Origin of the sequence: Serratia bockelmannii (assembly GCF_051803255.1) — a bacterium.
GTDB classification, from domain to species: Bacteria; Pseudomonadota; Gammaproteobacteria; order Enterobacterales; family Enterobacteriaceae; genus Serratia; species Serratia bockelmannii.
Genome location: NZ_CP196512.1, coordinates 3520324 through 3577767, shown reverse-complemented (window position 1 = coordinate 3577767; position 57444 = coordinate 3520324). Strand labels below are relative to the sequence as shown.

Below are 57444 nucleotides of genomic sequence, written 5' to 3'. Positions count from 1 at the left end.
CCGGGCTGCGGTGTGGCGCTGTGCGGTAAAAACAGCTATCCGTTGCTGCTGGCCTATCTGGCGCTGTTGCAGTGCGGCGCACGCCTGTTGCCGCTCAATCCCGCCTTGCCGACGCCGCTGCTGGCGCAGCTGTTGCCGGAATTGGATATGACCTTTGTCTTCGGCCCGGACTCGTTGCCGGCGCTGCCGGAAGACGTGATTCGATTGACCCCGCCGTCGACCGAGCCGCGTTGGCCAGACCTGCCGACGTGGGATGCGCAGCGTCTGGCGACGCTGACGTTGACCTCCGGTTCCAGCGGCATGCCGAAAGCGGCCGCACACAGCTATGCCAACCATCTGGCCAGCGCCGCCGGGGTGTTGGGGCTGATGGCGTTTCAGCGCGAGGATTGCTGGCTGCTGTCATTGCCGCTGTTTCACGTCTCCGGCCAGGGTATCGTCTGGCGCTGGCTGGCGGCGGGCGCCCGGTTGGCGGTGCGCGAGATGCACCCGCTGAACGAGGCGTTGGCGGGATGCACGCATGCCTCGTTGGTGCCGACCCAGCTGTGGCGGCTGCTAGCGCAACCGCTGGCGGACATGACGCTGAAGGCGGTGCTGCTCGGCGGCGCGATGATCCCGGTGGAACTGACCGAGCGGGCGGAGGCGGCGGGGATCCGTTGCTGGTGCGGCTACGGGCTGACCGAACTGGCCTCCACGGTGTGCGCCAAGCGCGCCGATGCGCGGCCGGGTGTCGGCCTGCCGCTCGGCGGCCGCGAGGTAAAACTGGTGGATGAAGAGGTCTGGATCCGCGCCGACAGCCTGGCGCTTGGCTACTGGCGTCATGGCCATCTGCAGCCGTTGGCCGATGAACAGGGCTGGTTCCCGACCCGCGATCGCGGCGCGATGATCGAGGGGGAACTGCGAATTCTCGGCCGGCTGGACAACCTGTTTTTCAGTGGCGGCGAAGGGGTGCAGCCGGAAGATATCGAACGCGTGCTGGCGGCGCATCCGCAGATATCGCAGGCGTTTGTGGTGCCGGTGGCGGACGCCGAGTTCGGCCAGCGGCCGGTGGCGGTAATCGATGGCGATCCGTCGCTGTCGCTGCCGACGCTGCTCGCCTGGTCGCAGGATAAGCTGGCCAATTTCCAACGCCCGACGGCATTGCTTCCGCTGCCTGACGAGCTGAAAAACGGCGGCATCAAGATTTCGCGCCGCCGGTTGCAGGTATGGGTGGCGGAGCGCCTGCGTCCGGCATAAAAAAAGCCGCCCGAAAGGGCGGCTGAGTGAATGATGCAGGGGGATTATTTCAGCCCCAACGCCTTGGCGACGCCGGCGCCGTAGTCGGGGTGCACCTTGGTGAACAGCTCGACCTGACGGCGCTGGATGTGTTCCGGCACCTGCGACAGTTCGCCGGCGATGCGGGTGAACATGCGCTGGTGCTCTTCGGCGCTCAGCAGGTTGAACAGCGCGCGCGGCTGGCTGTAGTAATCGTCGTCTTCACGATGATTCCAGTGGTCGGCCGCGCCCTCAATGCTCAGCGGCGGCTCGCTGAAGTCCGGCTGCTCCTGGAACAGGCCGAAGCTGTTCGGTTCGTAGGTGGCGCCGTTGCCGCTGTTGCCGTCCACGCGCATCGCGCCGTCGCGATGGTAGTTGTGGAACGGGCATTTGGCGCCGTTCACCGGGATCTGGTGGTGGTTGACGCCCAGGCGGTAGCGGTGCGCATCGCCATAGGAGAACAGGCGGCCCTGCAGCATTTTATCCGGCGAGAAACTGATGCCCGGCACCACGTTGGCGGGGTTCATCGCCACCTGCTCAACCTCTGAGAAGTAGTTGTCGGGGTTGCGGTTCAGCTCGAAATAGCCGACGTCGATCAGCGGGTAGTCGCCGTGCGGCCACACCTTGGTCAGGTCGAACGGGTTGTATGGCGTCTGCGAGGCCTCATGCTCCGGCATGATCTGAATTTGCAGCTTCCAGCGCGGGAAGTCGCCGCGTTTGATCGCATCGAACAGATCGCGCTGTGAGCTTTCGCGATCCTTGGCGATGATCGCTTCCGCTTCTTCATCCATCAGGTTTTCAATGCCTTGCTCGCAGCGGAAGTGGAATTTCACCCAGAAACGTTCGTTGGCGGCATTGATAAAGCTGAAGGTGTGGCTGCCGAAACCGTGCATGTGACGGTAGGATTTCGGAATGCCGCGATCGCTGAAGTCAATGGTCAGCTGGTGCAGCGATTCCGGCAGGTGGGAGAAGAAGTCCCACTTGTAGACGGGGTTGCGCAGGTTGGTATGCGGATCGCGTTTCACCACGTGGTTGAGATCGGGGAACTTCAGCGGATCGCGCAGATAGAACACCGGCGTATCGTTGCCCACCAAATCCCAGTTGCCTTCTTCGGTATAGAACTTCATGGCGAAGCCGCGAATGTCGCGCTCGGCGTCGGCGGCGCCGCGCTCACCGGCGACGGTGGAGAAGCGGATAAACATGTCGGTCTGTTTGCCGACCTCGGAGAAGATCTTGGCGCGCGTATAGCGGGTGATGTCGTGGGTAACGGTAAAGGTGCCGTAGGCGCCGGATCCTTTGGCGTGCATGCGGCGCTCGGGGATAACCTCACGGTCGAAGTGGGCCAGTTTTTCCAGGAACCACACGTCCTGCAACAGCATCGGGCCGCGTTTGCCTGCGGTGATCACGTTATTGTTATCGACAACCGGGGCGCCGGCTGCGGTGGTCAGTCCTTTCTTGCTCATCACTTGCTCCTTATCGTAGTGCAGTTAAGTAAAGACTCGGGCGGTTTAAGCGTTCATCAGCATAGTCCTTTGGCGGGGCTTCTTCCCCTGACCTTGGTCAAAGCCACTACTAGTTGTAGCCCTATTGGCGAGCGGCGGCAAATAGGTCTCGGTTATCGTTGGCATCGCCTTGACGAATATAGAATCTTGTTTGCAAATATTTACATTTATTTGATTATTGAAGAATTTTTTCGCTTTTATCCCTTAAATACTCATTGCGCTTTGGTATAGACTCGTGACGTTATTATTATGCGTTGATTCGATCATTCGGTACGGATGACAAACCAGAGGGAAAGATGATGAAAAAGACTTGGGTCGCGTGCGCGGCAGGATTGCTGTTTGTGACCGGTGCGGCGAACGCCATCAGCGTGTCGGGCGAAGCCGGGCAGCACTACACCAACCTGGGCGTCGGCATGAGCACCGGCTCTTCAGGCCTGGGCCTGACCGGCAACTGGGCGCGCAGCGACCACGACGGCAACGTCGGCAGCGTGGGGTTGAACTTCGGTGTGCCGCTGGGGCCGTTGACGGCGACCGTGGGCGCCAAAGCGCTGTACCTCAGCCCGAAAGACGGGAAGAGCGGCGGGGCGGTGGCGCTGGGCGGCGGCCTGGAGTGGGAGATCAACCGCTACTTCAGCCTGCACGGCGAAGGTTACTTTGCGCCTGACTCTTTCACCAGCGGCGTGAAGGCCTATAACGAAGCCAGCGGCGGCCTGCGCTGGAAGTTCCGTCCGCTGAGCGTGGACGTGGGCTACCGTTACATGCAGATGGAAGGCAAAGACGGGCGTCGCGACAACACCCTGGCCGATGGCCCTTATGTCGGTGTCGGCCTGAGCTTCTAAGGCTGCGAAAAAAGGGGCCATTGCGGCCCCTTTCTCTCTATCATTTCTTGTCTTTCGGCGCTTACCCGACCGCCGGCAGCATGCCGCTGGCGATGCCCAGTTGAATGGCGATCACCGTTACCCCGCAGACAAACACCAACGCCAGCGCAGGGGTGCCGCCCCAGACGCGATATTGTGCCTGATGCTTTTGGCGAGTTTTCCACACCAGCAGCGAAGGCAACAGCAGCGCCAGCACCGACAGGGCGATGGCGGCGAATCCCAACGCCAGCACGAAGCCGCGCGGGTAGAACAGCGCAAAGGCCAGCGGCGGCAGGAAGGTGATGGCGCCGGTTTGCAGGCGGCCACGCACGTTGTCTTGCCGTTTGAACAGGTCGGCCAGGAAATCGAACAGCCCGAGCGCCACGCCGAGGAACGAGGTCGCCAGCGCCAGATCGGCGAACAGGTGCACCGCCAGTTCAACGTGCGGCGAAGCCACCGCATCGCGCACCGCCTGCAACAGGCCATTCAGCCCGGCCTGCTGAGCCAGGATGCCGACGAAGGTGTCGGAGCTGATGCTGCCCAACGTCGCCAGCTGCCAGAAGATATAGGCGATCAGTGGGATCGCGCTGCCGATGATAAACACCCAACGCAGTTTGCGAATGTTGCCGCCCATATAGTTGACGATGCTCGGCACGCTGCCGTGGAAGCCGAAAGAGGTGAAGATCACTGGAATGGCCGACAGCGCCAGGCCTTGCTCCAGCGGCAACGTCATCAGATTGGTCTGGTGGATATTCGGCAACATCAGGCCGAGCATCACCACCAGGAACACCACTTTCGCGCTGAACAGGATGCGGTTGAACAAGTCGACCGAGTGGGTGCCGATGCACACCACGCCGCCGGCCACCAGGGTGAACAGCAGGACGCCGAGCGACACCGGGAAGTCCTGCGACGTCCATTGGCTGATGCTGGTGGCGAGCAGTTCGCCGGCGCCGCTGATATAGGCGGCGGTGAGGGCGTACATCAGGAACATCATGCTAAAGCTGGTCAGCCACTGGCCGCCGCCGCCGAGATAACGTTTGGCGAGCGTGCCCAGACCGGTATCCGCCTGCTCATGCTGGTAAACCTCCACCAGTAACAGCGCGGTGTAACACATCAACAGCCACAGCCCGACCAGTAAGGCCAGCGTGACGCCGAAACCGACGCCGGCCGCCGCCAGCGGCATCGCCAGCATCCCGGCGCCAATGGTGGTGCCCGCCACGATAAAAACACTGCCAAGAGTGCGATTCTTCACGTTTTTTCTCTACCAGCCGAAAGATTTTGAAAATTATAGGTAACGATTTATGAGGATGGCAGGATAGTGGAAGCCCTAATTTGTGTCAAACCGACGTTACGCATGATGTACATTAATGTTTACATCTCGCAAGCCTGCATCGCACATGAGAAACGGACCCATGGCTGAAATTATCCGCAGGCGGCTAGTGAAAAGTTATTTACGGGCTTCTATAGTGGAATGACCAAAAAATGTGGGAGAGATCAATGTTAAGGGTGGAGATGCTCAGCACCGGCGATGAGGTGCTGCACGGGCAAATTATTGATACCAACGCCGCCTGGCTGGCGGACTACCTGTTCCAGCAGGGGCTGCCGATGAGCGGACGTGAAACGGTCGGAGACAGCCTCTCTGCGTTGATCGAGATCCTGCAGGAACGAAGCCATATCGCCGATGTGCTGATCGTCAACGGCGGCCTGGGGCCGACCAGCGACGATCTCAGCGCGCTGGCCGCGGCGAAAGCCTGTGGCGTAGAGCTGGTCGAACGGGCCGACTGGCTGGCGCGCATGGAAGCCTATTTCACCGAGCGTGGGCGGCCGATGGCTCCTTCCAATCGCAAGCAGGCGCAGATCCCGGCCAACGCGGAAATGCTGGATAACCCGGTGGGCACCGCCTGCGGTTTCGCATTGCAGCTGAACAAATGTCAGATGTTCTTCACTCCCGGTGTACCGTCGGAATTCAAAGTGATGGTCGAACAGCAGATCGTGCCGCGCCTGCGCCAGCGCTTCACCTTACCGGCGCCGCCGCTGTGCCTGCGCCTGACGACGTTCGGCACTTCCGAGAGCGATCTGGCCGCCGAGCTGGATGGCATGCCGCTGCCGCCGGAAGTGGTGCTGGGTTACCGCTCATCCAGCCCGATTATCGAACTGAAGCTGACCGGGCCGGAAAGCCGGCGTGCGGAAATGGAGCAGGCATGGCGGCGCGTGCGCGAAGTGGCGGGGGACAACTGCATTTTTGAAGGCACCGTCGGGTTGCCGGCGTTGTTGACGCAGCGGCTGAGTCAGCAAGGGCTGAAGCTGGCGTTGAGCGAGCAATTCAGCGGCGGGTTGATCAATCTGCAGCTGCAAAGCGAGGGTGCACCGCTGGCGGGGGGCGAGCTGCTGCCGGCGCACTGTATCGAAACGCTGGAAACGACGCTGGCCCGCGCCCGCTCGCTGGCGGAGTTGACCGGTGCGCCGTTGGCGTTGGCGGTCAGCGCCATGCGCGATGAGCAGGTGAGCATTGCGCTGCACACGCCGCGTGGCGGCATTGGCCAGACCGTGCGTTATCGCGCGTCGCGCCACGGCCTGCGGCTGCGTCAGGAGTCGGTGGCGATGCTGGCGCTGGATATGCTGCGCCGCTGGCTGAATGGGGGCCAGGCGTGCGGTAAAAACGCCTGGCTGGAGGTGGTGGAAATTATCGAGTGACGGTCATGGCGCCGAGTTGCCGGCGTCACGGCTTTGCTGCAGCCGTTCGGACGCCAGCCGTGACAGGCGAATCGCCGCGGCACCCCGCACGTGCAGTTCCAGACCGTAGTCCCTGAGCGCCTGCGCGGCGCTGCCGGCTTGCGCCAGATGCGTCGCCAGGCTGGCGGCGTCCGCCAGCGCGGTGTTGGCGCCAAGCCCGCCCGCTGGGCTCATGGCGTGCACGGCGTCGCCGAGAAAGGCGATGCGTTCGCTGTGCCATTCCGGCATTGCCGCCGTAACCTGCACCGTCCGCACGCTGAGCGACAGGGGATCCGCCAGCGCTAACGCCGTTTGCAAAGCGGGCGCCCATCCCTGCGAGATATGCCGTACATGCGCCTGCAGCGTTGCGCTTCCCTTCGCCCGTGTCGGCCCGCCGAGCCGTTCAGCCGATCCGATACAGGCCCAATAGAGATAATCGTCGACCGGCGTGAGGCGGCAATCGGGCGCGTAGTCGGCCGCCAGCTGCGCCATGGGCGCCTGAAAGCGCATCGGTTCAATCACCAGCGATACGCCGTCGGCGAAGATCACCGATACGCCGTTCAGCAGCTCAGGGGCCAATTGGGCCCGGGTTGCCGCATCGAGCGGTGTTTTGCCGTAGAGGGTGACCGCGCCGCTGTCTTCGGGCCCCGCCTCGGGCAGGCAGCGCCGCCGCACCAGCGAGTTGACGCCGTCGGCGGCGATCAGCACATCGACTCGCACTTGCTCGCCGTTGGCGAACTGTAGCTCCACGCCCTGCGGCGTTTGTGCAAATTCACGCAAGGTATGGCCGAAACGCACCCGGTCTTGCAGGCCGGCAAGCAGGATCTCGCGCAGCGTTTGGCGATGAATGCCGAGATCGCCGCTCGGTTCTTGCGTTTGGCGCTGGCTGGACGGCAACCAGTGCTCGGGGCGCCGGCCGGTGAGCGGGGCAAGCTGCGGATCCCATAGATTGCTCTCGCCGCTGTTTTGCGCGCTGCCGGCGCAGAGCAACCGGTAGTGCGCCGGCGGCAGGCAGGCGGCCAGCGCCTGCTGGCCAGACGGATCGATGCGCAGCCGGTAGCCCTGATCGCGCGCTTGCGGCGTGGTGTCGCGTTCAAACACCGTGGCGTGGATGCCGAAGCGGCTCAGCCCCTGAGCCAGACACAGACCGCCGGGCCCGGCGCCGATAATGCCAATGCTGGGTGTTGTCATCATGTTCCCTCGTGAGTCAGTGGCCACAAACGGGAGCGGCCGGAAGCATTTCATTATGTCGGCGCAGGAAAAGGTTGATATAACGGTATCTGGACTAAAAATAGTGATAAGTGGCCAATGTGAACGATAACCCTCACTTCACTGACGCTGACTGCAGCGAATGGCGGGCGGGCCCCTGGCTGATCGCCCTTGGCGGCCGCGACGCGGCAGGCCGGGAGTATCGGTTGGGCACGCGCGAATACGACTGGCATCAGCATGTGCGCGGGCAGTTGCTGTGCGTCGAAAGCGGCTTGTTGCATGTACGCACGGCGCAGGGCGATTGGGTGCTTCCGCCTCAGCGGGCGGGTTGGATCCCACCGGCGACGGAGCACCGGGTGCAGGTCTGCGGCGCACTGAGCGGCTGGAGTTTGCTGCTGGCGCCGGAGGCCTGCCACGATCTGTCGAATGTACCCTGCGTCATCGGCATTAGCGCCGTGCTGCAGGCGCTGGCTCAGCGAGCAGAAGGCTGGGACAAGCGCAGCGCGCTCACCCTGGAGCAGGATCGCATGGCGCAGGTGATGCGGGACGAGATACGTTTGGCGCCGACGGAACCACTGCATTTGCCGATGTCGTCCCATCCGCGCCTGGCCGGCGTTCTGCAGGCCTTGCTGGCGCAGCCGGGGAGCGAGCGTTCGCTGGAGGCGTGGGCTGAATGGGGGGCGATGTCGCCGCGTACCCTGCGGCGGCTGATGATCGGCGAGACGGGGTTGAGTTTTGCACAGTGGCGCCAGCAGGCCCGGTTGTCGTATGCGTTAGCGAAGCTGGCCGAAGGCGAGACGGTGCTGCAGATAGCGGAAACGCTGGGGTATGCCTCGCCGAGTAATTTTATCGCCATGTTTCGCAAAGCCTTTGGCGATTCTCCGGCACGTTATTTTTCCGCATCGGCGGGAAAGGGGCGCTAAGCGAAATACTTTGAGGATAGTTATATATCCCTAATTAATCATAAGGTTATAGGGGATATTCGCGGCGAGAGAATGCTGTTACTCTCTTGACGGGTGCTTGAGACTGTTCGTCTTGGGCATTGTGTGACAAGGCGGATAGATGAAAGCCCCAAACTGACTCTCAATCAGAATGGGGCTGCCCTAACGCCTAGACACCGTTATGGTAGCCCCTTCACAGCAAGGAGGCAAGCATGCGCTTAAGGCATGTGTTTCACTCGCTAACCGTTGTATGTATTACGGTTTTGTTATTTATCTGGATGATAAGAGACTCGCTGTGCGAGCTGAAAATCTACCAGGAAAATATCACTATCCTGATCAGGTTGGCGTGTGAGGTGAAGCGGTAATCATAGGGCGGGGGCAACCCCGCCTTCTGGTCTCCAGGCGCGGTTTCCGGCACCCGACTTTACATTTCCAGCTCGATATCCGTCAGCGGCATGCAGCAGCAGGGCAGGATCTCGCCGGCGTTGATAAACGCCAGCGGCTGCTGGCGGTAGGTCACTTCACCTTTCACCAGCTTCAGGCGGCAGGCACCGCAATAGCCGGATCGGCACTGATACTCCACCTGCACGTCGTGCAGTTCCAGCACGTCGAGCAGACAGTTTTCACTGTTGGGGCAGGAGAGCTGCGTGCCGGCGGCGCGCAGCGTTACGATTGGCGTCGCCATCGCTTACAGTTCGAAGTCGCTCAGGTCGTCGGCGTTGATCTCCGAGTCGATCTGGCCAACCAGGTAGGAGCTCACTTCCACTTCCTGCGGCGCTACCTGCACGTTGTCGGACACCAACCAGGCATTGATCCATGGGATCGGGTTGGAGCGGGTTTCGAACGGCAGACCAAGGCCGACCGCCTGCATGCGGATATTGGTGATGTATTCCACATACTGGCACAGGATGTCTTTGTTCAGGCCAATCATCGAGCCGTCGCGGAACAGGTATTCCGCCCACTCTTTCTCCTGCTGGGCGGCCAGCACGAACAGATCGTAGCACTGCTGTTGACATTCCTCGGCGATCTCCGCCATTTCCGGATCGTCGGCGCCGGAACGCATCAGGTTCAGCATGTGCTGGGTGCCGGTCAGGTGCAGCGCTTCGTCGCGGGCGATCAGCTTGATGATCTTGGCGTTGCCTTCCATCAGTTCGCGCTCGGCGAACGCGAAGGAGCAGGCAAAGCTGACGTAGAAGCGGATCGCTTCCAGCGCGTTCACGCTCATCAGGCACAGGTACAGCTGCTTCTTCAGCGCGCGCAGATTGACGGTGACGGTTTTACCGTTCACCTGGTGGGTGCCTTCACCCAGCAGGTGATAGTAGCTGGTCATCTCGATCAGATCGTCGTAGTAGCCGGAAATGTCTTTCGCGCGCTTCTTGATCTCTTCGTTGGTGACGATATCGTCGAACACCAGCGCCGGATCGTTGACGATGTTGCGGATGATGTGAGTGTAGGAACGGGAGTGGATGGTCTCGGAGAACGACCAGGTTTCCACCCAGGTTTCCAACTCAGGGATCGAGATCAGCGGCAGCAGGGCGACGTTCGGGCTGCGGCCCTGGATGGAGTCCAGCAGCGTCTGATATTTCAGGTTGCTGATGAAGATGTGCTTCTCGTGCTCCGGCAGCGCCTGGTAATCGATACGGTCGCGGGAAACGTCAACTTCTTCCGGGCGCCAGAAGAAGGAGAGCTGTTTTTCGATCAGCTTTTCGAAGATTTCATGCTTTTGCTGGTCGAAACGCGCAACGTTTACCGACTGGCCGAAGAACATCGGCTCTTGCAGCTGGTCGTTTTTGGTCTGAGAAAAAGTGGTGTAAGCCATAAGCCTGAATCCATCGTAACGTGGCTAAATGAAGGGGCCGGAAAATTCCGGCCCGCTAGGTCAAACTTTAGATCTTGCAGGCGCCGCTTTCGCAGTCGTCATCGCCGGCCTTGGCAGGCTGCAAATCTTCCTGGGCGTCTTCCGCACCGTCGCGGGTGTTTTGGTAGTACAGCGTTTTCACGCCGAACTTGTAGGTGGTGAGCAGGTCTTTCAACAGCTGCTTCATCGGCACCTTGCCGCCCGGGAAGCGGGTCGGATCGTAGTTGGTGTTGGCCGAGATCGATTGGTCGATGAATTTCTGCATCAGCCCAACCAGCTGCAGATAGCCGTCGTTGCTCGGCATTTCCCACAGCAGCTCGTAGTTGTCTTTCAGACGCTCATACTCCGGCACCACCTGGCGCAGGATGCCGTCTTTCGACGCCTTGATGCTGATGTGGCCGCGCGGCGGCTCGATGCCGTTGGTGGCGTTGGAAATCTGCGAAGAGGTTTCCGATGGCATCAGGGCGGACAGCGTCGAGTTGCGCAGGCCGGTTTCCTGGATCTCTTTACGCAGGGTTTCCCAGTCGTAGTGCAGCGGCTCGCTGCAGATCGCATCCAGGTCTTTCTTGTAGGTGTCGATCGGCAGGATGCCCTGCGAATAAGTGGTTTCGTTGAACCACGGGCAAGCGCCTTGTTCCTGAGCCAGACGGTTGGAGGCTTTCAGCAGGTAGTACTGAATGGCTTCGAACGTTTTGTGGGTCAGGTTGTTGGCGCTGCTGTCGGAATAGCGTACGCCGTTCTTCGCCAGGTAATAAGCGAAGTTGATGACGCCGATGCCCAGGGTGCGGCGACCCATCGCGCCACGGTGCGCAGCCTTGATCGGGTAATCCTGATAATCCAGCAGGGCGTCCAGCGAACGTACCGCCAGGGTCGCCAGCTCTTCCAGATCGTCCAGGCTGTCGATCGCGCCCAGGTTGAAGGCGGACAGGGTACACAGCGCGATCTCGCCGTTTTCGTCGTTGACGTCTTCCAGCGGCTTGGTCGGCAGGGCGATTTCCAGGCACAGGTTGGACTGACGCACCGGCGCGATCTGCGGATCGAACGGGCTGTGGGTGTTGCAGTGGTCGACGTTCTGGATGTAGATACGGCCGGTAGAGGCACGTTCTTGCATCATCAGCGAGAACAGCTCAACCGCTTTCACGCGTTTCTGGCGAATGCTGTCATCTTTCTCGTACTGGGTGTACAGGCGCTCGAATTCGTCCTGATCGGCGAAGAACGCGTCGTACAGCCCCGGCACGTCGGACGGGCTGAACAGGGTGATGTCTTCGCCCTTGATCAGACGCTGGTACATCAGGCGGTTCAACTGCACGCCGTAGTCCATGTGACGCACGCGGTTGCCTTCAACGCCACGGTTGTTTTTCAACACCAGCAGGCTTTCTACTTCCAGGTGCCACATCGGGTAGAACAGCGTTGCCGCGCCACCGCGCACGCCGCCCTGTGAGCAGGATTTGACGGCGGTCTGGAAGTGTTTGTAGAACGGAATGCAGCCAGTATGGAAGGCTTCACCGCCACGGATCGGGCTGCCCAGCGCGCGGATGCGGCCGGCGTTGATGCCGATGCCGGCGCGCTGCGAAACGTATTTCACAATGGCGCTGGAGGTGGCGTTGATGGAGTCCAGGCTGTCGCCGCACTCGATCAGCACGCAGGAGCTGAACTGGCGGGTTGGGGTGCGCACGCCGGACATGATCGGCGTAGGCAGCGAAATCTTGAAGGTGGAAATCGCATCGTAGAAACGTTTGACGTAGTCCAGACGGGTTTCACGCGGGTAGTTGGAGAACAGGCACGCAGACACCAGCAAATACAGGAACTGGGCGCTTTCGTAGATTTCGCCGCTGACGCGGTTCTGCACCAGGTATTTGCCTTCCAGCTGCTTGACGGCGGCATAAGAGAAGTTCATGTCGCGCCAATGATCGATAAAGGAATCCATCTGCTCGAACTCTTCAGCGCTGTAGTCTTCCAGCAGATGCTTATCGTATTTGCCCATCTCGACCATGCGAGTGACGTGGGCGTGCAGCTTCGGTGGCTCAAACTGGCCGTAAGCCTTTTTACGCAGGTGGAAGATCGCCAGGCGAGCGGCCAGGTACTGATAGTCCGGCGCATCGCGGGAGATCAGGTCAGCTGCGGCCTTGATGATGGTTTCGTGAATGTCGGCGGTTTTGATGCCGTCATAAAACTGAATGTGTGAACGCAACTCTACTTGAGAAACCGAGACGTTGTGTAATCCCTCAGCGGCCCAATCGATGACCCGGTGGATTTTGTCGAGATTGATGCGCTCTTTACGGCCATCGCGTTTAGTTACAAGCAGACTTTGGTTCATGTGGTGTTTTACCTGTCCGTATGGTGCCCCTAAGCAGAAGTGTAGTCGCTCTGCTCAGTATGTAAACACTATATATAGGGGTTGTATGTCGGTGAGGTAACAAGATAGTGAGAAAAAACGGCGTTTGCAAGTGAACAAAACCGGCCTAATTTGTGGATAACTTGGGGGTGAAATGCCACTTGCCGTTCGCAGTGCGCGCCGTGACTGGCGCGACAAGCTTGTCAATAAGCACGATCAGATTTTACTGAAAAACTGAAAAAACCGATCGTTTGGCGCTTTATTAAACGTTAGAAAAAAACGGCATATTGATCTGATTTAATATTCTAAAAAACTGTCTACAACCGCTATTTTGATCGAAGTCGCGGAAATTAGGTATTTTTCCTAATACCGCGTTGGCGCCGCCCCCCGGTAATGCAGGGCCGGCGCGGTTTACCGTGCTTAACCTTCGTGCTGGGTGTGCACCATGTAGTTCACGTCAACGTTGCGCCCAAGCTTGAAATGATCGGTGATCGGGTTGTAATGCAGGCCGATCATGTGCTTTTCGCGCAGCGGCGTGCCGTCGACCCAGCCGATCAGTTCGGACGGGCGAATAAACTTCTTATGATCGTGGGTGCCCTGCGGCACCATCTTCAGTACGTACTCGGCGCCGATCACCGCCATCAGCCAGGCTTTGGTATTGCGGTTAATCGTTGAAAAGAACACGTGACCGCCCGGTTTCACCAGATGGGCGCAGGCGCGCACCACCGAGGCCGGATCGGGCACGTGCTCCAGCATCTCCATACAGGTGACCACGTCGTAGCGCTGCGGATTGGCCTGAGCGTGGCTTTCTACGGTTTCCTGCACATAGGTGACGTCCATGCCGCTTTCCAACGCGTGCAGCAGGGCGACCTGCAGCGGCTCTGCGCCCATGTCCAGGCCGGTCACTTTGGCGCCTTCGCGCGCCATGCTTTCCGCCAGAATGCCCCCGCCGCAGCCCACGTCGAGCACCTGCTTGTCAAAGATGCCGCCGGCGCGCTGCATGATGTAGTTCAGGCGCAGCGGGTTGATGCGGTGCAGCGGTTTGAACTCGCCTTCCAGATCCCACCAGCGGGAGGCGACAGCCTCGAACTTGGCGATTTCCTGGTGGTCAACGTTTTGCACTCGGCTGGATGATTCTGCGTTCATGGGCTGGTCTGGCTCCTTGTTCTCGTTGCGCGGATTATACATGTTCCGGCGCGGCATCGTCTGCGCCGATGCGTTTTTAGCGCACTTATCTGCACAATTTCCGTGAAACAGCGGCGGTTATTTTCCCGTAAAGCGTGCTTTGTGATATAGTTTTACACCTTTGCCACTATGGCAGCGGGCAGATGAATCATTAGTAGAGGGATAGCAGCTCCATGAGCGACCTTGCCAGAGAAATCACACCGGTAAACATCGAAGACGAGTTGAAAAACTCGTATCTGGACTATGCGATGTCCGTTATTGTCGGACGTGCGCTGCCAGATGTTCGTGATGGACTGAAGCCGGTTCACCGCCGCGTTCTGTACGCGATGAGCGTATTGGGTAACGACTGGAATAAACCATACAAGAAATCGGCCCGTGTCGTCGGGGACGTGATCGGTAAATATCACCCGCACGGTGACAGCGCGGTTTACGACACTATCGTGCGTATGGCTCAGCCGTTTTCACTGCGCTACATGCTGGTGGACGGTCAGGGTAACTTCGGTTCCGTCGACGGCGACTCCGCCGCGGCGATGCGTTATACCGAAGTGCGCATGTCCAAAATTGCTCACGAACTGTTGGCGGATCTGGAAAAAGAAACCGTCGACTTCGTGCCTAACTATGATGGCACCGAGCAGATCCCGGCCGTCATGCCGACCAAGATCCCGAACCTGCTGGTCAACGGCTCATCGGGCATCGCCGTGGGCATGGCCACCAATATCCCGCCGCACAACCTGGCGGAAGTCGTCAACGGCTGCCTGGCCTATATCGACGATGAAAACATCAGCATCGAAGGGCTGATGGAACATATTCCGGGGCCAGACTTCCCGACGGCGGCGATCATCAACGGCCGCCGCGGTATTGAAGAGGCCTACCGCACCGGGCGCGGCAAAATCTACCTGCGCGCGCGCGCGGAAGTGGAAGCCGACGCCAAGACCGGGCGCGAAACCATCATCGTTCACGAGATCCCGTATCAGGTGAACAAGGCGCGTCTGATCGAGAAGATCGCCGAGCTGGTCAAAGAAAAACGCGTGGAAGGCATCAGCGCGCTGCGCGACGAGTCCGATAAAGACGGCATGCGCATCGTCATCGAAGTCAAACGCGATGCGGTCGGCGAAGTTGTGCTGAATAACCTGTATGCGCTGACACAACTGCAGGTCACCTTCGGCATCAACATGGTTGCGCTGCATCAGGGGCAGCCTAAACTGCTGAACCTGAAAGACATCCTCGAAGCCTTCGTGCGCCACCGCCGCGAAGTGGTCACCCGCCGCACCATCTTCGAACTGCGCAAAGCCCGCGATCGCGCCCATATCCTGGAAGCGCTGGCTATCGCGCTCGCCAACATCGATCCGATCATCGAGCTGATTCGCCGTGCGCCGACCCCGGCGGAAGCGAAAGTCGCACTGGTAGCTCAGCCGTGGGATCTGGGCAACGTCAGCGCCATGTTGGAACGCGCCGGTGACGACGCCGCCCGCCCTGAGTGGCTGGAGCCGGAGTTCGGCATCCGCGACGGCAAGTACTACCTGACCGAGCAGCAGGCTCAGGCGATTCTGGATCTGCGTTTGCAGAAACTGACCGGCCTGGAGCACGAAAAGCTGCTGGAAGAATATAAAGAGCTGCTCAACTTCATCGCCGAGCTGATCTTTATTCTGGAAAGCCCAGAGCGCCTGATGGAAGTGATCCGCGAAGAGCTGGTGGCGGTCAAAGAGCTGTACAACGACGGCCGTCGCACCGAGATCACCGCCAATACTTCCGACATCAACATCGAAGACCTGATCAACCAGGAAGACGTGGTGGTGACCCTGTCTCACCAGGGCTACGTGAAGTATCAGCCGCTGTCCGACTATGAAGCCCAGCGCCGCGGCGGCAAAGGCAAGTCCGCCGCGCGTATTAAAGAAGAAGACTTTATCGATCGCCTGCTGGTGGCCAACACCCACGATACGATCCTGTGCTTCTCCAGCCGTGGCCGCCTGTACTGGATGAAGGTGTACCAACTGCCTGAAGCCAGCCGTGGCGCGCGCGGTCGTCCAATCGTCAACCTGCTGCCGCTGGAAGCCGATGAGCGTATCACCGCCATCCTGCCGGTACGCGAGTATGAAGAAGGGCGCCACGTGTTCATGGCCACCGCCAGCGGTACCGTGAAGAAAACCGCGCTGACCGAGTTCAGCCGTCCGCGCAGCGCCGGCATCATCGCCGTCAACCTCAACGAGGGCGACGAGCTGATCGGTGTCGATCTGACCGACGGCAGCAACGAAGTGATGCTGTTCTCCGCCAACGGTAAAGTGGTGCGCTTCCCGGAAGCGCAGGTGCGTTCGATGGGCCGTACCGCGACCGGCGTGCGCGGCATCAACCTCGGCGAAGGCGACAGCGTGATCTCACTGATCGTGCCGCGCGGCGAAGGCGACATTCTGACCGTCACGCAAAACGGCTTCGGTAAACGTACCGCCGTGACCGAGTATCCGACCAAGTCACGCGCCACCCAAGGGGTTATCTCCATCAAGGTGAGCGAGCGTAATGGCCAGGTGGTTGGCGCCGTGCAGGTGGAAACCAGCGATCAGATCATGATGATCACCGATGCCGGCACGCTGGTGCGCACCCGTGTTTCGGAAGTCAGCGTGGTGGGCCGTAACACCCAGGGCGTGACGCTGATCCGCACGGCGGAAGACGAAAACGTCGTCGGTCTGCAGCGCGTGGCCGAACCGGTGGAAGACGAAGAGCTGGATAGCCTGGAACCGGGCGTGGAAGCGGTGGAAGAAGACACCACGCCGCTGGACGATGGCGACGACGCGGCTGAGCCGATGGACGACGACAACGTTTAAAGCAAGGTGAGGGCGTCGGCATGCCGACACCGTAATGCACTGAGACAAAAGGGCCTGGCAGCGATGCTAGGCCCTTTTTCAGTTATATGGTTTAATTGGCGCACCGAGCCGCCGGCCGCCGTGCCGGCGATAGCGTGCGCCGCCACTGACTTTCGTATGGTATCCGATTGAAATACTTAGCCTCTTTTCGAACTACGCTGAAGATATCCCGCTATCTGTTCCGGGTGCTGGCGATTTTGCTGTGGTCGTTGGGAGCGCTGCTCACCACCTTTTATATTCTGAATATCCTGCATCAGAAAGAATCGGACATCCGGCAGGAGTACAACCTCAATTTCGACCAGGCACAGGGCTATATCCGCCATTCCGCCGACATCATCCGCGACATCAAGTATATGGCGGAGAACCGCCTCAACGGGTCAGTCAGCAGCCTGGACATGTTCAGCGGCGTGTTTCCCGGCAAGGGCAGCCCGCCGCAATTCTTTCCGCTGTACCCGGAGTCCAACTGTGCGCTGAGCACCACCTACCGCAGTTCGCTCGATTCACTGAGCGGCCTGATCCAGTATTGGAAAGAGAACTTCGTAGCGGCCTACGATCTCAACCGGGTGTTCTTCATCGGCGGCGATAGCCTGTGTATGGCAGAATTCGGCGGCGGCAATGCGAGTGCCAATCGGGAAAATGTGCTGAAGTCACTGCACGAGCGCATTCTGAAATACCGCAACGCCAAGAATCAGGACAAAGACAACAACCTGTATTGGATCAGCCCCAGCGCGCAGCGGCCGGACGTCGGTTATCTGTATGTACTGACGCCGATCTATATCGGCAACAAGCTGGAGGCGTTGTTGGGCATCGAACAAACCGTTCGGTTGGAGGATTTCGTTACCGCCGGCAACCTGCCGATCGGCGTCACGCTGCTGGATGAGAACAACGAGCCGGTGCTGCGTCTGGCGGACGGCGATCGTTATGCCGCCTCACTTAACAGCTATCCCGTAGAGCACGCGTACTTCGGCTATGTCGACAATTACCGCGACCTGATTCTGAAGAAAGCGCTGCCACCTTCTTCGCTGAGCATCGTCTATGCACTGCCGGTGAAAAGCGTGGTGGAACGCTTCAAAATGCTGATCCTCAACGCGCTGTTGCTGAACCTGTTGTCAGCCATCGTGCTGTTCACGCTGGCGTGGCTGTTTGAGCGCAAGATGTTCCTGCCGGCGGAGGACAACGCGTTTCGCCTGGAAGAGCACGAGCAGTTCAACCGCAAGATCGTCGCCTCGGCGCCGGTGGGTATCTGTATCCTGCGCATCAGCGACGGTACCAATATCCTGAGTAACGAACTGGCGCATAACTACATCAACCTGTTGACCCACGAAGATCGCGATCGCATTACGCGCATCATTTGCGAACAGCAGGCGAATTTCGTCGATGTGATGACCAGCAACAACAACAACCTGCAGATCAGCTTTGTTCACTCGCGCTACCGTAACGAAGAGGTGGCGATTTGCGTGCTGGTGGACGTCAGCGCGCGCGTGAAGATGGAAGAGTCGTTGCAGGAGATGGCGGCGGCGGCGGAGCAGGCCAGCCAGTCCAAATCGATGTTCCTGGCTACCGTCAGCCATGAGCTGCGCACGCCGCTGTACGGCATTATCGGCAACCTCGATCTGTTGCAAACCAAGGCGTTGCCGCAAGGGGTCGATCGGCTGGTCAATGCGATGAACAACTCTTCCGGCCTGCTGCTGAAAATCATCAGCGATATTCTCGACTTCTCCAAAATCGAGTCCGAGCAGTTGAAGATCGAACCGCGCGAGTTCTCCTGCCTGGAGGTGATCACCCATATCGCCGGCAACTATTTGCCGCTGGTGGTCAAGAAACGTCTGGGGCTGTACTGCTTTATCGAACAGAACGTGCCGGAGCGCATCTTCGGCGATCCGGTGCGGTTACAGCAGGTGCTCTCCAATTTGGTGAACAACGCCATCAAGTTCACCGATACCGGCTGTATCGTGCTGCAGGTCTGCACCCGCGGCAGCTACCTGGAGTTCAGCGTGCGCGATACCGGCGTCGGTATTCCGGAGAAAGAGGTCTCGCGCCTGTTCGACCCGTTCTTCCAGGTGGGGACCGGTGTTCAGCGCCACTTCCAGGGAACCGGTTTGGGGCTGGCGATCTGCGAAAAATTGGTCAACCTGATGGACGGCGATGTCTCTGTCGAGTCCGAACCGGGGTTGGGCAGCTTGTTCAGCATTCGCATTCCGCTGTTCAACGCCCAGTTCCCGATCCCGCAGGCCAGCGATACCTGGCAGGGCCGGCGGCTGTGGCTGGATATCCGCAATCAGCGGCTGGAAAGCTACCTGATGGCGATCCTGGGCGGTTACGGCGCCGATATCCAACGCTATGACGGGCAGGAGACCGCTGCCGGTGAGGTGCTGCTCAGCGATTACCCGCTGATGCTGGACACGCCGCTGCTGGCTCAGATCCAATTCTCCACCGAGCATATCGGCCCGTCGCAGGAAACCCGGCCAGGCTATTGGATGCACAGCACCTCCACGCCGCGTGAAACGTTGACCTTGCTCAACCGGTTGTTTGGCGTCGGCGGCGGCGCGGCAGAGGGGCTGGTGCAGCTGCCGGTGCCCGCCAAGGCCAGCGCGGCGGACAACGGCGATATTCATCTGCTGGTGGTCGACGATCATCCGATCAACCGTCGCCTGTTGTCCGATCAGCTGGGGTCGCTGGGGTATCAGGTGGTGACCGCCAACGACGGCGTCGACGCGCTCGGCGTACTGAAACAGCATCACGTCGATATTGTGCTGACCGACGTCAATATGCCGAACATGGACGGTTATCGCCTGACGCAGGAACTGCGACAGATGCAGTTCAGCTCGCCGGTAATCGGCGTGACGGCGAACGCGCTGGCGGAAGAGAAGCAGCGCTGTCTCGAGGCGGGCATGGATAATTGCCTGTCGAAACCGGTTACGCTGGAGACGCTGGAACAGACGCTGGCTTACTACAGTCAACAGGTGCGCTACAGCCGCAGCGAGGCCTGAAAAGCAAACAGGCACGGCGGATGCCGTGCCTGTTTGGCGTTCACCTGCCGTGAGGCGGGTTTTAGTCTTTGTCCAACGGCGTCATGCTGACGGACGAGAGATAGTTGAGCAGGGCGATGTCGTTCTCGACGCCCAGCTTCATCATCGCCGATTTTTTCTGGCTGCTGATGGTTTTGATGCTGCGGTTGAGCTTTTTAGCGATTTCGGTCACCAGGAAACCTTCGGCGAACAGACGCAGCACTTCGCTTTCTTTCGGCGACAGGCGTTTGTCGCCATAGCCGCTGGCGCTGATTTTTTCCAGCAGTTTAGAGACGCTTTCCGGCGTGAACTTCTTGCCTTTCTGCAGGGCGGCCAGCGCCTTCGGCAGATCGGTCGGCGCGCCTTGTTTCAGCACGATGCCTTCGATATCCAGATCCAATACCGCGCTCAGGATCGCCGGGTTGTTGTTCATGGTCAGCACGATGATCGACAACTGCGGATAGTGACGCTTGATGTACTTAATCAGCGTGATGCCGTCGCCATACTTGTCACCCGGCATCGACAGATCGGTGATCAGCACGTTGGCGTCCAGCTTGGACAGATTGTTGATCAGTGCGGTTGAGTCTTCGAACTCCCCAACGACATTCACCCATTCAATTTGCTCAAGTGACTTCCGGATGCCAAACAGTACGATAGGATGGTCATCAGCAATAATTACGTTCAGGTTATTCATGTTGTTGGCTACCTTGCTTCAGCAGTCTGCTGACGAAAAAATCAATCTGACTGATGTTATTCTCGATCTCGGGCGCATCACCTTCTGCGATGCGCTGTTCTAACGATTCGCACAGCTGCTTGCCGGGAAGCAGATTTAACATGGCAAACACGCCTTTCAGGCGGTGTGCGGTTTGTGACAGCGCATTGAAATCACTGCTGCCCGCCTCAGTATACAGTTTTTTGACATCGTCGGGTACTGTATCGACAAACAGCCCATAGTAATCACTTGATTTCAATTGTTTTTCATAGAGTTGGATATCTTCTGAACTCAATGAAAGCGGGCTTTCTTCCTGTTCCAGCGCGGCCATTTGCTGTTCGATCAGCATCAGCACGGCGTCGATTAATGCGCCGTTCAGGTTGTAGTTCACCCGAATGTAGCGTTTATCCAGCGCTTGCCAACCCGGCTCATCGGTCGCCAGCAGCAGGGTGTAGTCATCGGCCCGCTGCGGGTTATCCGTCAGCAGCACGTCATAATCGCGATTGACCGCGCGATCTTCGGCGACGAGACAGTCGGCGCCGTAGGCCTGCAACAGGCGGGTCACGATGCCGCGCACTTCATCCGACGTGACGTCCAGCAGGGCGGTGACGCCGTCGAGCAGCTTTTCCTGCTCCTGCGGTTCTTTTTTCTCCATCTCCATGGCGACGCGAATGGTGTAGCGAGTGCCGATATCCACCTTGCTGCGAATATCCAACTGGCCGTTGAGCTTCTTGCACAGCTGATTGCACAGGAAGAAGGTGAGGCCGGAACCGTGGTTGAAGCGGTCCACCAGCGTCTGGCTGAGGAACGGATAGTTGAGGTTGCTGATCTCTTCGTTGGAGATGCCGGAGCCGGTGTCGTTGATTTGGAAAATCAGGCGGTCAGGGTGCTCGGGCTCATGGTCGATGACCAGAGAAATCTTGCCGCAGGCGGTAGTGATAATGGCGTAATGCACCAGCAACGAGATCACCTTGCGCAGCGCGTTGGCGTCGCCGATATAGTTCTGCTCGACGTCCAGCTGGAAATGCTTGAACAGCGCCAGCCCCTTTTGATTGAGGGCAGGCAGGGCCTCCAGCAGTAACTCGTCGATCAGCGCCGTTGGGTTGAACGGCTCGCGTGTGGGTTGCCAGTCCTGGGTTTCCAGCCGGGTCAGCAGGGTGATGTTATCGATCAACTCCAGTACCGAAGCCGACGCCGTCGTCAGCTGGCCCAGCAGCGCCTGCTGTTGTTCCTCATCCGGCCGGTTGTGCAGGCGGTCGACCAGATCGTGCATCTGACGTACCGGCTGATTCAGCTCGATGCCCAGATTGTGCAGCATCAGTTTGCGCGCCTGAACGTTTTTGTCGTATTCGCGCCGCGCCTGCTGCAGCCGCTTGTTCACCATCACCTCTTTATCCTGATCGTTCATCAGGAACAGGTAGGTGTCCGGTGAGAGCTGGCTGCGGAAAATGCGAATTTCATACACCTCGTTGTTGACCGTCGCCTGGATCACTCCGTGATGCTGTTCGGCCATATGGGCGATCTTTTGCAGGCTGAGATGCGGCAGCAGGTGTTCGGCGATTTTGTTGCTGGCGATCACCGTATTGTTGGCGAAGCTGTAGACCAGCAGGCCGGAGGGCAGGCTGGAGACGATCTCCCGATTCAGCGCGCGCTCGGCCTCCAGTTCCACTGCCATGTTTTCGCTCGGGCGAATGTACTGGCGGCGGATAAAGTAGATGCTCAGCATCGACAGCGCCAGCAGCAGCAAGTTGACTGCGATCAGCCAGATGTTGTTGCGCAGCAGATCGATGGCCAGATTGATAGCCGAAACGCGATACACCACCTTCAGCGGCGCATTGGGCAGGGCGGCGCTGAACTCCACCCAGCCCCCGCTCATCGTTGCATGGGTACCGAGGACGGTTTCCGACGGGATGGTGCTGTCGTCGAGATCGACATCATCCGGCAGCAGCAGGAAATTGGCGCGGGCCAGATTGGCCGGAATGATGTCGTTGATCGGCAAATCAAAGGCGATCACCGTCGCCAGATGCCCCGGCTGATTAAAGGTGGTGCGAATCGAAAACGAATAGGCGTTCTGGAAGCGTTGCTTGCGCAGATCGGAAAAGCTCTCGCGTTCGTCGAGCATATTGGCCTGCTGCAGCATCTCGGCGCGGCGTTCGTCCGCCGAGGTGGTCAGGTAGCTTTCCCGAAAGCGTGAAGCCAGCTCTTTGAGCGGCTGGGTAGTGATCAGGCTGAGGCTGTTGTCCTGACCATTGAGGTAATACATGGCGTAGTTCTCGGTCTTGGCGCCCCAGCGGGTATCCAGGTAGTCCGAGATGTTGGCGATCATCGCCAGCGTGTTCTCGTCATGGCTGCCGAAGATCACCGCGTCGGTTTTCTTGTGCGGTTTCTCGACATAATAGACGTCGGGCCGCAGGCGGGTTTCCTGCAAACCAGGATCGACATTCTGCGCCGGCGCATTGCCGAATTTGTCATAGACCTGATAGGTCATATAGCGGTAGGTATCGATACGCTTTTGCAGCGAACCGGCGATGCTATTGAGCGTGTACTTCTTTTCCGCCAGCCAGGCATTGGTGTAGTTGTAGCCATACAGACCGATGCCGATCGTCAGCAGCACGATAAACAGCAGGAAGCAGCGGGTAATGTTGCTGGAGCTTATGGTCAGTTGTTTATTTTGCATAGTGGCTGCGCATTCCTGAATCAGCGAGTGACGGCCCTGGCGCTGGCGGTCACCGCCAACAGCAGAGCGGCTACGCAGGCGAAGGCCACCGTCAGGTTGGAAAACTGAGCGATGAAGCCGATCAGCGCCGGGCCGGCCAGAATACCGGCATAGCCGACGGTGGTGACGGAAGCGATCGCCAAATTGGCCGGCATGTCGCGCTGGTTGCCTGCGGCGCTGAACAGGATCGGCACGACGTTCGAGGCGCCGAGGCCGACCAACATGAAACCGGCCAGCGAAACGGTGGCGTGATTGAAGGCGATGGCCAGACCCAGGCCGAAAGCGGCACACAGGCTGCCCAGCAGCAGCACCCGGTAGCGGCCCAGCGAGTTCACCACCCGATCGCCATTGAGGCGGCCGAGCGTCATGGTGATGGAAAACAGCGCATAGCCCAGACCGGCCTGGCTGTGTTCGACACCGCGCAACGTGGTGAGGAACAGCGCGCTCCAGTCGAGCATCGATCCTTCCGCCAGAAACATGATAAAGCACAGAATGCCGATGAACATCACCCAACCGCGCGGCAAGACGAACATCGGCCCGCCGTCGTCGGCGCCGCTCTCACGCAGCAGATGGCGGCTGGCAAGCGCCAGCAGGACTATCACCGCCAGCACGGTGAGCAGGGTGGATTGCAGCGGTGTCAGCCCCAACCACAGCAACGCGCTGACGCCGCCGGCGCCGGCAATGCCGCCGATGCTGAAGAAACCGTGAAAGCCGGACATCATCGCCTTGCCGCTGGCGCGTTCGACGATCACCGCCTGAACGTTCATCGCTACGTCGATCATGCCGATTGCCGCACCGAATAGCAGCAGCGCCACGGCCATGCCGCCGAGGGAATCCATCAGTGCCAACAGCGGCAGATCAATACACAATCCCAGACCCGCCATCAGGATCACCGCGCGGCAGCCCAGTTTGCCGGTCAGGAAACCGGTCAGCGGCATCGCCAGCATGGAGCCGGCGCCGATACAGAGCAGCAACAGGCCGAGCGAACCGTCATCGATACCGATGCGCGCTTTGGCGAAGGGGACCAGCGGCGCCCAGGCGGCCATGCCGAGACCGGCGACGAAAAAGGCCAGACGGGTGGCGATCTGTTGAGGAATGCCGGGCGTTTGCTGTTCATTGCACAAGGTAGCTGTCATGTAAGCGTCAGGATCTTGGGTCAAAAGAATGGTGAAAGTTACTGACAGTTTTTATCACAATCCGCGATCCGGATCGAAAATATTCGCGCCTGACATGTCCCTGGCACCGCCTCTGCGCACCAGCCACAGCGCGATAGCTTGGACAATATACTCCTTTTGCTGCTCGTTCAGTGCGACGCCTTGCGGTATGCCGTGCCACTTTTCCAGACAGCTGCGGCAGCAGGTAGCGGTGGCATGCTGGGCGACGAACACCGGGTGGCCGCGCATCGGTGTTTGCTTGCCGTCATTCTTAGGATGGGCGGCGGCCAGGCGGCGGTCGATAAAATCGCGGGCATGGCTGAGTATCAGCGGCAATCCCTTGCCGTCGAGATAAGTTTGGTCTTTGGCATTTAAACGGAAGCGAGCGCGGAAGGGGGAGGTTTGTAGCCGCCGCCACAGCACGTCGGGTTGAAAGGGCATCATGAATTTTACTCGCTGGAGGTGCACTTTTTCCAGGTTATCAGAATTGAAACTCTGCGGCTAATTGTGCCTGCGGCGGGAAATAATCGATGGGATAAAGCACGAAATGAAAAGTAATTTCAATTTGTAGACTAAAATAAGGGAAAAGATTAGCAATTAGTGCGAAAGTAAATTAATGAAACTATATCATTAGGTTATTTATTTGCGTGCTATTTGTACGAGTCGGAATTGTGAGGAGAGTATGGAGAAAAATAAAAAACCGGCCAGAAGCCGGTTAAAGGAGTGCAGAAATTATCCTCGGATCTCGGATAATGAAGGTAATAATGAAAATAATGATGATAGCGAGGTGATTATAGCGGCTGCGTGCGGACGGCGTTTTGGCACAATGTGCTTATTGTCTGGCTCAATTGTATGGTTGGCTTTTTTTTCTTAAAGATATGTATAACTACATGATTTTTTATCAATTAATCTATTCTTTGTCTTTAAGTGCTTTATTTTGTTTGTCTGTAATGTTTTGTGAAAGTTCGCGCGTATTTACATTTGGAAACCTTTATTAATTACACTGAAACACTATCGGATACTTGGTATCATTTTCTTTCTGGATTAATATAACCCTTGTTACCAGAATGGTAATGCACAGTCGTGCTAATAATGCTCGAAAAGGGCAGTGGCCGTAGCTCGACATAATTAACGAGGATAATAACGATGAAACTTCGAGTACTCTCTCTGATGGTACCCGCACTGCTGGTTGCAGGCACAGCAGGCGCGGCGGAAATCTACAACAAAGACGGTAATAAACTGGATTTGTACGGTAAAGTCGACGGTCTTCACTATTTCTCCAGCAACAACGGCGTGGACGGCGATCAGTCTTATATGCGTTTTGGCCTGCGCGGCGAAACGCAAATCAGCGATCAGCTGACCGGTTACGGCCAGTGGGAATATCAGGCGAACCTGAATCACGCTGAAAGCCAGGACAACAAGAACTTCACCCGTTACGGCTTCGCCGGTCTGAAATTCGGCGACTATGGCTCCTTCGACTACGGCCGTAACACCGGCGTGCTGTACGACGTCGCGGCGTATACCGACTTGCAGCCTGAGTTCGACGGTATGACCTACGGCGCCGACCAGTTCATGTTCCAGCGCTCCAGCGGCCTGGCGACCTACCGTAACAACGACTTCTTCGGTCTGGTTGACGGCTTGAACTTCGCCCTGCAGTACCAGGGTAAAAACGGCAACGGCGAAGAGACCAACAACGGTCGTGACGTTCTGGGTCAAAACGGCGAAGGCTACGGTATGTCCATGAGCTATGACATGGGCTACGGCATCAGCGCCGCAGGTGCCTTCTTCAACTCGCGTCGCACCAGCGAGCAGAACGGCGGTAACGGTCACCAGAACATCATGGGTCGCGGCGACAAGGCCGAAGGGTACTCCGGCGGTCTGAAATATGACGCCAACGACGTCTACCTGGCGGTGATGTTCACCCAGTCCTACAATGCGGCGCGTTTCGGTAGTTCTGACAGCAGCGTTTATGGCTACGCCAACAAGGCGCAGAGCTTCGAAGCCTACGCGCACTACCAGTTCGACTTCGGTCTGCGTCCGTTCGTGGGTTATAACCAGACCAAAGGTAAAGACCTGGGCCGCGCCGGCAACGGCAAGGACTACGGCGATCAAGATCTGGTCAAATTCGTCGACCTGGGTGCGACCTACTTCTTCAACAAAAACATGTCCACCTATGTTGATTACAAAATCAACCTGGTGGACAACAACGACTTCACCGACGCTGCCGGTATCAACACCGACAACGTGGTTGCCGTGGGCCTGGTTTACCAGTTCTAAGCACCTCAGTGTGAACGTCATCGCGCGGCCTTCGGGCCGCGTTTTTTTTGCCTGTAAGCCGGTAAAAAAGCACGGATTGATCCGCTATCGGCACGGGAAGTACCGTGGTTTTCCTCCTCTAAGCCTACGCTGTCAGTACAGAAAAAGAGGGGGATGATATGGAACTCAAGATCGACAAGGTGATCGAAACGGTGCTGTACGTCAGCGATATTGAACGCGCGGACGCTTTTTACCGGGAGGTGCTGAAACTGCCGGCGATGGTCGCTAACGAACGGTTTCGCGCCTATAACGTCGGCGATCGAAGCGTACTGTTGCTGTTTATCGAGGGCGACTCGCTGCGCGGGGCGCACTATCCTACCGGGTTTATTCCTGCGCACGATGGCGTGGGGCCGGCGCATATCGGGCTGGCGGTGGCGAAAGCGCAACTGCCACACTGGGAACGGCATCTGACGGCCAACGGCGTGGAGATTGAGGGGCGGATGCGCTGGGAACACGGCGGGGAGAGTATTTATTTTCGCGATCCCGACGCCCACCTGTTAGAACTGGTGACGCCGGGCATCTGGGCCAATTACTGATCGAACCCGCCTTGTGCCAGCAACGCCAGAGCGGCATTCAGCACCTGCAGCGCCGCCTGCGGTTGCCGCTCTATCTGCACTCTGACGATGGCGCCGTCGATCAGCATCGCCAGCATTGCTGCCTGCTGTTCCTGCTGTGGGCCGGCGGGCAGGTGACGTGCCAGTTCCTCCGCCATTTGCCGCTTATGCCGGCTGGCGATGTGCAGGCTTTCCGGCAGCAGATCGGCGATTTCCACCGCCGTATTGATAAACGCGCAGCCGCGAAAACGCGGATCGTCGAACCATTCCGCCAGGCAGGGCGCCAGCGCCGGCAGTAACCCGCCGCTCTGTGCCACATGTCGATCCAACGCTGTACTGAACCAGGTGAGCCACTGCTGATGGCGATAGGTCAAAAACGCCGTAATTAAATCATTCTTGCTGGGAAAGTGGCGGTAGAAGGTCACCTTGGTCACGCCCGATTCTTTGATGATGCGATCGATACCGGTGGCGCGGATCCCTTCTTGATAAAACAGATCGTGCGCCGTCAGCAGGATGCGCTGGCGGGCGGGTAAGGCGTTGAGATCGGCGGTCATCATTTTCTCCCAGGCTATTTCCGAGTGATTGTAGACAACTCTGTCTACATACGCTAGCGTAATGACGTAGACAGAGTTGTCTACACGCCTTCACTCAGGAGATAAACATGAGCATTAAACCCCCATTGCCGCCTTTTACCCGCGAATCCGCTATCGAGAAGGTGCGGCTGGCGGAGGATGCCTGGAATAGCCGCGATCCCGAACGTGTATCGCAGGTGTATTCCCTCGATACCCACTGGCGTAACCGCGCGGAATTTGTCGATGGCCGCGCGGCGGTGGTCGGCTTTTTGCAACGCAAGTGGGCGAAAGAACTGGAGTATCGGCTGATTAAGGAGCTGTGGGCGTTTGATGGCGCGCGCATCGCGGTGCGTTTTGCCTATGAATGGCGCGACGATTCCGGCAACTGGTATCGCAGCTTCGGCAATGAGAACTGGGAGTTCAATCAGGAGGGGCTGATGATCAACCGCCATGCTTGCATCAACGACATGCCGATCCGCGAACAGGATCGGCGTTTTCATTGGCCGCTCGGCCGGCGCCCGGACGATGTCCCGGCCCTGAGCGATTTCGGTTTTTGAATCTGATGGGATGCTGCGATGGCCTTTTGAGAGCAAAAGCGCACCGATCGACAAAGGGGAATTTGTAGAAAAGCCTTCCCGCTTCTAGACTTAGGGAACAACAAATGCACTCCAAGAGGACAAGCTATGACGAAGAAGTTGGTTTTGGCCGTCGGCACTGCGGCGGTATTCTCCATTCTTGCCGGTTGTACCACCTATGATCGCGCAGCCAGCTATGTCAATGAGCCGGTGGTCAGCGATGTCAAAGTAGGGATGACCAAGCAGCAGGTGCGGGCTATCGCGGGTCCACCGTCGACCACTGCCACACTGGTTCATGCGCAGGGCACCTGCGACACCTATGCGGTGGCGCCGCGCGACGGCAAGGTGCAAACCTACTTTGTCAGCTACAACGACACGGGCCATGTCATGAACAAGGGCTATCAAACCTGTTCAGACTACGATTCTCAGCCGAAATAATCGCGTTTCGGCCGACCAAAAAAGCCTCGCTTGCGCGGGGCTTTTCATTTTTTAAGCGTTTAAGGCCTGAAGTTTAGGCAACTGCACCGGTTGTGCCATTTTTTTGCATCAAAACGATAGACATTTCATAACGGTATCGCTAATATCAGCGCCCATTGGAAGGATGGCCGAGTGGTTTAAGGCAACGGTCTTGAAAACCGTCGAGTGTAACAGCTCCCAGAGTTCGAATCTCTGTCCTTCCGCCAAATTCAGCCGGCTTAGCTCAGTAGGTAGAGCAACTGACTTGTAATCAGTAGGTCACCAGTTCGATTCCGGTAGCCGGCACCATGACAGAGGCCCCAGCAGCGATGCTGGGGCTTTTTGTTATGGTATTGGTGCGCTAGAAAAGTGCACACTGCAGCAGTGCGCGCTTCGAATAGCATCGATATTAACATTAACCAACCGATAACCGGATGGGGGAGGCACCGCGTCAATCCCATTAGCCAAGGGCTGAACGTTTGCATATACTGGCGGAAATATAGCCGGTGGGCGAGCCCGGCTATCAGACAGGGTTCAAATATCAGTGACCAGCCACTGATCCGCTTCTTCGAACATCTCTTCCAACATTCGGTTCAGCTTCTCACGATCGCTTTTGCTGGCGTCGGAGTTCAGGCCGTTGGCCTGCATCGGCTTCACGCGCACCTCCGCCTCCGGGAACAGCACATGCACGCGTTTTTCCAGCTCGTTGCGAATAATCTCGGCGGCGTTGGGTAGCCCAGCGACGTTGCGCTTGTCGTACACTAATTCTACAAACATGACTCACCTGTAAACACTGATTTAATGTACAGTATTCTGGCCTGAGGAAGGCGGGTTGGCAAGAGGGGGGCGCAATTTTGCATAAGGCGTTTATTCTTACTTGCGCAGCGGGCTGCCAAGCCTGCCACTGAATCTTTTCTTTACGTCTGGCCAGTGGTCTGCATTTTCCTCGCTCACTTCGTGCGTGAATATTCAAAGGGCACGATTATCCTCCGCAACCTACATTTTTCTCCCTTACTAATCAGTATGTAAGGCGGTGGCGTCGGGCTGGGGGCTCCCTGGTGTTGGGGGCCCGACGCCACCTTTCTGGTCGCCGTTCTTGGCATAATATCGATCAATGCAGGTATGCGCCGGAACTCGGCGCTACGGGCGCTGACGCAGCTTCTTCGCGTTCTGACAGAGAAAAAATCCCGAGTGTTGGCCAATGGTCGCTCGATGAGCGATGAATAAAGCACTCATCTCATTTCCTTTAAAATTATCGAACCGGGATGCGATTTGCTCTCCAGGTTGGCTTCTGTGCGTTAAATTGCTGCGGGGTTAATGTTTAGCATTTTGGGTTTCTCCTGCGTCGGCTATGGCGTGAATGCGATGAAGATATCCCGGGCGTTGTAACGCGCCTCTGATGTTTGATGAACGTGCATATGAGTTAGCCTGTGCAGACAGCATTTTTATAAGTAAATTGAATCATTTAAAAGGCAGCCAGTCATGTTCGGCAAGACCGGTGATTCACAATAAAATTATTATATTACAATGTATTGTATTTATATTTCGTATACCAAAGGCCCCGAGTCATTGTCATAGCCACCCTAGAAGTGGTTTAATGTTTTTAATTCACTTTAATGACGCTAAAGTATAGGTTTAAAACATTATAATGCAACCAAACAACATTAAAATATCAGAAGAAAATGGTATGTCATTGAAAATGATAGGTGAAAACCTTACTTACCTCATGCGCATGCACGGGATTGACGCCAGTCGGTTGAGCAGCGAAACAGGGATAGGTATTGCCACGATCAATAATCTGAGGAAAGGCGTGGGGAATCCCACGATCTCTACGCTTGCGTCCATTGGTGAATTTTTCAGCGTAAAAGTAGGGGAGCTGACTGACAAGGATTTAAGCGTCACGGGAGAGGCCAAACACAATGTGAGATCGCTTCCACTCATTAGCTACAGCGATGTAGAACGTTTTCTGGCCAACACGATCAGAACGGCAGATACCTATACGACAGAAGTCGATGACATGATGGACGATTCGCTGTTTGTGGTAGAGATAACGAATAATTCACTGTCGCCTGAATTAGACCGTGGAACGTATTGTGTGATCTCGCTCAAGGAGCCATTTTGCGATGGCGATATCGTCCTGGTTAAGCTGAAAAATTACCCAATATGCTTAAGGCGAGTTTTTGTTTCCGACGGCGACTTGTTGTTTACAAACATCTCATTAGATTCAGATAGCAGTGTGAAGTCCTATAGCGATTATGCGATCGTCGGTGTTCTATTGAAAACGATAAAGAGGCTGAAATAAATGGACTTATTTAACATAATGAGAAGGTTAAGAAAAATATACTCTCCCAGTTACCTCTATACGTTAGATCGTAGTGTGATCCGAACGGCGGATGGATATTGGCTTTTCAAAGAGTTTGGCACCCATACTTTCGTGAAAAAAAACTGGGGGCAACTCATCGAGGGCGATTTTCTCAGGCATGTTAACCCGAAAGATATCGCTTTTATCGCCGAGACCGAATCTAAAATAAAAATCGCCTCGGCCAAACTGTCGATTCATGAAGAGAAACGAAACTGTATGTGGACGTTGAGAAACGATGTTGACTCGATATCAATATCAGGGGCGGATTTTCTAAGGGATCGCGATCTTGTCGACAAAACCGAGTCCTTGGATGCGACGAAAATAGCCTTTTATGCCGGGGTAAAGGAAGGCAGAGCACTCTCTGCCTCATTGAAAAATGCTAAGAAAAGCGACAGGTCTAAAAAAACAATACTGACGTTGATTAAATAAACCAGGGTTCGACGTGAATATGCTCATCGAACGTAATCACGCTGAAGGCCGAATTGTCTATGCTGCTGACAGCGCTTGTGCCGTTCTTCCATTGCGAACAAATCGCCGGGGAAACAGAGACTAAGGTTTCCCCCAGCTTTCTTTGGAATAGCGTATGTGCATGGCCTGAGCCGATAAACTTAACGTTTAATCGTTGGCAGAGGTTCAAAAACTCCTCGGCATTGTTTAACATACAGCTATCAACAATCGGGGTGCCTACCGGAATAGGGTGATGATGCAAGAAGACGGCGACCTTTTTATTGTCACTTGCGACGATGGCTTTTTCAAGCGTGTCGAGCGCATGCGTCGAGACCCTGCCGAAATCTTCGTTATCGACCACCGAGTCGATGCTGAGCATGCGCCATTCGTCATCTTCAAACGAGTTTATATCGTAGCTGCCACCCTGCTTACGGGCTGCATCGTCCAGGTTCTTTTTGTTGTCGTGGTTGCCTGGGAAAAAATAGAAAGGTAAGGAAGTGCGGTTCATTATCTTAAAGAAGCGCTCATAAGAGGGGATATCGCCATCATGAGAGATGTCACCCGTCACAATGATTAAGTCGGCATTGATTTTATCGGCATTGGCATTAATGAAGTCAATGGCCCTGTCGAAATTAGCAAGATGCTTCGAAGCCAGCGCGCTTTCATTAGGCATAATATGTATGTCGCTAATCTGAATTACTTTCATGCGAGACCCTGTTGATATTACTTAAATGGATTGTATGAGGTGCCCCAATCATAATGATCGGTGTTTTCTATCTTCTTCACCCACTCGACTAAGGCGATGGCGAGCGGCAGTAATACAATAGAGACGACAACTTTATAAGACCACGTTGTGCTTATGATATTAACCAACTCCATGAAGGTGTATTTTCCTGAAAGACTGATCGGATAGGCTGTCAGCAACAGGGCGGCCTGTGTAGACATGGAGCCAACAATATATCGGATAAAGAAGTATTTGCCGGAGAAGATAATCTTCATCTTTGAAATAATAAAACCATTGACGAAATAAGCGACCGGAACGGACACCCAGGTGCCTATCATGACTCGCCAGAATTCATGGTATAAAGAATAATAGTGTGTGGCGATATCGTTGTTTTCTGGCTGAATAACGGCTGAGAGATTAAGTATTATGACATATAAGCTTTGGCAGAACACCATGATCCATATTGCTCTTACCGACAATTTATAGCCATAAACCTCAGTCAGCAATGTGGATATCAAGAAACACAAGGAGAATACAATGCCGCTTGCCGTTATTTTAAAACCATAGATATCAAAGACCTTATAAACCAACGTGTCGCAGGTGATCATAATGGTCACCGTCAGGCCAACAAAAAGGCCATAGAGCTTGAGATTTCCTTGCATTTTTATTCCTTATTTAGTCCGTGTTCTTCTGTTATTCATAATCCATACTTATTTAAAACGTCAACCGGGCGGCCAGATAGTGGCGTAATGATGCTCGAGCCATGTCACATGGACATCATCTCTCTTTATTCAAAACAACGCCTCTCCTTTCCCTCACGGGGTTCCTGAAGGCGAAAGCGCTACGCTGGGTTTTGCGGAGAATGCTGATAGCCTGTTGGTTGAGAAAAGGTGATTCTACCGTAATTCATTAATATTTCTAATAAATATATTGCCTGGATCGCGCTGTGTCAATCAAGGAAAGAGGAATACGGGACGTTAGCTTGATGAGGGCTTTATGCATTCACTCCCGGGGCGTGGGCGGCAGAGCCTGCAGCTGAATCACCAATTCCGCCAGGCTGGCGGCCTGCATTTTCTCCATCACTTTTGCCCGGTGAACCTCTACGGTGCGCAGGGCGATATTCAGCCGCTCCGCCATTTCCCGATTCATCATGCCCCGCACCACCAGCTGCGCGATGTCGCGTTCTTTCGGTGTGAGCGTATGGTAGCGGCCGCAAGTTTCATGGCGCTGCTGGGCTTTGGCCGAGACCTGCTGCGCCCGTTCGAGGGCGGCGATTAACGGTTCAGCGGCGATCGGTTTTTGCAGGAAGTCCACCGCGCCGTACTTCATCTGCTCCACCGCCATCGGCACGTCGCCATGGCCGGACAGGAACACCACCGCCAGCGTGCTGCTGCGGCGGCGCAGCTCAGCGTAGGCCTGGTGCCCATCGAGTTTCGGCATCCGCATGTCCAGCAAGACGATCCCGGTCTGAAACAGGTCGGCTCGCGCCAAAAAGTCGGCGCTGTCATTCCAGCACTGCACGTCGTGGCCGAGGCTGGTCAGCAAAAAATGGCAGGCGTCGGTGACGGCGGCGTCATCGTCCACCAGATGAATTAGCGACATGGTTTTCCTCATCGTTCAATATGAAATGCAGCGTTATGCACAGCCCATTGCGGCTGTCGGGGGCGGGGCGGTTAGCCAGGCGGATTTCGCCGCCGCCGTAGCGGGCCAGGCGCCGGCAAATGGCTAACCCCAGCCCCATGCCGCCGGCTTTGGTGGTGTTGAAGGGGCGAAAAGCCTGTTCCAGCCCGGCCGTTGTCATGCCGCCCGCGTTGTCCTGCAGATGCAACTCGATCGCCCGTTCGCTCTGGACGGCGGAAAGCCAGACTGCGTTGGCTCCGGCCTGCGCCGCATTCAGCAGCAGGTTCGCCAGCAGCTGTTCCAGCAGCGCCGGCGGCAGGGTTAGCGTCTGCGAAGGCGCCACGTTGTTGAACAGTTTCAGGTCGGGATAGCGCTGCGTCAGGCGCAGCAGCGTCCACACCCGCTCGGCGGTTTCGCTTACCGCCGCGGGTCGCCAGCGTGTTTGGTCTATCGCCTCAGCGGTGGGCTGCACCCACTGGCGCAGGTTATGAATCGTCTCGCCGCCGCGCTGAGCCTGTCGGTCGATATTTTCCAGCGGACCCAACAGCGGATGCCCGGCGTCCGTTTTGCGCAGTTGGATCAGGCATCCCTGCGCATAAAGGCGAATAGCCGCCAACGGCTGGTTGAGTTCATGCGCGAAGCCGGAGGCCATTTCCCCCAGCACGTTCAGCTGCCTGGCGTTCTCCAGCGCCTGCTCCTGCCGCCGCAGTTGCTCTCCGGCATGGAGCAACTGCCGCCCGCGCCGGCGTACCAGCAGCGCGATCCAGATATGGTTGACGATCAACAGCGCCAGCACCGCCAGCGACAGGCCGACGGCCGTCTGATGCTGGATCAGCCAGCTCTTGATATCCAGCCACAGCCGCCGCTGTTCCGGGTGTTGATTGACGGCGCGCAGCAAGGCTTCCACCTCGCTGGTCGAGACCGGTGCGCCCCATTGAAAGGGAGACTGCGGAGGTGCGGTCAGCAAGGCTCTTGCCACCGCATCCACCAGTGAGTTATCCAGGCCGGGCAGGGCGGCGAACGACCAGTTGGGGTAAAGTGGCGTGCTGCTGACGCAGGGAACCGATGTGGGCCGTTGCAACAGCGGGCGAAAATCCGCCGGGTTGATCAGGCCTTCTCGATCCATTTTCTCCAGCAGGCAGACGGGGACGATGGCGGCCTGAATGGCGCGCTCGCGCAACAGATAGAGCAGGGCATCGGCAGGGAAACCGGTAAAGCGCAGGTGGAAATCGCGATCGGGCCGCATACCGGCATCGCTGAGCGCCTTATAGCCGGTCAGATAGCCGCCGAAGGCCTGCGGATCGATGGCGCCCAGCGTTTTGCCCATCAGCGCCTGCGGCGTCGTGATGCCGCTGTCGCGCCGCACCAGAATCACGCTGCCGATGATGTTGCCCGTTGCCCGATCGCCGTTGGCGGCGCGCAACGATGCCAGCCAGCGCAGATGATAGCGGCTGTTCAACTGCACGAACTGCGCCGGATTAGTGACCACGAACTGCACGCTGCCCCGATTGACCGCTTCGCGCATCTGTGCCAGATCGAGCGGCTGCAGGCGGAAGCGCTCACCGCCGACACTGCCGTTGAGGCTGTCGATCAGCGGCTGCCAGTCACGCGCGGTCGCCGCATCGCCGCGCATCGCCAGCACGCCGACCGACCACTCTCCCGCCTGTGCCGCCATCCCCCAACCGAGACTGAACAGCAGTAATAACACGACCCTCACAGCCCCTCCTGATGGGCAATTTGCCTGCCGCCACTTGTTTTAGATCAACGTTGGGGCCGGTATGTGGTTAACCACAATAGAGCGCCATCGATGCCATTTTTACACTGTAAATCATCGACATTGTTTATTCATCTAACGGGCATCAATAGCGTGATCGGGGTGATGCCCAGGGCGTGGGAGAGGCGCATGGACTTCAGTAAACGGCAGTTTTTGCAGCAGCTGGGCGTGTTGACGGCGGGGGCTTCGCTGATCCCTGTGGCGGAGGCCGGGCTGACGTTAGCGCCGACGCGGCGCGAGGGGGATGCGAGCCGCCGCTACGCGATGCTGATCGATCTGCGGCGCTGCGTCGGGTGCCAGGCCTGTACCGTGAGCTGCGCCATTGAAAACCAGACGCCGCACGGCGAGTTTCGCACCACGGTAAACCAGTACCAGGTCAGCCTCGAAGGTGAAGCGGTGGCGACCAACGTGCTGCTGCCCAGGCTGTGCAACCACTGCGACAACCCGCCCTGCGTGCCGGTGTGCCCGGTGCAGGCCACCTTCCAGCGCGAGGACGGGATCGTGGTGGTCGACAACAAACGCTGCGTGGGGTGCGCCTATTGCGTGCAGGCCTGCCCGTACGATGCCCGCTTTATCAATCACGCCACCCAAACGGCGGACAAATGTACCTTCTGCGTACACCGGCTGGAGGCGGGATTGTTGCCGGCGTGCGTGGAGTCGTGCGTGGGCGGGGCGCGGATCATTGGTGACATGCGCGATCCGCACAGCACGCTGAGCAAAATGCTGCGGCGCCATGAGGCCGAGATCAACGTCCTCAAGCCGGAGAACCAAACCGCGCCCCATGTGTTCTATCTGGGGCTGGATGACGCCTTCGTCACGCCGCTGCCGGGGCGGGCGCAGGTCGCCTTATGGGGGGAGGGACGATGAGTCGCCAACTGATGATCGCAGAAGTGCTGAGCCAACCGCAGGCGGTGAGCTGGCTGCCGTGGGCCGTACAATATTTCTTCTTTATCGGCATCGCCGCCTGCGCCGCGCTGCTGGCCTGCGTGTGGCGCTGGCGCGGTGGAGATAACGCCGCGCATCTGGAGCGCATGGCGCTGTTTATCGGGCTGACGTGCGCCATCACCGCGCCGCTGGCGCTGACCGCCGACCTGCATCAAACCGCCCGCTTCTGGCATTTCTACGCCTACCCGACGCCCTGGTCTTGGATGCCGTGGGGCGCACTGTTCTTGCCGTTGTTTACCCTGCTGATCGGCCTGTGGTTTCTCGCACTCGAATTTGCGCGGCTGACGGGCAGGCCGGTTGCGCTGCTGCGTGGGATTGCGCCCGCTTGCGCGCTGGTGGCTATTGGCCTGCTGTTGTACACCGGGCGTGAGGTTTCCGTCGTGCGTGCCCGCCCAATCTGGTTCAGCTACGGATTTCCGATCGTGATGTTCCTCAGCGCGCTGCAGGCGCTCTTGGCCTTGCTGCTGCTGACATTGCGCGAACGGCCCGGTCTGCAGGCGCCGCTGGCGCGCGGGATGCTGCTGACGTTACTGCTGCTCGGCGGGGCGATCCTGCTGTGGGTATGCGGCGATACGTTATCCGGCGCGGCGGTACGCCACTGGCTGCAGACGCAGGCGATGGCGCGCCGGTATGCCGTGGGATGGATTGCGCTGTGGGGGCTGACGCTGGCGTGCGCCGCTTGGGCCGGTTCTCGGCGCTTGCCGCGCGGCGGTACGACGCTGCTGGTGGCCGGCGCACTGGGGCTGAGTTGGCTGATGCGCTGGACGCTGTTGATCGAGGTGCAAACCATCCCGAAATACAACGCGACGTATTCCCCTTATAGCCTGCCGCTCGGCACCGATGGCTTGCTGGCGATCGTCGGCACTTTCGGGTTGTGGCTGGCGTTAATGATCATGGTGCGTGAAGCACAGGCGTTTTTACTGCGGAGAAAACAACATGGCTAAACTCACCCGGCGTCAGTGGTTGAAAGTGGGCCTGGCCTTTGGCGGATTGTCCGCCTTTGGCCTGAGCTATCGCGAGGTCGCCAAACGGGCGATCGACGGCTTGATTCACGGCACTTCAGGGCGGGTGACCCTGGATCGCATCAACGGCAACTCCCTGCCGCCCGAAGGGCGGGCAATGCCGGAATGGCAAGGCAATCCGCAGCAGGCCATCTCGATGACCCAGTGTTTCGGCTGCTGGACGCAATGCGGCGTGCGGGTTCGGGTGGACAGGCAGACCGACCGGGTATTGCGCATTGCCGGCAACCCTTATCATCCGCTGTCTCAGGAACGGCACGTCGACTCGGCCTTGCCGCTGCAGGACGCGTTGGCGCAGCTGGGCGGCGAAAGCGGCCTCGATGCCCGTTCCACCGCCTGCGCGCGCGGCGCCACGCTGTTGGAGGGGCTTTACAGCCCGCTGCGGGTGCTGGAGCCGATGAAGCGCGTCGGCAAACGTGGCGAGGGCAAGTGGCAGCGCATCAGCTTTGAGCAGTTGATCGCTGAAGTGGTGGAAGGCGGCGATCTGTTCGGCGAGGGGCATGTGGAGGGCCTGCGGGCGATCCGCGATCTGGAGACGCCGATCGATGCCCGACAGCCGGGGCTGGGGCCGAAAGCCAATCAGCTGCTGGTGACCAACGCCGGTGACGATGGGCGCGACGGCTTCCTGCGGCGTTTCGCCCAGAACAGTTTCGGCAGCAAAAACTTCGGCGCGCACGGCGCTTACTGCGGGCTGGCCTACCGTGCCGGTTCCGGTGCGCTGATGAACGATCTGGACAAAAATCCGCACGTAAAACCCGACTGGGAACAGGTCGAATTCGCGCTGTTTATGGGGACCTCGCCCGCGCAGTCCGGCAACCCATTCAAGCGGCAGGCTCGGCAACTGGCCAGCGCCAGATTGCGCAGCGAGTTCCGTTATGCGGTAGTGGCGCCGGCGCTGCCGCTGACCACCACATTGGCGGACGATCATGGCCATTGGATCCCGATATTGCCGGGCACCGACTCGGCGCTGGCGATGGCAATGATCCGTTGGATCCTCGACCACCGGCGTTATCAGGCCGGTTATCTCGCCATCCCGTCCGAGGCCGCCATGCAACGTGCCGGCGAGAAGAGCTGGACCAACGCCACGCATCTGGTGATCGCCGAGAGCGAGCATCCGCGGGCGGGGCAGCATCTGACGTTGGCCGATCTGAATGGCGCCGAGTCGGCGTCGCCGTTGGTGGTCAACGGCGCGGGGGAACTGGTGGCGGCCGAGGCGTGCGACAGCGCCGAGCTGTGGGTAAGCCGTACGGTGACGCTGCACGACGGCGTGCAGGTGGGGGTGAAAAGCGGCTTCCAGTGTTTGAAAGAGGCCGCCGACAAGCTGTCGCCGGAGGCGTACAGCCGGCAATGCGGCGTGCCGGTGGCACGCATCGCGGCACTGGCCGAGGCCTTTACCGCCCACGGGCGCAAGGCGGCGGTGATCGCCCATGGCGGGATGATGGCGGCAAACGGGTTTTACAATACCTGGTCGGTGATGATGCTTAACGTGCTGATCGGCAACCTGAGCCTGGCGGGGGGCGTGTTCGTCGGCGGCGGAAAATTCAACGGCTTCGCTGAGGGGCCGCGCTATAACCTGGTCGAGTTTCCCGGCCTGGTAAAACCGAAGGGGCTGAATATCGCACGCAGCAAGGCCGCCTATGAAACCTCCGACGAGTACCGCGAAAAAGTGGCGGCGGGCGTTTCCCCCTGGCCGGCCAGGGCGCCCTGGTATCCGTTCGTCGCCGGGCAACTGACCGAGCTGCTGACATCGGCGTTGGCAGGGTATCCGTACGGGCTGAAAGCCTGGATCTCGAACATGACCAACCCCTTGTACGGCATCGCCGGGTTGCGCGGCGTGGCGGAGGAACGATTGAAAGATCCGGCGCGTTTGCCGCTGTTTATCGCTATCGATGCGTTTATCAACGAAACGACGGCGTTGGCCGACTATATCGTCCCGGACACCCATAATTTTGAGAGTTGGGGGTTCAGCGCCCCCTGGGGCGGCGTCGCCAGCAAGGCCACTACCGCGCGCTGGCCGATAGTGACGCCGGCGACCGCGAAAACGGCGCAAGGGCAGCCGATTTCCATGGAGGCGTTTTGCATCGCCGTCGCTAAACGCCTGGCGCTGCCGGGGTTCGGCGATCGCGCTATCGGCGACGGCCAGGGCGGGCTGTTGCCGCTCAACCGTGCCGAGGATTATTATCTGCGCGCCGCCGCCAACGTGGCGTTTGCCGGCAAGGCGCCGGTGCCGGCCGCGAGGGCGGACGAACTGACGCTGAGCGGTGTCGATCGCTTGTTGCCGCAGCTTGCGCAGACGCTGCGCGCCGATGAAATCGACCGCGTGGCGTTTATTTACAGCCGCGGCGGCCGGTTCGCCGTTCACGACAGCGGCCGCCGCGACGGCAGCGTGGGCAACCGCTGGGAGAAACCGCTGCAGATCTGGAATGCGGAAGTGGCGAAGCACCGGCATGCGATCACCGGTGAGCGTTTCAGCGGCTGCCCCACCTGCTATCCGGCGCGTTTGTCGGACGGCCGCGCGGTGGAAGCGCTCTACCCTGAGCAGCAGTGGCCACTGCGCCTGATGTCCTTCAAATCCAACGTGATGAGTAGCTCCACCGCGGTGATCCGGCGCCTGCACGACGTGAAACCGGTGAACCTGGTGGCGCTGAATCCGGCAGACGGGGCGCGTTTCGGCATTCAACACGGCGACCGGGTACGTATCAGCACGCCGGGCGGCAGTCGAGAGGTGCGGATCAGTTTACTGGCAGGCGTGATGCCCGGCGTGATCGCGGTGGAACACGGCTACGGCCACCGGGAGATGGGGGCCAGTCAGCACTACCTGGACGGTGAACCGCTGGCGATGGATGAGCGCATTGCCGCCGGCATCAACCTCAACGATTTGGGCTTTGCCGATCCGACGCGCGAAGTGCCGAATACCTGGCTGGATTGGGTGACCGGAGCGGCGGTGCGTCAGGGGATCCCTGCGACCATCGTCAAGCTTTCCGCGTAGGCGCAGCCGTAAATCTGCTGTGGCTGCAGGTGGGGGTGTTAAGCCTGCGTCAGCAGCTGCAAAAAGCGGCTCAGCGCGGTAAAAGGCGGTTCGCTGTTGCGCCAGAAGACGCCCACGCTGCCTTTCTGCTCTATCTTCGGCAGATTCAGGATCGCCAGCTGCCCCTGGCTGGCATAACGCTGCGCCAGCCGTAGGGAAAGAATGGAGATCATATCGCTGCTTTGCAGCAGGTTGGTACTGACGTTCATGGATGCCGATTCAACCGTGTTTTCGGGCAGCATCACGCCGTTATCCGCCAGCGCATTATCAATGCTGAGGCGGATGGGCGTGCCGGTCGGCCAGACAATCCAGCGCCAGTGGGTGAGATCGCGCCAGCTGAGGGAGGCGGATTCTGCCAGCGGATGGTGAGGGCGGGCAACAAAGCATACCGGTTCGGTGTAGAGCACTTGATAGTTGAGCGGCAGTTGCAGCGCCCGCCCGCCAACGCGGCCCACGACGACGTCCACCGCGCCCGCGATCAGATCGTGCAGCAGCGGGGTCATCACCTTTTCCTCAATATTGAGATGCAGCGTTGGCATTTCCTGCAGCAGGCTCAATATGGCCTGCGAAACGCAGTCGGTGGCGACCGGCGAACAGCCGATTTTCAGGCTTCCCACCAGCCCGCCTTGCTTAAAGCGGGCGATTTCAGACTGCGAACGCTCGAGATCGTTGACCAAGCGCTGCGCATGCTGAAGCAGCAGTTTCCCCCCCTCGGAGGGGCGCAGTCCTTTGCTATGCCGCTCAAACAGCGTGATCCCAATCTCATCTTCGAGCTGTGACAACCATTTTGACAGAGCGGGTTGGGAGATGTTCATCATCCGGGCAACGTGGGTCAGATTTCCCTGCTCACCCAACGCCACCAACATTTGCAGATGGTGAAGTTTCATTTTCTGCGCCCAGTTCGCCATTTGCTATAACCCTCCGGTTATGTCTCTGCCTGAAAAGCCATTGTACATTTTATCGCTAAGGATACAAATTCGTAACATACCTAAAACAAGACAGACATCTCCCTACCTGCACCGAGGCGCTCACTATGACTCAACGGCGTGATTTACAAGCACTGATCGATGCTGCTCCCATCGGTAAGACGCAGTGGCGCGTTATCATCTGCTGCTTTTTGGTGGTGATGTTCGATGGTTTTGACACCGCCGCCATTGGTTTCATCGCACCCGACATCCGTACCCAATGGCAACTGACCGCCGGCGAACTGGCACCGCTGTTTGGCGCGGGGCTGCTGGGGTTGACGGCGGGCGCACTGCTTTGCGGCCCGCTTTCTGACCGCTTTGGCCGCAAGCGCGTCATCGAACTTTGCGTGGCGCTGTTTGGCACGCTGAGCCTGATTTCGGCCTTCTCCCCCGATATGCCAACGCTGGTCATTTTACGTTTTCTCACCGGCCTGGGGTTGGGGGGCGCGATGCCGAACACCATCACGATGACCTCTGAATATCTGCCTGCTCGCCGCCGTGGTGCGCTGGTCACGCTGATGTTCTGCGGTTTCACGCTCGGTTCAGCCCTGGGCGGGATCGTCAGCGCCCAACTGGTGCCGGTGATGGGGTGGCACGGCATTTTGGTGCTAGGAGGCGTTTTGCCGCTGATGCTCTTTGTGGTGCTGCTGTTTGCCCTGCCGGAATCCCCGCGCTGGCAGGTCCGCCGCCAACTGCCGCGCAAGGTGATTGCCAAAACGGTCAGCGGCATCACCCGAGAGTGCGATGAAGAGACCCATTTTTACCTCAACGAAGCCGCTACGGCGGCCAAAGGGAGCATCAGCCCGCTGTTTGCCGGCCGCCAGCTGCGCATTACTCTCATGCTCTGGGCGGTTTTTTTTATGAGCCTGTTGATTATCTATCTGCTCTCCAGTTGGATGCCGACGCTGCTTAACCATCGCGGTATAGATCTGCAGCATGCCTCTTGGGTGACCGCCGCTTTCCAGATGGGCGGAACGTTGGGGGCGCTGGGGCTGGGCGCGTTGATGGACAAATACAATCCCTTCCGGGTGTTGGCGGCGAGCTACGCCCTGGGCGCCGCGTGTATCGTCATGATTGGTCTGAGCGAGAACGGCCTGTGGCTGATGGCGCTGGCCATCTTCGGCACCGGCATCGGCATCAGCGGTTCGCAGGTTGGGCTGAATGCCTTGACCGCCACGCTCTATCCGACACAAAGCCGGGCGACCGGCGTCAGCTGGTCCAATGCCATTGGCCGCTGCGGCGCGATTGTCGGCTCGCTTGCCGGCGGCGTGATGATGGCGATGAATTTCTCATTCGATACGCTATTTTTCATTATTGCCGTGCCGGCGGCGATCAGTACGGTGATGTTAATGCTGCTGACGGCTGTTGTTCGCCAGTCTGCTCCAGCCCCTGATACGTTGCCTCGCGCAGCGTCGTGAATGAAAAGGAGAATCCCTATGCCTGAACGCAATCAGGATGTTAATCCCAGCCGCCAGCAGTTCTACCGGCATATTTCCGGGCAGAACCTGACCCCATTGTGGGAGTCGCTGCACCATTTGGTGCCGCAAACGCCGAATGCAAACTGCGCTCCGGCTTACTGGAACTATCAGGCGATTCGCCCGCACCTGCTGGCCAGCGGCGAGTTGATTGGCGCCAAAGAGGCGGTTCGCCGCGTGCTGGTGCTGGAAAACCCGATGCTGCGCGGACAGTCCTCCATCACCCCGACGCTGTATGCCGGATTGCAGTTGATCATGCCGGGCGAAGTCGCGCCGAGCCATCGCCATAATCAGTCGGCATTGCGTTTTATCGTCGAAGGGAAAGGGGCATTTACCGCCGTTGACGGTGAACGTACGCAAATGCATGAAGGCGACTTCATTTTGACGCCGCAGTGGCGCTGGCACGATCACGGTAATCCCGGCGAGGAGCCGGTGGTATGGCTGGACGGGCTGGATCTGCCGCTGGTGAACCTGCTGGGTTGCGGTTTCGCGGAAGACTATCCGCAAGAGCAGCAGCCCGTGACGCGCCAGGAGGGGGATTATTTACCGCGCTATGCGGCCAATATGCTGCCGCTGCGCCATCAGAAAGGCAACTCATCGCCCATTTTCAACTACCGCTACGATCGCAGCCGGGAAGCGCTGCACGACCTCACCCGCATGGGGGACGCCGACGAGTGGGACGGCTACAAGATGCGCTACGCCAACCCGGTGACCGGCGGCTATCCCATGCCCTCGATGGGCGCCTTCCTGCAGCTGCTGCCGAAAGGCTTTTCCTCACGGAAGGCGCGCACCACGGACAGCACCATTTACCACGTGGTGGAAGGGCGCGGCCAGGTCAGCATCGGCAGCGAAACCCTTCACTTTTCGGCAAAAGATATCTTCGTGGCGCCGACCTGGTTCGACGTGTCGTTTCAGGCGGACGAAGACACCGTGTTATTCAGTTTCTCGGACAGGCCGGTTCAGGAAGCCCTGGGACTGTTCCGCGAAGCACGTTATTAATTTGGGAGAGACAAAATGACGCAATACGTATTTGCACCGCAAGCTCCTGTGACGGTTCCTGTTGTGGGGAGTGATAAACAGTTTCCCGTGCGCCGTGTCTACTGCGTCGGGCGTAACTATGCTGCGCATGCCCGCGAAATGGGCTTTGACCCGGATCGTGAGCCACCGTTTTTCTTCTGCAAGCCTGCCGATGCGGTGGTGCCGGTGGCGGCCGGCGAAACGCTGGCGTTGCCGTATCCGTCGCAAACCGACAACTATCACTACGAAATCGAACTGGTGGTGGCGATTGGCAAACGGGGGAGCGATATTCCGCTGGAAAAGGCGCATGAATACATTTGGGGATATGCCACAGGCCTGGACATGACCCGCCGCGATCGGCAGATGGACATGCGTCAGATGGGGCGCCCATGGGAAATCGGCAAGTCGTTCGATCTTTCTGCGCCCATCGCGCCATTGCATAAAGCCGGCGACAGCGCCGACGTGAACAACGCGCCTATCTGGCTGCAGGTCAACGGCAGCGATCGCCAGCGCAGCGACATCCGCCATCTGATCTGGTCGGTGAATGAAACCATCAGCTATCTGTCCGGCTTTTTTGAGCTGCAGCCCGGCGATCTGATTTTTACCGGGACGCCGGAAGGGGTGGGCGCGGTGGTGAAAGGCGATGTGATTACCGGCAATGTAGAGGGGCTAACCCCAATCGCCGTGAAGATTGTCTGAGCCGATTCAGAGGTGAATGATGAAGCTGTACAGTTTCTTTAATAGCTCAGCGTCCTACCGCGTGCGCATTGCGCTGGCGCTGAAAGGCCTCCATTACCAGACGGTGGGGGTCAATATTCGTATCGGGCAGCAGAATGAGCTGGCATATCGGCGAATGAACCCGGTCGGGCTGGTGCCGACGCTGCTCACGGACGACGGTGAGTCTCTCAGCCAGTCGCTGGCGATTATTGACTGGCTGGATCGCCATTTTCCTCAGTCGCCGCTGTTGCCGGCGGCCGACCCGGCGCGCAGCCGGATACTGGAAATCGTCTATGTTATTGCCTGCGATATTCATCCGGTAAATAACCTGCGGGTTTTACGCTACCTGAGTGAAGAGCTGAAGGTGAGTGAGGAAGAGAAAAAACGCTGGTATGCGCACTGGATCCGCCAAGGGCTGAGCGCCGTAGAACAGCTGTTGCTCCAGAGGCCGCCAGGACCCTTCTGCGTTGGCGATACCCCGACGTTGGCGGATTGCTGCCTGATCCCTCAGTGGGCGAATGCCCTGCGGATGGGGTGCGACCTGAGCGGGTACCCGCGCTGTAAAGCGGTTTACGACGCCTGTACTCGTCTCCCGGCGTTCATCGCCGCGGCGCCCGAAAACCAACAAGACAAAATCTCAGCCTGAGCCCGAAAGGAGGAAAACAATGGCTAAAGTGATGCGCGCAATTATCGTCGGGGGAGGCATTGGCGGCGCAGCGACTGCGCTCTCGCTGGCTCGCCAGGGCATTAAAGTGATGTTGTTGGAAAAGGCGCACGAGATTGGTGAGATTGGGGCGGGTATTCAGCTCGGCCCCAACGCCTTTTCCGCGCTGGATAGCCTGGGTGTGGGCGGCGTAGCGCGTCAGCGCGCCGTCTTTACCGATCACATTACCCTGATGGATGCGGTCAATGCCCAGGAGGTGGTGCATATTGAGACCGGGCAAGCATTTCGCGATCACTTTGGCGGTCCCTATGCGGTTATCCATCGGGCGGATATCCACGCCTCTGTTTGGGAAGCGGTATTGACCCATCCGGATGTGGAATACCGTACCTCAACGCAGGTGGCGGGTATCAGCCAAACGGTGGACGATGTGACGGTATTTGATGAGCAGGGCAATCGCTGGACGGCGGATATTCTGATCGGCTGCGATGGCGTGAGGTCGGTGGTGCGGCAGTACCTGCTGGGCGATGCGCCGCGGGTGACCGGACATGTGGTTTACCGCGCCGTGATTAATTGCGATGAGATGCCGGAGGATTTACGCATTAACGCGCCGGTACTGTGGGCGGGGCCGCATTGCCATCTGGTGCATTACCCGCTGCGCGGCGGGAAGCAGTATAACCTGGTGGTGACGTTCCATAGCCGTCAGCAGGAGGAATGGGGTGTGAAGGAGGGCAGTAAAGAGGAGGTACTTTCCTATTTTTCCGGTATTCACCCGCGTCCGCGCCAGATGCTGGATAAGCCGACCTCATGGCGCCGCTGGTCAACCGCCGATCGTGAACCGGTGGAGAAATGGGGCAACGACCGTATCACGCTGGTGGGAGACGCAGCGCACCCGGTGGCACAGTATATGGCACAGGGAGCCTGCATGGCGCTGGAGGATGCGGTAACGCTGGGTAAAGCGCTGGAAGAGCATGGAGGGGATGCGGCAAAAGCGCTTGCCCTGTACGAGTCGGTACGTATTCCACGCACGGCGCGCATCGTCTGGTCAACCCGTGAGATGGGCCGTGTTTATCACGCCGCAGGCGTTGAGCGCCAGGTGCGTAATCTGTTATGGAAAGGCAAATCTCAGGCGGAATTTTATCGCGGAATGGAATGGCTGTACGGCTGGAAAGAAGAAAACTGCCTGCAGCCGCGCTGAGAGAGAGGCCCTGCCCAGGCCTCCGCTAGCGCATGGGCCAAATCGGTGCGGCCTAATCCTCTCAATATGCAGACGAAAAAAAACCTGCTGTAACAGCAGGTTTTCTTAAATTTGGTCGGCATGAGAGGATTATGCGCATCTTCGATGCTTGCCCTGCGGGCCGTTGTTAAAGCAACGTGGTCTCACTACGTTCGGCTCAAACCTCCTTCGGAGATTCTCATCCTCTCGACGTGCAGACGAAAAAAAACCTGCTGTAACAGCAGGTTTTCTTGAGTTTGGTCGGCATGAGAGGATTATGCGCATCTTCGATGCTTGCCCTGCGGGCCGTTGCTAAAGCAACGTGGTCTCACTACGTTCGGCTCAAACCTCCTTCGGAGATTCTCATCCTCTCGACGTGTAGATGAAAAAAAACCTGCTGTAACAGCAGGTTTTCTTAAATTTGGTCGGCATGAGAGGATTCGAACCTCCGACCCCCGACACCCCATGACGGTGCGCTACCAGGCTGCGCTACATGCCGACGCTATGAAAAATCATACTACCGATTCCCGATGTTAATGCAAGCGCCTCGCCACTTGATTGCTTTAGTTTTAAGCAGTTAGTTGGCGATAAAGCGTTTTACATCGGTCAGCACCTGCAGCAGCAGAGCAAGCTGCGGTTTCTCGTCTTTTATTTCTTCGCCGTTCTGATCGTAGACGCGATAGTTGCCGCTGTTGTCCAGCATCAGCGTCTGCGTCGGCGTAGTGATCACCAGCTGATTGCCATCGCCGGTGGCGATCCAGTCGTTGCGGCGCTGGGCGGTGAACAGATCTTCGCCCTGCGAATAGTCTTTCGGCGCGGTTTTCACGTGCAGCAACCGTTGCATCAAGGTGCGCATCACGTCGTTATGGCCGGTCAGCTTGCTGATGGTCTGCGCCGGGGTGCCCGGCCAGTGGATCACCAACGGCACCTGCAGTTGCGCCTGGTTGAAGGCAGTGCCGGCGCCCCATTGGCCTTTGCCGCTGTCGTTGAATTCGACGCCGTGTTCGGCGGTGATCACCACCACGGTTTTGTCCAGCAGACCGCGCTGTTTCAGGGTATCCAGCACCTGGGCTATCTGGGCATCCACGTCTTGCGCGCCGGTGCGATAGCGTTGGATAAAATCGGCCGTCGCCGGGGTTTTGTCGCCTTCGGCCGGCTCGGCGCCGCTGAAGTTGATATAGGAGAACCACGGCTCTTTGCCGCCCTGATCCGTCAGCCAGCGCTGCCATTGCTGCGTGGTTTGCGCGTCGCTTTGCGGCGCCGGCGTCGGCAGCGAGAAGTCGGTCAATAGGGCCTGGCGGTACAGGCTGGCGTTGAAACCGTCGGAAGAGAACAGCCCCAGTTGGTAGCCCTGATCGCCGAGCGCGTTGAGCAGCGCCGACGGCTTGCGGCCGGCGAGCACGCTGTCCAGATAGGTCGGAGAAATGCCGTAGAACAGGCCGAACAGCCCGGTGTCGGCATGATTACCCGAGCTGTAGTGATCGCTGAAGCGCACGTTTTCCTGGGCGAAGCGCGTCAGCGCCGGCATGTCCTGCGCCACGTCTTTGGCGCGAATGCCGTCCACCACGATCATCAGCAGGTTATAGCCGCTGCCTTTATCGCCGTAGCTGAGATCGCTGAGCGGATACTCCACCGCCACCGCTTCCGGGTTGCCCTGTTGCATCAGGCGGCGCTCATACTCTTGCTGGTCGAGCAGGCCGTGTTTTTCGAGGAACTTGCGCGCGGTCATCGGGTACGAGAGCGGCAGATTGGCTCGCTGCATGGTGATCGGGCGATAGAAGTTGGCGTCAGCCCAAATGTAAATCAGGTGCGACGCGAAAAAGGCGCTGATAAACAGCGCCGCCAGCGGTTTGCCGAAGCGGCGGCGGTTCAGGCTGCGCAGCTTCTGCCAGCTCCAAGTGCCGAACAACATCTCCACCAGGAAGATCACGGGCACGCAGATAAACATCAGCTGCCAGTCGCGCGACAGCTCACTCTGGTCCGGGTTGACCACCAGATCCCACACCACCGGATTGAGGTGCAGGTGGAAATGGGAGAACACTTCGCTGTCGACCAGCAACAGCGTGAGCCCGATGGTGGCCAGCGCGGCGGAAATAAATCGCAGCAGCCGCTGCGACATCACCACGAAGGTGAGCGGGAAGATCACCAGCAAATAGCCGGCGAACACGATAAAGCTGAAATGCCCCAGCAGGCTGACAAAGGCATAGACCCGGCCCAGCAGGGATGCGGGCCAGTCGGTAACAAACAGGTAGCGGCTGCCCAGCCCAAGGGCGAGCAGGATGTTGAATAAGGCGAACCAGTGCCCCCAGCTGATCATCTGGGAGACTTTTTCACGATAACGCTGACGGTTTGTCACCATAAGTCAATATTAATGTGCTTTGTCTTCACGGACAGAAGCCTGCAGGGCTTCCGCGAACGATCTTGCCAGGGTTTTCCGCTGCGCGGGGGCAACGCTGGTGTTGATCAAATTAGTGACCATGTTGCCCAGCACCATCAGGGAAAGATCGGTGGGGGTATGGTGTTTTTCCAGAACATTGACCAGCTCTGAGAGCAGTTGTTCAACGTGTTCGTCACTGTAACGGGATGATTGTGGCATAAAATTGCGCTTAGTAATCTGCAAAGTGCCCTATCTTACCGTATAGGGCAGTGATTTTCCGCTCTTTTATCACTTCCTGTCATTTGGGGAAGGGGGCGCCCGTGGCGGGGCTGCTCCTCGCAGCGCCTTTCCGGTTTGCCGCGGTTTTTAGTATTGCAGGTCGGGGCCTTCAGTGTTTGAATACGCGCCTAAAGAACAGGAGGATTTACCATGAGTCTGGATATCGACCAGATCGCTTTGCATCAGTTGGTGAAACGCGACGAGCAAACGCTGGACGTGGTGCTGCGCGATTCCTTGCTTCCTACCAACGCGGCGGTGGAAGAAATGATGACGGAACTGCATCGCGTCTACAGCGCCAAGAGCAAGGCCTTAGGCCTGTTCAACGAAGGTAGCGAGCTGGCGGAAGCGCTGCGCACCTGCCGCAAGGACGATAAGGACTTTCTGGCCTTCAGCCGCGCGGCGACCGGCCGCCTGCGCGACGAACTGGCGAAGTATCCGTTTGCCGAAGGCGGCGTGGTGCTGTTCGGCCAATACCGTTATCTGGCGGTGGAGTACCTGCTGATCGCGGTGCTGAACAGCCGTAACAGCATGCGCGTCAACGAAGAGCTGGATATCAACACCACGCACTATCTGGACATCAACAACGCCGATATCGTCGCGCGCATCGATCTGACCGAATGGGAAACCAACCCGGAATCGACCCGCTACCTGACCTTCCTGCGCGGGCGCGTGGGCCGCAAGGTCGCCGACTTCTTCATGGACTTCCTGGCGGCGTCCGAAGGGTTGGACACCAAGGCGCAAAACCGCGGGCTGCTGCAGGCGGTAGACGACTATTGCGCCGATGCGCAGCTGGACAAGAACGAGCGCCAGTCGGTGCGCCAGCAGGTGTACAGCTACTGCAACGAACAGCTGCAGGCGGGCGAAGAGATTGAACTGCAGGCGCTGTCGCAGGAGCTGTCGCCGGTCGGCGAGAAAGACTTCATGCAGTTCTCCAGCGAGCAAGGGTATGAGCTGGAAGAGAGCTTCCCGGCGGATCGCGGCACGCTGCGTCAGCTGACCAAATTCGCCGGCAGCGGCGGCGGCATCAGCCTGAACTTCGACGCCATGCTGCTGGGCGAGCGCATTTTCTGGGATGCAGCCACCGACACGCTGACCATCAAAGGCACGCCGCCGAACCTGCGCGATCAGCTGCAGCGCCGGACCGGCGGCGGCAAGTAAGCGTGCCGAAGTGCAGACAATAAAAAACGCCGCAATTGCGGCGTTCTTTATTTCGGCGTCCCGAAAGGTTCGAAAACGTAGCGATTAAACGCGAACGAAGTCGATGTGAGCCAGTTTTGGCTTGAACGGGTGACGCTGTACAGCCTGAACCTTAACTTTGGTTTCTTTACCGTCGATAACCAGAGTTACTGCTTCGCTGTAGAATTCTGGTTTAGCTTCCATGTTCTTAACAGAATCATGGTCCAATTCGATGGAAACTGCAGCTTCTTTGCCACCGTAAACGATAGCTGGGAATTTGTTTGCTGCACGCAGGCGGCGGCTCGCACCTTTACCCTGGTCTTTACGTACTTCTACATTGATAGTGAACATTGTTTTTTCTCTTAAAAGAAAATTTACCCTGCTACAGGCGACCCAAGTAGCAAGTTCGGAAACCCGCTTTAACGCTGGGCAGGCCCAGGTAAAGCGCGCGGCATTTTAACGGAAAGCCGCCCGCAGGGCAACGAAAACCTGCCCAGGTTGGGGACAGTTCGCTCAGGCCAACTGATTGGCGCGGCGGAAACGGCCTTGATAATCGAACACTTTCTCACGCACCTGCCAAAACTGCCCGCGCTTGCGCGCCACCACGAAATCGGGATGGCGCAGCGCCTGCTGTTGCGCCAGCACGTCGGCGGCGGTGTGCCAGGCGAACGGCACGCCCGGCGCGCGCTGATGCGGGCGCAGGAACAGCATCTCGAACGCTTTGCGCTGCGCCGGCGTCTGCAGGCGGAAGCGCTCGCTGGTGCTGGTGCCGTCCTCGTCGTAATAGGTGGCCTTCAGCCATTCGCCCTTGTCGTCGCGGCCGCTCTGCAGTTCCATGCCGCCGCAGCGCAGCACCAGCGCGTCTTTCAGCTTCAGCGCCGCCTTCAGCATGTCGTCGGGATCGACCAACACTTCCTGACATTGATGGCAGCGGCGTGCGGCGATATCGTTCTCCGCGCCGCAGTGCGGGCAACTCTTGAACCGGAAGCGGTAATCGCACTGCTCGCGGTGGCCGTCGTCGTCTTCCAGCCAGCCCTGGCAGCGGCGGCCGTAGTGCTCGATGATATCGCCGTTCTCGGTGCACTTGCCCCAGAACAGGTTGGCGAAGCCGCAGGCCGGGCAGAATACCTGCACCGGCTGGCTGTCGCCGTGCGGCTTGCTGACGCCGACCTCCGGCGTGAATAGATCGTGCGGGTTGCCGGCGTAGTCGAGGATCAGGCAATCCTTTTTGTTGGGCGCCAAACGCAGCCCGCGCCCGACGATCTGCTGGTACAGGCTGACGGACTCGGTGGGGCGCAGGATCGCGATCAGATCGACGTGCGGCGCGTCGAAACCGGTGGTCAATACCGCGACGTTGACCAGATAGCGCAGCCGCTGCTGTTTGAACGCGTCGATCAGCGCATCGCGCTCGGCGGGCGGCGTTTCGGCGCTGACCAGCGCGGCTTCGCCGTTCGGCAACAGGCCGTGGATCTCGCGGGCGTGCTCCACGGTGGCGGCGAAGATCATCACGCCTTTGCGATCCTCTGCGTATTCCACGATCTGGCTGATGATATGCGGCGTGACGCGGTTTTGCCGCTTCAGCTCGCGGTTCAGATCCGCTTCGCTGAACAGGCCGTTGCTTCTGGCTTCCAACCGGCTGAAATCGTACTGCACGATCGGCATATCCAGCCGCTCAGGCGGCACCAGGAAGCCGTTCTTAATCATGTAGCGCAGCGGCAGCTCGTAGATGCAGTCGCGAAACAGACTGGCGCCGTCGCCGCGGGTGAAGCCATGGTAGTGATACTGGTAAATCCAGCCCTTGCCCAGTCGGTAAGGCGTGGCGGTCAGCCCCAGCAGCCGCAGCTGCGGGTTGGTTTTCTGTAAATGCTGGATGATTTGCTGGTACTGGCTGTCGTCGTCGTCGCTGATGCGGTGGCATTCATCGACGATCAGCAGCGAAAAGGCGCCGTCGAACAGCGGCAGGTTGCGCGCGACGGACTGTACGCTGCCGAACACCACCTTGCCGGCGCTCTCTTTCTGCTGCAGGCCGGCGGCGAAGATATCCGCTTCCAGGCCGTAGGCGCAGTATTTGGCGTGGTTTTGCGCCACCAGTTCCTTGACGTGCGCCAGCACCAGCACCCGCCCGCGGGCGCGCTTCGCCAGCTCGGCGATCACCAGGCTTTTGCCGGCACCGGTCGGCAGCACGATCAGCGCCGGTTCGGGGTGCCGCCGGAAATGGTTGATGGTGGCTTCGACCGCTTCCAGTTGGTAGGGGCGTAGGGTAAAGGCCATAAATGAACGCCGTAGGTTGGAATGGGCCGCCGGGAACCGGTTTTGTCACCACTGTTCCCACAGAAACCGTGACATTTTACGTGCCGGGCGGCCGAAAAATTTCTATTATTATGCCTTCTGCGCGCGCGCGGTGCGAGAAGCGTGAAAATTACCCCTGTCGGGCAACGCGTTGTACCGCTATACTCGTGTGACAGCAATCGCTGTTCCCCCACGCGATTTCCCCCCTGAACCTGCCATTTGCACCCGGTGCAACGGCGGGCGTCATATTTTGGCAATACGATCAATGCGATCATAACAACGACAGGCAAAGCAGACCCCATGCGATTGGACAAGTTTTTATCTCAGCAGTTAGGCATTAGCCGTGCGCTGGTTGCGCGCGAACTTCGGGCTAAACGCGTCACCGTGGACGGTGAGGTGGTGAAGAGCGGGGCTGTCAAACTGACCCCGGAGCAAGAAGTGGCGTTCGACGGCAATCCGCTGCAGCAGCAGAACGGCCCGCGCTATTTCATGCTCAACAAACCGCAGGGTTACGTCTGTTCCACCGACGATCCCGATCATCCGACGGTGCTGTACTTCCTCGATGAGCCGGTCGCGTACAAGCTGCACGCCGCCGGGCGGTTGGATATCGACACCACCGGGCTGGTGCTGATGACCGACGACGGCCAGTGGTCGCACCGCGTCACGTCGCCACGCCACCACTGTGAGAAAACCTATTTGGTGACGCTGGAGCACCCGCTGGCGGAAGACACCGCGCAGCGTTTCGCCGAAGGGGTGCATCTGCACAACGAGAAAGATCTGACGCGGCCAGCGACGCTGGAGCAGGTCGACGAGCACGTGGTGCGCCTGACCCTCAGCGAAGGGCGCTACCACCAGGTGAAGCGGATGTTCGCTGCCGTCGGCAATCGGGTGATCGAGTTGCACCGCGAGCGCATCGGCGCCATCGTGCTGGATGACGATCTGGCGCCGGGCGAATACCGCCCACTGACCGAAGAAGAGATCGCCAGCGTGGGCGCGCCGCACCTGCAGGACTGATAACCGATCATCGATTGCGGCCGATTAAGGAGTCGTGGAACGTGCAACAGAACCGAACCTCTCATCTCGGTTTGATTTTCATTCTGGGCCTGTTGTCCATGTTGATGCCGTTGGCCATCGACATGTACCTGCCCAGTATGCCGGTGATCGCCGCCCAGTTTGGCGTCGAGTCCGGCAGCGTGCAGATGACGCTCAGCGCCTATATGCTCGGCTTTGCCTTCGGGCAGCTGTTCTATGGGCCGATGTCGGACAGCATCGGCCGCAAGCCGGTGATCCTGTGGGGTACGCTGATCTTCGCCATCGCCGGCTGCGCCTGCGCCATGGCGCAATCGATCGATCAGCTGATCGGGCTGCGTTTCCTGCACGGTTTGGCCGCCGCCGCCGCCAGCGTAGTGATCAACGCCTTGATGCGCGACATGTTCACCAAGGACGAGTTCTCGCGCATGATGTCGTTCGTCATTCTGGTGATGACCATCGCGCCGCTGCTGGCGCCGATGATCGGCGGGGCGCTGCTGCTGTGGTTCAGTTGGCACGCCATCTTCTGGACCATGGGCGCCGCGGCGTTGATCGGTTCACTGCTGGTGGCCCTGTTCATCAAGGAGACGCTGCCGAAAGAACGGCGACAGCGGTTCCACCTGCGCACCACGCTGGGCAACTTCGGTTCGCTGTTCCGCCACAAACGGGTGCTGAGCTACATGCTGGCCAGCGCCTTCTCGTTCGCCGGCATGTTCTCGTTCCTCAGCGCCGGGCCGTTCGTCTACATCGAACTGAACCACGTTTCGCCGCAACACTTCGGCTACTATTTTGCGCTGAACATCGTGTTCCTGTTCCTGACGACGCTGATCAACAGCCGCAACGTGCGGCGGTTCGGCGCGGTCAAGATGTTCAAGCTGGGGCTGCTGGTACAGCTGGCGATGGGGCTGTGGCTGCTGGCGGTGAGCGCTGTCGGTCTGGGTTTCTGGGCGCTGGTGATCGGCGTTGCGGTCTATCTGGGGTGCATCGCGATGATCTCCTCCAACGCCATGGCGGTGATCTTGGATGATTTCCCGCATATGGCGGGCACGGCTTCTTCCTTGGCCGGTACGTTGCGCTTCAGCATCGGTGCGCTGGTGGGAGCGGTGCTGTCGATGGCGCCGGGCAAAAGCGCCTGGCCCATGGTCACCTCGATGGCGCTGTGCAGCATCGTGGCGGTGCTGTTCTATGTTTACGCCAGCCGGCCGCGCGATCGCGCAGCCTGACGTTCTCCCGATTCGGGGCGTTTTGCCCCGCATCGCCTTAGGGTTGCGCCTTGCCATTTCAGGGTGCAACTGGCAATGAAAAATTTGTTGCTAAATATACGCAAGCTAATTAATTGGCCGTTTTCCCCTCTGTGTGCTTTTTGTTAAAAAATTCCGCCATCGTGCCGCCCAATATTCCCCGGGAGGCGCGGCGCTCTGTCGGCTGAACAGCGTGAGCGGTTTGTATTAGGATTGATATAAATCAAGCTATTAGAAGAGACAGTTGCGCTAGCGTGGTGGGCTAAATGTTTCTTCATTGTAAAAATATGGCGACGGAAAAGTAGTCGCATTGCAAGAAAAAAGAGTTGAGATCGCTGCGGGAAAGGGTTACATATAACGCAAAAATGCGAGCTGAGTCGCAAAATGCCGTGAAATAACACCGCACGGCGCGCCAAAAAATGGCACGGCATCGGCAAGCACGGGGTCAGGTTAATGGCTAGCGGCAAAATTTACATTTAAATAACATTTGTGCGCGGCAGAGTCGGGAGTCAACGGCTATAACTTAGTAACCCTGTCAGGTAAAAGTGTTTCACCTTTTCAATCTAGGGATTTCATGTGGAAAGTATCCAACTTTCGGTAGTGCATCGCTTGCCGCAAAGTTATCGTTGGCTATCTGGTTTCACCGGCGTGAAGGTCGAACCGATTCCGTTTAACGGAATAGACGAAGATAACAACCTGATTGGTCTGAAGTTACTCAGCCATGAAGGGGCCGAGGCCTGGCAGGTCATGCAACAGCTCAATCTGTCGCTGCAGGAGATTCAGGTCGACTGCGCGATTGTTGAATGGGAAGGGGAACCTTGCCTGTTCGTGCAGCGCAGCGACGAGAGCGCCACCATGTGCCGCCTGAAAAACGTCGGCGCCGCGATCGCCGAACCGCTCAGCGCGCAATACCCTTTCTAAATTCGCCGCTAGTCCGCCAACTGCAGCAGTTGACGGGTATAGTCGGCGGCGGGCGCCGCGAAAATCGCCCGGCAGTCTCCCTGTTCAACCACTTCTCCCTGTCGCAACACGATGATCTGGTGGCATAGCGAACGCACCACCTGCAGGTCATGGCTGATGAACAGATAAGCCAGCCGGTGGCGTTGCTGCAGCGATTTCAGCAGCGTCAGGATCTGCGCCTGCACCGATTTATCCAGCGAAGAGGTCGGCTCGTCGAGGATCAGCAACTGTGGCTGCAGGATCAGTGCACGCGCGATGGCGATACGCTGGCGCTGGCCACCGGAAAACTCGGTGGGATAGCGGTGGCGCAACTGCGGGTCCAGCCCGACCTCCTGCAACACCGCGATCACGCGCTGTTCCCGTTGCTCGGCGGTAAGCCGCTGGTGCACTTCCAGCCCTTCGGCGATGATCTGCTGTACGTTCAGGCGCGGGTTCAGGGCGGAATAGGGATCCTGGAAGACGATTTGCATTCGGCTGCGGTAGGGCAGCATCTGCTTCATCGTGAGCGGGTGCAGCGGTTCGCCGTCGAACCAGATGGCGCCCTGAGAGGCCAGCAGGCGCAGCAGCGCCAGCCCGGTGGTACTTTTGCCCGAGCCGGATTCTCCCACCAGCCCCACGCTTTCCCCGGCGCGCAGCTCGAAACTCAATGATTTCAATGCATAGTGATAATCCACCGTGCGGCGCAGCAGGCCGCGTCGAATAGGGAAGCGCACCTGCAGATTTTCCACTTTGAGCAGCGGCCGCTCGTCGCCGGGGCGCCCGTTGGCTGCGGCAGGCAGCGGCAGCGGTTCACCGACGTCCTCGGCGGCCAGCAGCTGCTGCGTGTAAGGATGTTGCGGCCGGCTGAACAGCTGCGTGCGGGCGTTTTGCTCTACGCAGCGCCCCTGACGCATTACCGCCACGTTATCCGCCAGGCGGCGCACGATATTCAGATTATGGGTGATAAACAACAACCCCATGCCCATCTCCTGCTTCAGTTCTTGCAGCAGCGTCAGGATCTGCGCCTGGATAGTAACGTCGAGCGCGGTGGTGGGTTCGTCGGCGATCAGCAGTTTTGGGCGGGTCAACACCGCCATGGCGATCATCACCCGCTGGCGTTCGCCGCCGGACAGCTGATGCGGGTAATCCTGCAGCCGGCTCTTGGCCTGACGGATGCCGACGCGTTCCAGGCACTCGACGATCTCTGCGCGCGCGGCTTCGCGCCGCAGGCCGCGGTGCAGCATCAACACTTCCGCCAGCTGTTTTTCGATGGTGTGCAGTGGGTTAAGCGACACCATCGGCTCCTGAAAGATCATCGCGATCTGATTGCCGCGCACCTTGCGCAGCGCCGCTTCCGGCGCATGCAGCAACGAGTC

48 protein-coding genes, 3 tRNA genes and 2 other RNA genes (2 of these 53 cut by a window edge) are annotated in these 57444 nt (G+C 58.5%); 27 read left to right on the top strand and 26 right to left on the bottom strand.

The window, feature by feature from the left end; translation table 11 throughout:
* Positions 1 to 1233: the 3' portion of an o-succinylbenzoate--CoA ligase gene (menE, locus tag ACSJLU_RS17035; RefSeq protein WP_049207303.1), read on the top strand. 153 nt of this gene lie to the left of the window's left edge; only the last 1233 of its 1386 coding nucleotides appear in the window; its start codon lies off the left edge, out of view; the stop codon is at positions 1231 to 1233.
* A 44-nt stretch (positions 1234 to 1277) separates the two neighbouring features.
* Here menE and katA read toward each other — a convergent pair whose 3' ends face one another.
* A complete protein-coding gene (katA, locus tag ACSJLU_RS17030) occupies positions 1278 to 2714 on the bottom strand; it encodes a catalase KatA (protein ID WP_060420075.1) in 1437 nt (478 codons plus the stop codon).
* Positions 2715 to 3052: 338 nt separating this feature from the next.
* Between katA and ACSJLU_RS17025 the strand changes: the two genes are divergently transcribed.
* Positions 3053 to 3592 (top strand): YfaZ family outer membrane protein, encoded by a 540-nt coding sequence (locus ACSJLU_RS17025; RefSeq protein ID WP_038876374.1) that lies wholly within the window; start codon positions 3053 to 3055, stop codon positions 3590 to 3592.
* A 61-nt stretch (positions 3593 to 3653) separates the two neighbouring features.
* Here ACSJLU_RS17025 and tyrP read toward each other — a convergent pair whose 3' ends face one another.
* On the bottom strand, positions 3654 to 4862 hold the full coding sequence (tyrP, locus tag ACSJLU_RS17020; protein ID WP_004935940.1) for a tyrosine transporter TyrP: 1209 nt from the start codon (positions 4860 to 4862) through the stop codon (positions 3654 to 3656).
* 245 nt (positions 4863 to 5107) lie between these two features.
* Here tyrP and ACSJLU_RS17015 point away from each other — a divergent pair, with 245 nt between their 5' ends.
* Positions 5108 to 6304 carry a nicotinamide mononucleotide deamidase-related protein YfaY gene (locus tag ACSJLU_RS17015; protein ID WP_043136517.1) on the top strand — a complete coding sequence of 399 codons (1197 nt, stop codon included), beginning with the start codon at positions 5108 to 5110 and terminating at the stop codon, positions 6302 to 6304.
* 3 nt (positions 6305 to 6307) lie between these two features.
* On the opposite strand, the gene ACSJLU_RS17010 is transcribed toward ACSJLU_RS17015, so the two are convergent.
* On the bottom strand, positions 6308 to 7516 hold the full coding sequence (locus ACSJLU_RS17010; protein WP_230203399.1) for an FAD-dependent oxidoreductase: 1209 nt from the start codon (positions 7514 to 7516) through the stop codon (positions 6308 to 6310).
* 116 nt (positions 7517 to 7632) lie between these two features.
* Here ACSJLU_RS17010 and ACSJLU_RS17005 point away from each other — a divergent pair, with 116 nt between their 5' ends.
* Both ACSJLU_RS17005 and ACSJLU_RS17000 read left to right on the top strand, forming a co-directional pair.
* On the top strand, positions 7633 to 8454 hold the full coding sequence (locus ACSJLU_RS17005) for an AraC family transcriptional regulator (RefSeq protein WP_043136550.1): 822 nt from the start codon (positions 7633 to 7635) through the stop codon (positions 8452 to 8454).
* A gap of 230 nt (positions 8455 to 8684) precedes the next feature.
* The gene (locus ACSJLU_RS17000) at positions 8685 to 8837 is read left to right on the top strand and encodes a Hok/Gef family protein (RefSeq protein WP_004935921.1); all 153 of its coding nucleotides are present in this window, start codon (positions 8685 to 8687) and stop codon (positions 8835 to 8837) included.
* Between the two features lie 59 nt (positions 8838 to 8896).
* On the opposite strand, the gene yfaE is transcribed toward ACSJLU_RS17000, so the two are convergent.
* The 4 genes from yfaE to ubiG form a co-directional block, all read right to left on the bottom strand.
* Positions 8897 to 9157 carry a class I ribonucleotide reductase maintenance protein YfaE gene (yfaE, locus tag ACSJLU_RS16995; protein WP_025303642.1) on the bottom strand — a complete coding sequence of 87 codons (261 nt, stop codon included), beginning with the start codon at positions 9155 to 9157 and terminating at the stop codon, positions 8897 to 8899.
* 3 nt (positions 9158 to 9160) lie between these two features.
* A complete protein-coding gene (gene nrdB / locus ACSJLU_RS16990) occupies positions 9161 to 10291 on the bottom strand; it encodes a class Ia ribonucleoside-diphosphate reductase subunit beta (protein WP_019453694.1) in 1131 nt (376 codons plus the stop codon).
* Positions 10292 to 10358: 67 nt separating this feature from the next.
* Positions 10359 to 12647 carry a class 1a ribonucleoside-diphosphate reductase subunit alpha gene (nrdA, locus tag ACSJLU_RS16985; protein WP_380824531.1) on the bottom strand — a complete coding sequence of 763 codons (2289 nt, stop codon included), beginning with the start codon at positions 12645 to 12647 and terminating at the stop codon, positions 10359 to 10361.
* 438 nt (positions 12648 to 13085) lie between these two features.
* Entirely contained in the window at positions 13086 to 13811 is a 726-nt protein-coding gene (ubiG, locus tag ACSJLU_RS16980; protein WP_197835710.1) for a bifunctional 2-polyprenyl-6-hydroxyphenol methylase/3-demethylubiquinol 3-O-methyltransferase UbiG, read from the bottom strand.
* 212 nt (positions 13812 to 14023) lie between these two features.
* Here ubiG and gyrA point away from each other — a divergent pair, with 212 nt between their 5' ends.
* Both gyrA and rcsC read left to right on the top strand, forming a co-directional pair.
* The gene (gene gyrA, locus ACSJLU_RS16975; protein ID WP_197828249.1) at positions 14024 to 16666 is read left to right on the top strand and encodes a DNA topoisomerase (ATP-hydrolyzing) subunit A; all 2643 of its coding nucleotides are present in this window, start codon (positions 14024 to 14026) and stop codon (positions 16664 to 16666) included.
* A gap of 167 nt (positions 16667 to 16833) precedes the next feature.
* Complete coding sequence (rcsC, locus tag ACSJLU_RS16970; RefSeq protein ID WP_089181144.1) at positions 16834 to 19695, top strand: two-component system sensor histidine kinase RcsC; 2862 nt, start codon at positions 16834 to 16836, stop codon at positions 19693 to 19695.
* 61 nt (positions 19696 to 19756) lie between these two features.
* Here the strand turns inward: rcsC and rcsB are convergent, their stop codons facing one another.
* The 4 genes from rcsB to ACSJLU_RS16950 are packed head-to-tail and all read right to left on the bottom strand — an operon-like array spanning position 19757 to position 24739.
* Positions 19757 to 20407, bottom strand: a complete 651-nt coding sequence (rcsB, locus tag ACSJLU_RS16965) for a response regulator transcription factor RcsB (RefSeq protein ID WP_004935900.1) — start codon at positions 20405 to 20407, stop codon at positions 19757 to 19759.
* Entirely contained in the window at positions 20400 to 23102 is a 2703-nt protein-coding gene (gene rcsD / locus ACSJLU_RS16960) for a phosphotransferase RcsD (RefSeq protein ID WP_049207299.1), read from the bottom strand. Before rcsD ends, rcsB begins: the two co-directional genes overlap by 8 nt.
* A 20-nt stretch (positions 23103 to 23122) precedes the next feature.
* On the bottom strand, positions 23123 to 24277 hold the full coding sequence (locus tag ACSJLU_RS16955) for an MFS transporter (RefSeq protein WP_025303636.1): 1155 nt from the start codon (positions 24275 to 24277) through the stop codon (positions 23123 to 23125).
* A 54-nt stretch (positions 24278 to 24331) separates the two neighbouring features.
* Positions 24332 to 24739, bottom strand: coding sequence for a DUF4186 domain-containing protein (locus ACSJLU_RS16950; protein WP_025303635.1), 408 nt, complete (start codon positions 24737 to 24739; stop codon positions 24332 to 24334).
* 702 nt (positions 24740 to 25441) lie between these two features.
* On the opposite strand from ACSJLU_RS16950, the gene ompC reads away from it, so the two are divergent.
* Together ompC and ACSJLU_RS16940 are read left to right on the top strand one after the other, a co-directional pair.
* Positions 25442 to 26572: a porin OmpC gene (ompC, locus tag ACSJLU_RS16945; protein ID WP_025303634.1), complete on the top strand. Its 1131-nt coding sequence runs from the start codon at positions 25442 to 25444 to the stop codon at positions 26570 to 26572.
* A gap of 158 nt (positions 26573 to 26730) precedes the next feature.
* Entirely contained in the window at positions 26731 to 27147 is a 417-nt protein-coding gene (locus ACSJLU_RS16940; RefSeq protein WP_025303633.1) for a VOC family protein, read from the top strand.
* On the opposite strand, the gene ACSJLU_RS16935 is transcribed toward ACSJLU_RS16940, so the two are convergent.
* Positions 27141 to 27719, bottom strand: a complete 579-nt coding sequence (locus ACSJLU_RS16935) for a TetR/AcrR family transcriptional regulator (RefSeq protein ID WP_025303632.1) — start codon at positions 27717 to 27719, stop codon at positions 27141 to 27143. The genes ACSJLU_RS16940 and ACSJLU_RS16935 overlap by 7 nt on opposite strands.
* Before the next feature lie 107 nt (positions 27720 to 27826).
* Here ACSJLU_RS16935 and ACSJLU_RS16930 point away from each other — a divergent pair, with 107 nt between their 5' ends.
* The 4 genes from ACSJLU_RS16930 to ACSJLU_RS16915 all read left to right on the top strand — a co-directional run bounded on the left by ACSJLU_RS16930 (position 27827) and on the right by ACSJLU_RS16915 (position 29077).
* Complete coding sequence (locus ACSJLU_RS16930) at positions 27827 to 28294, top strand: nuclear transport factor 2 family protein (protein WP_025303631.1); 468 nt, start codon at positions 27827 to 27829, stop codon at positions 28292 to 28294.
* Positions 28295 to 28420: 126 nt separating this feature from the next.
* Positions 28421 to 28750 (top strand): osmotically-inducible lipoprotein OsmE, encoded by a 330-nt coding sequence (gene osmE, locus ACSJLU_RS16925; RefSeq protein WP_025303630.1) that lies wholly within the window; start codon positions 28421 to 28423, stop codon positions 28748 to 28750.
* Between the two features lie 157 nt (positions 28751 to 28907).
* A tRNA-Ser gene (locus ACSJLU_RS16920) sits at positions 28908 to 28995 on the top strand.
* A 6-nt stretch (positions 28996 to 29001) separates the two neighbouring features.
* Positions 29002 to 29077: transfer RNA gene (locus tag ACSJLU_RS16915), tRNA-Thr, on the top strand.
* Positions 29078 to 29302: 225 nt separating this feature from the next.
* Here the strand turns inward: ACSJLU_RS16915 and ACSJLU_RS16910 are convergent.
* On the bottom strand, positions 29303 to 29545 hold the full coding sequence (locus ACSJLU_RS16910) for a DinI family protein (protein WP_025303629.1): 243 nt from the start codon (positions 29543 to 29545) through the stop codon (positions 29303 to 29305).
* An 871-nt stretch (positions 29546 to 30416) separates the two neighbouring features.
* On the opposite strand from ACSJLU_RS16910, the gene ACSJLU_RS16905 reads away from it, so the two are divergent.
* Both ACSJLU_RS16905 and ACSJLU_RS16900 read left to right on the top strand, forming a co-directional pair.
* Positions 30417 to 31070 (top strand): helix-turn-helix domain-containing protein, encoded by a 654-nt coding sequence (locus tag ACSJLU_RS16905; protein ID WP_025303628.1) that lies wholly within the window; start codon positions 30417 to 30419, stop codon positions 31068 to 31070.
* Positions 31071 to 31559: a hypothetical protein gene (locus tag ACSJLU_RS16900; protein WP_197825188.1), complete on the top strand. Its 489-nt coding sequence runs from the start codon at positions 31071 to 31073 to the stop codon at positions 31557 to 31559. It abuts the gene before it with no gap.
* Here the strand turns inward: ACSJLU_RS16900 and ACSJLU_RS16895 are convergent.
* The 4 genes from ACSJLU_RS16895 to ttrS form a co-directional block, all read right to left on the bottom strand.
* Entirely contained in the window at positions 31552 to 32283 is a 732-nt protein-coding gene (locus ACSJLU_RS16895; protein WP_342096453.1) for a metallophosphoesterase family protein, read from the bottom strand. The genes ACSJLU_RS16900 and ACSJLU_RS16895 overlap by 8 nt on opposite strands.
* A 17-nt stretch (positions 32284 to 32300) precedes the next feature.
* Positions 32301 to 32963 carry a VUT family protein gene (locus ACSJLU_RS16890; protein ID WP_025303625.1) on the bottom strand — a complete coding sequence of 221 codons (663 nt, stop codon included), beginning with the start codon at positions 32961 to 32963 and terminating at the stop codon, positions 32301 to 32303.
* Between the two features lie 340 nt (positions 32964 to 33303).
* Complete coding sequence (ttrR, locus tag ACSJLU_RS16885; protein WP_151428885.1) at positions 33304 to 33903, bottom strand: tetrathionate respiration response regulator TtrR; 600 nt, start codon at positions 33901 to 33903, stop codon at positions 33304 to 33306.
* On the bottom strand, positions 33875 to 35596 hold the full coding sequence (gene ttrS / locus ACSJLU_RS16880; RefSeq protein ID WP_273830248.1) for a tetrathionate respiration histidine kinase TtrS: 1722 nt from the start codon (positions 35594 to 35596) through the stop codon (positions 33875 to 33877). Before ttrS ends, ttrR begins: the two co-directional genes overlap by 29 nt.
* A 228-nt stretch (positions 35597 to 35824) precedes the next feature.
* Here ttrS and ttrB point away from each other — a divergent pair, with 228 nt between their 5' ends.
* From ttrB to ttrA, 3 genes are read left to right on the top strand one after another with little or no spacing between them, the layout of a single operon-like run.
* Complete coding sequence (gene ttrB, locus ACSJLU_RS16875; RefSeq protein WP_273830216.1) at positions 35825 to 36562, top strand: tetrathionate reductase subunit TtrB; 738 nt, start codon at positions 35825 to 35827, stop codon at positions 36560 to 36562.
* Entirely contained in the window at positions 36559 to 37584 is a 1026-nt protein-coding gene (ttrC, locus tag ACSJLU_RS16870; protein WP_043136468.1) for a tetrathionate reductase subunit TtrC, read from the top strand. Before ttrB ends, ttrC begins: the two co-directional genes overlap by 4 nt.
* Positions 37577 to 40648 (top strand): tetrathionate reductase subunit TtrA, encoded by a 3072-nt coding sequence (ttrA, locus tag ACSJLU_RS16865; RefSeq protein WP_342101806.1) that lies wholly within the window; start codon positions 37577 to 37579, stop codon positions 40646 to 40648. The genes ttrC and ttrA overlap by 8 nt, the downstream gene beginning before the upstream one ends.
* A 38-nt stretch (positions 40649 to 40686) precedes the next feature.
* Here ttrA and ACSJLU_RS16860 read toward each other — a convergent pair whose 3' ends face one another.
* A complete protein-coding gene (locus ACSJLU_RS16860; RefSeq protein WP_147824042.1) occupies positions 40687 to 41595 on the bottom strand; it encodes a LysR family transcriptional regulator in 909 nt (302 codons plus the stop codon).
* Positions 41596 to 41720: 125 nt separating this feature from the next.
* Here ACSJLU_RS16860 and mhbT point away from each other — a divergent pair, with 125 nt between their 5' ends.
* The 5 genes from mhbT to ACSJLU_RS16835 are packed head-to-tail and all read left to right on the top strand — an operon-like array spanning position 41721 to position 46720.
* A complete protein-coding gene (gene mhbT, locus ACSJLU_RS16855) occupies positions 41721 to 43070 on the top strand; it encodes a 3-hydroxybenzoate transporter MhbT (protein WP_025303618.1) in 1350 nt (449 codons plus the stop codon).
* An 18-nt stretch (positions 43071 to 43088) separates the two neighbouring features.
* Positions 43089 to 44126, top strand: coding sequence for a gentisate 1,2-dioxygenase (gene gtdA / locus ACSJLU_RS16850; protein WP_049208494.1), 1038 nt, complete (start codon positions 43089 to 43091; stop codon positions 44124 to 44126).
* A gap of 15 nt (positions 44127 to 44141) precedes the next feature.
* Positions 44142 to 44843 (top strand): fumarylacetoacetate hydrolase family protein, encoded by a 702-nt coding sequence (locus ACSJLU_RS16845; RefSeq protein WP_025303616.1) that lies wholly within the window; start codon positions 44142 to 44144, stop codon positions 44841 to 44843.
* Between the two features lie 19 nt (positions 44844 to 44862).
* Positions 44863 to 45507, top strand: a complete 645-nt coding sequence (gene maiA / locus ACSJLU_RS16840) for a maleylacetoacetate isomerase (protein ID WP_025303615.1) — start codon at positions 44863 to 44865, stop codon at positions 45505 to 45507.
* Between the two features lie 19 nt (positions 45508 to 45526).
* The gene (locus ACSJLU_RS16835; protein WP_043136451.1) at positions 45527 to 46720 is read left to right on the top strand and encodes a 3-hydroxybenzoate 6-monooxygenase; all 1194 of its coding nucleotides are present in this window, start codon (positions 45527 to 45529) and stop codon (positions 46718 to 46720) included.
* A 112-nt stretch (positions 46721 to 46832) separates the two neighbouring features.
* Here the strand turns inward: ACSJLU_RS16835 and ACSJLU_RS16830 are convergent.
* The 5 genes from ACSJLU_RS16830 to ACSJLU_RS16810 all read right to left on the bottom strand — a co-directional run bounded on the left by ACSJLU_RS16830 (position 46833) and on the right by ACSJLU_RS16810 (position 49334).
* A non-coding RNA gene (locus tag ACSJLU_RS16830) (RtT sRNA) lies at positions 46833 to 46962 on the bottom strand.
* A 34-nt stretch (positions 46963 to 46996) separates the two neighbouring features.
* A non-coding RNA gene (locus tag ACSJLU_RS16825) (RtT sRNA) lies at positions 46997 to 47126 on the bottom strand.
* A 34-nt stretch (positions 47127 to 47160) separates the two neighbouring features.
* Positions 47161 to 47237 (bottom strand) — tRNA-Pro (locus ACSJLU_RS16820).
* Between the two features lie 78 nt (positions 47238 to 47315).
* Entirely contained in the window at positions 47316 to 49097 is a 1782-nt protein-coding gene (gene yejM / locus ACSJLU_RS16815) for an LPS biosynthesis-modulating metalloenzyme YejM (protein ID WP_049208496.1), read from the bottom strand.
* A 9-nt stretch (positions 49098 to 49106) separates the two neighbouring features.
* Positions 49107 to 49334 (bottom strand): YejL family protein, encoded by a 228-nt coding sequence (locus ACSJLU_RS16810; RefSeq protein ID WP_004935782.1) that lies wholly within the window; start codon positions 49332 to 49334, stop codon positions 49107 to 49109.
* Positions 49335 to 49544: 210 nt separating this feature from the next.
* Between ACSJLU_RS16810 and yejK the strand changes: the two genes are divergently transcribed.
* Positions 49545 to 50552, top strand: coding sequence for a nucleoid-associated protein YejK (gene yejK, locus ACSJLU_RS16805; protein WP_049208498.1), 1008 nt, complete (start codon positions 49545 to 49547; stop codon positions 50550 to 50552).
* 84 nt (positions 50553 to 50636) lie between these two features.
* Here yejK and rplY read toward each other — a convergent pair whose 3' ends face one another.
* Positions 50637 to 50921 carry a 50S ribosomal protein L25 gene (gene rplY, locus ACSJLU_RS16800; RefSeq protein ID WP_019453645.1) on the bottom strand — a complete coding sequence of 95 codons (285 nt, stop codon included), beginning with the start codon at positions 50919 to 50921 and terminating at the stop codon, positions 50637 to 50639.
* 162 nt (positions 50922 to 51083) lie between these two features.
* Positions 51084 to 52841, bottom strand: coding sequence for a DEAD/DEAH box helicase (locus ACSJLU_RS16795; RefSeq protein ID WP_043136446.1), 1758 nt, complete (start codon positions 52839 to 52841; stop codon positions 51084 to 51086).
* Positions 52842 to 53159: 318 nt separating this feature from the next.
* Between ACSJLU_RS16795 and rsuA the strand changes: the two genes are divergently transcribed.
* The 3 genes from rsuA to ACSJLU_RS16780 all read left to right on the top strand — a co-directional run bounded on the left by rsuA (position 53160) and on the right by ACSJLU_RS16780 (position 56050).
* Positions 53160 to 53873: a 16S rRNA pseudouridine(516) synthase RsuA gene (gene rsuA, locus ACSJLU_RS16790; protein WP_439041013.1), complete on the top strand. Its 714-nt coding sequence runs from the start codon at positions 53160 to 53162 to the stop codon at positions 53871 to 53873.
* A gap of 41 nt (positions 53874 to 53914) precedes the next feature.
* The gene (locus ACSJLU_RS16785) at positions 53915 to 55111 is read left to right on the top strand and encodes a Bcr/CflA family multidrug efflux MFS transporter (protein WP_025303559.1); all 1197 of its coding nucleotides are present in this window, start codon (positions 53915 to 53917) and stop codon (positions 55109 to 55111) included.
* Positions 55112 to 55705: 594 nt separating this feature from the next.
* Positions 55706 to 56050, top strand: coding sequence for a YejG family protein (locus ACSJLU_RS16780; RefSeq protein WP_004935763.1), 345 nt, complete (start codon positions 55706 to 55708; stop codon positions 56048 to 56050).
* Positions 56051 to 56058: 8 nt separating this feature from the next.
* Here ACSJLU_RS16780 and yejF read toward each other — a convergent pair whose 3' ends face one another.
* Positions 56059 to 57444 carry the 3' portion of a microcin C ABC transporter ATP-binding protein YejF gene (gene yejF / locus ACSJLU_RS16775; protein WP_025303558.1) on the bottom strand. Its footprint extends 225 nt past the window's final position, so 1386 of the gene's 1611 nt are visible here — the last part of the coding sequence; its start codon lies beyond the right edge, outside the window; it ends in the stop codon at positions 56059 to 56061.

Bases quoted from the DNA above. Each gene is read 5' to 3' on its own strand.
- katA (WP_060420075.1), bottom strand. From the start codon at position 2,714: ATGAGCAAGAAAGGACTGACCACCGCAGCCGGCGCCCCGGTTGTCGAT.
- ACSJLU_RS17025 (WP_038876374.1), top strand. From the start codon at position 3,053: ATGAAAAAGACTTGGGTCGCGTGCGCGGCAGGATTGCTGTTTGTGACC.
- ACSJLU_RS17015 (WP_043136517.1), top strand. From the start codon at position 5,108: ATGTTAAGGGTGGAGATGCTCAGCACCGGCGATGAGGTGCTGCACGGG.
- ACSJLU_RS17010 (WP_230203399.1), bottom strand. From the start codon at position 7,516: ATGATGACAACACCCAGCATTGGCATTATCGGCGCCGGGCCCGGCGGT.
- ACSJLU_RS17000 (WP_004935921.1), top strand. From the start codon at position 8,685: ATGCGCTTAAGGCATGTGTTTCACTCGCTAACCGTTGTATGTATTACG.
- yfaE (WP_025303642.1), bottom strand. From the start codon at position 9,157: ATGGCGACGCCAATCGTAACGCTGCGCGCCGCCGGCACGCAGCTCTCC.
- nrdB (WP_019453694.1), bottom strand. From the start codon at position 10,291: ATGGCTTACACCACTTTTTCTCAGACCAAAAACGACCAGCTGCAAGAG.
- nrdA (WP_380824531.1), bottom strand. From the start codon at position 12,647: ATGAACCAAAGTCTGCTTGTAACTAAACGCGATGGCCGTAAAGAGCGC.
- ubiG (WP_197835710.1), bottom strand. From the start codon at position 13,811: ATGAACGCAGAATCATCCAGCCGAGTGCAAAACGTTGACCACCAGGAA.
- gyrA (WP_197828249.1), top strand. From the start codon at position 14,024: ATGAGCGACCTTGCCAGAGAAATCACACCGGTAAACATCGAAGACGAG.
- rcsB (WP_004935900.1), bottom strand. From the start codon at position 20,407: ATGAATAACCTGAACGTAATTATTGCTGATGACCATCCTATCGTACTG.
- rcsD (WP_049207299.1), bottom strand. From the start codon at position 23,102: ATGCAAAATAAACAACTGACCATAAGCTCCAGCAACATTACCCGCTGC.
- ACSJLU_RS16955 (WP_025303636.1), bottom strand. From the start codon at position 24,277: ATGACAGCTACCTTGTGCAATGAACAGCAAACGCCCGGCATTCCTCAA.
- ACSJLU_RS16950 (WP_025303635.1), bottom strand. From the start codon at position 24,739: ATGATGCCCTTTCAACCCGACGTGCTGTGGCGGCGGCTACAAACCTCC.
- ompC (WP_025303634.1), top strand. From the start codon at position 25,442: ATGAAACTTCGAGTACTCTCTCTGATGGTACCCGCACTGCTGGTTGCA.
- ACSJLU_RS16940 (WP_025303633.1), top strand. From the start codon at position 26,731: ATGGAACTCAAGATCGACAAGGTGATCGAAACGGTGCTGTACGTCAGC.
- ACSJLU_RS16935 (WP_025303632.1), bottom strand. From the start codon at position 27,719: ATGACCGCCGATCTCAACGCCTTACCCGCCCGCCAGCGCATCCTGCTG.
- ACSJLU_RS16930 (WP_025303631.1), top strand. From the start codon at position 27,827: ATGAGCATTAAACCCCCATTGCCGCCTTTTACCCGCGAATCCGCTATC.
- osmE (WP_025303630.1), top strand. From the start codon at position 28,421: ATGACGAAGAAGTTGGTTTTGGCCGTCGGCACTGCGGCGGTATTCTCC.
- ACSJLU_RS16910 (WP_025303629.1), bottom strand. From the start codon at position 29,545: ATGTTTGTAGAATTAGTGTACGACAAGCGCAACGTCGCTGGGCTACCC.
- ACSJLU_RS16905 (WP_025303628.1), top strand. From the start codon at position 30,417: ATGCAACCAAACAACATTAAAATATCAGAAGAAAATGGTATGTCATTG.
- ACSJLU_RS16900 (WP_197825188.1), top strand. From the start codon at position 31,071: ATGGACTTATTTAACATAATGAGAAGGTTAAGAAAAATATACTCTCCC.
- ACSJLU_RS16895 (WP_342096453.1), bottom strand. From the start codon at position 32,283: ATGAAAGTAATTCAGATTAGCGACATACATATTATGCCTAATGAAAGC.
- ACSJLU_RS16890 (WP_025303625.1), bottom strand. From the start codon at position 32,963: ATGCAAGGAAATCTCAAGCTCTATGGCCTTTTTGTTGGCCTGACGGTG.
- ttrR (WP_151428885.1), bottom strand. From the start codon at position 33,903: ATGTCGCTAATTCATCTGGTGGACGATGACGCCGCCGTCACCGACGCC.
- ttrS (WP_273830248.1), bottom strand. From the start codon at position 35,596: ATGGCGGCACAGGCGGGAGAGTGGTCGGTCGGCGTGCTGGCGATGCGC.
- ttrB (WP_273830216.1), top strand. From the start codon at position 35,825: ATGGACTTCAGTAAACGGCAGTTTTTGCAGCAGCTGGGCGTGTTGACG.
- ttrC (WP_043136468.1), top strand. From the start codon at position 36,559: ATGAGTCGCCAACTGATGATCGCAGAAGTGCTGAGCCAACCGCAGGCG.
- ttrA (WP_342101806.1), top strand. From the start codon at position 37,577: ATGGCTAAACTCACCCGGCGTCAGTGGTTGAAAGTGGGCCTGGCCTTT.
- ACSJLU_RS16860 (WP_147824042.1), bottom strand. From the start codon at position 41,595: ATGGCGAACTGGGCGCAGAAAATGAAACTTCACCATCTGCAAATGTTG.
- mhbT (WP_025303618.1), top strand. From the start codon at position 41,721: ATGACTCAACGGCGTGATTTACAAGCACTGATCGATGCTGCTCCCATC.
- gtdA (WP_049208494.1), top strand. From the start codon at position 43,089: ATGCCTGAACGCAATCAGGATGTTAATCCCAGCCGCCAGCAGTTCTAC.
- ACSJLU_RS16845 (WP_025303616.1), top strand. From the start codon at position 44,142: ATGACGCAATACGTATTTGCACCGCAAGCTCCTGTGACGGTTCCTGTT.
- maiA (WP_025303615.1), top strand. From the start codon at position 44,863: ATGAAGCTGTACAGTTTCTTTAATAGCTCAGCGTCCTACCGCGTGCGC.
- ACSJLU_RS16835 (WP_043136451.1), top strand. From the start codon at position 45,527: ATGGCTAAAGTGATGCGCGCAATTATCGTCGGGGGAGGCATTGGCGGC.
- yejM (WP_049208496.1), bottom strand. From the start codon at position 49,097: ATGGTGACAAACCGTCAGCGTTATCGTGAAAAAGTCTCCCAGATGATC.
- ACSJLU_RS16810 (WP_004935782.1), bottom strand. From the start codon at position 49,334: ATGCCACAATCATCCCGTTACAGTGACGAACACGTTGAACAACTGCTC.
- yejK (WP_049208498.1), top strand. From the start codon at position 49,545: ATGAGTCTGGATATCGACCAGATCGCTTTGCATCAGTTGGTGAAACGC.
- rplY (WP_019453645.1), bottom strand. From the start codon at position 50,921: ATGTTCACTATCAATGTAGAAGTACGTAAAGACCAGGGTAAAGGTGCG.
- ACSJLU_RS16795 (WP_043136446.1), bottom strand. From the start codon at position 52,841: ATGGCCTTTACCCTACGCCCCTACCAACTGGAAGCGGTCGAAGCCACC.
- rsuA (WP_439041013.1), top strand. From the start codon at position 53,160: ATGCGATTGGACAAGTTTTTATCTCAGCAGTTAGGCATTAGCCGTGCG.